This window comes from Insulibacter thermoxylanivorax (assembly GCF_015472005.1).
GTDB lineage: Bacteria > Bacillota > Bacilli > Paenibacillales > DA-C8 > Insulibacter > Insulibacter thermoxylanivorax.
Window position 1 is genome coordinate 57,672 of the sequence record NZ_BMAQ01000009.1, and the last position, 57,671, is coordinate 115,342.

The window sequence follows — 57,671 nt, forward strand, 5'->3', positions numbered from 1 at the left end:
AGATACATACCCCGCCAATCTAAGGTATAGCCGTAGATCGTCACTTTCATCAGTCCCGTGGCGATCAGCGGCGCGGCGATGGAACTGAGTCCGTAGAAGCCGTGGGCGATATTCATCATCATTCCGGTATTGCGCACGAAGATCCGCGCCCCCAGGATGGCGAGTGCAATCTCCAGCATGCCGTTGCCGATGTACATCAGAAAATAGGATGCTGTAAACCAGCCGAACTGCTGCGCGAGGAACATAAACACGCCGGCAATCGTCATGGACGCAAAGGCCATGACCGTCACGCGTTTAATTCCCCACAGTCTGGTTAAGTACGCTGTAAAGGAGCAAGCGATCAGATATCCGAGGGAATTTAAGGACAGCAGTGTCCCCACCTGCGCTTCACTCAGCATGAAATCGAATTGAATGCGGGGGATCGCAGGTCCTTTGATATTCTCTGAGATCCCGAAAATAACAAAACCGACGAAAATCGTCGCCACTTGCAGAACATAGACTTTGTTTAATCTCTGTTGTATCCTTGCTGGACGCTTCTCCACTCCGATTCTCTCCTTGCAGCTGTTAATCGTGATCGTCTCATGCATCTCAGGTGCGGATTCCGCTTACGCTGAGTCAACATTTTCTGGCGTCTCACGTAACCGATCTCAATTGATCATATTTCCGCCCTGCTCTAAGACGATACGATGACGATCAGATGCACAACACATCCATATTATCATCTATATCTCGTCTGTGCCATCGGTCGGCATGTTTTATCCAACTGCCTCCCTGCTCATCCATTACCAGCCCAAGCATGCTCTCCTTCCACAAGGAAAAGAAGAAGAGCACTGACCCCAGCATATGGCCAGTGCTAACTCCATACATCACGCAAATTTGCATCTATATCCCTAAACATCTATCACGTTAACTTATATCTCTTATATCTAACTTATATCTATCTTCATCATACATTCAACGTCCAGTTACCTGGTTCATCCTCAACCCTCCACTCAGATTCCGTACGCTTTCATCGCCTTCCAGAGTTCCTTCAGCGTAGGACGCTTGCCGTACATGAGCACGCCAGTGCGGTAGATCTTCGCCGACAGCCAGCTCAATCCCCAGATCGCGGCAAGCTGAATGGCGATCGACAGCCAGATCTCCCATAATGCCGGATCACTCATGCCGATGCGCACGAACATGATGAGCGGCGCGAGGAACGGCACATAAGACGTAATCGTGATCATCGGTGTATTCGGATTCTGCGTTCCGGAGAAGGCGATGAAGAAAGCGATAATGACGAGCACCATCACCGGCGTGATCGCCTGATTCAGCTCCTCCGTGCGGCTGACCAAAGAGCCGATCGCCGCCGACAGAGTACCGTAGGTGAAATAGCCGATCAAATAGAAGATCAAGAAGTAGTAGAATAAGCTCGAATCCAGCTTGCTCAGATCGAATCCGATCTCATGGATCACATCGGTATTGCCCGGTACCAAGAGAAAGTTTCCGACGATCACCGCGACGAAGAATAGCAGCTGCACAAGGCCTAGCAGACAGATGCCGATCAGCTTTCCGGCCATCTGCGTGATCGGGGACACCGAAGAGATTAGGATCTCCATCACCCGCGAGCTTTTCTCGGCGGTGATCTCCGTCGCGATCATCTGACCATACATGATAACCGCCATGTACAGGAAGAAGATCATGACATAGACGAGCAGATAAGCCATCATCACTTCATCGATCGACTTGCCGTCGCCGTCCGAAGTGAGAAGCACCTGTTCACTGGTCAACATCACCGGCGAAGTGATCCGTTCGAATTGCTCCCTTGGCAGATCGAGTTCCTCAATCAGGATCTGCTGCTTGACCCTGTTCAGAGCCGTGCTTAATTCTTCCAGCACATTGAACTCCATCGTTCCCCGTGATTTGTAGACCGCGCTTGGAAAATCTGCAGCCTGCTCATCGAATACCAGATAGCCGACGATCTCCTTCTCAGCGAGTTTCTCTCGCGCCGCTTGCTCCGACTGCCCGCTCATATCGATGATCCGGTAGGCGGGGTTCTCCTGCTGCGCGTAGTATGCGATGAGCCCCTGTACGACTTCTGACGGTCCGTTCAACACAGCGATCGCATCGGGCTCAGATTCCCCGCTGCCAAACAGACTGAACAGCCGCGGCAAATTGATAAGACCCGTGATGATCAAGAAGAAGACCAGACTCACCACGAGGAAGGTTTTCGACTTAAGACGCGTCATGAACGTGAAACGAATGATGGACATCAAACCCTGCACGATATTCACCTTCTTTGCTCAGTATTATCCCAGCATGATCTCAATATCAACGCCCTGTCGGCGCATCAATAATAACGCATCGCTTTCCAAACTTCCTTCAGTGCCGGCCGCTTGCCGTACATGAGGACTCCGGCGCGATAGATCTTCGCTGCCAGCCAGCCCGTCACGACGATAAAGCCGATATTGACAGCCACAGCCAGCACGATCTCCCAGATCGCCGGATCGCTGAGCCCGATCCTCAGGAACATCAACACCGGCGTAAACAAAGGCACGAAGGATAGGATCTCCACATACAGCGCACCGGCATTCGATACGGAGAAGATCGCCACGTAGAATGTAAGCAGGGAGAGAACCATAATCGGGCTGATCACCTGGTTCACATCCTCCGTACGGCTGACGATCGACCCCGCGGCAGCGAACAGGACGGCATAGGCGAAGTAACCGATCAGATAGAAGAGGATGAAGTAAAGCAGCATCGAGATCGACAAGGCGCTCAGATCCAGATTAAAATTGGCGAAAGCCTCGCGGTTATACGGCAGCATCAAGTTGATGATCGCCACCGCTGCATAGATGAGGATCTGCACGAATCCGATCAGGAACACACCGATGACTTTCCCGAACATCTGCACCATCGGTTTGACGCTGGTGATCAGGATCTCCATCACCCGCGAGCTTTTCTCCGAGCTGACCTCGGTTGCGACCATGGCCCCGCCGCCGAAGATCGAGCCGAAGAGCATCGACAGCATGACGAAGACGAAGACGATCGTCATCGCGATCTCCTGTTCCGATTTGCCGGCGTCATTCTCCATGATGTGGATGCTTTCGACGATGAAGGTTCTGTTCAGCTCCGCCAGCTCCTCACCGGATAACTGGAACTGGGCAGCCACCATGCTCGTTCTAAGGAACTGCAGGGCCGTCTGCAGCTTGTTCTGTACGCTGGAACCGGCGTCCTTCGATTTGAACTGAGCTTCTGCTGCGATGGTCTGCTCATCCCCGGGAATGATGAGATACCCGTCGATCTCACCGGAGAACAGCATCTCCTTCGCCAAGGCCTCGTTCGCTTCGAAGCTTCCCTGATCGTCAAGCAGGATGATCTCGATCTCCGCTTCCTCTTGTTCGGTGTAGAACGCATGCAGCGCAGCAGGCAATTGCGATGAAGATGGCAACACGGCGATCTTATCCGTACCGCCGAAGTTGAACGCCTGGATGATCAGCGGCAGATGAATCCCGATGGTGATCAAGAGGCAGAAGAATACCGTACCGATGATAAATCCCCTTGTCCGCGCTTGACTCCAGAAGGTAAATCGGATCACTGAGCCAAGCTTACTCATCAATCTCACCTACTGTTCTGATGAAGATATCGTTGAGCGTCGGCTCCATCACCTGGAAGCGGTAAACCGTGCTTTGGGCGGAGGCGGTGTTTAAGATCTCTTGCGCAGCTCTCATATGGTCGATCCGGATCTCATAGCCCGTTGCTGTCTCGCGTACTTCCCGTACGCCGGGTATGCGCTCCAGACCGCTCACCTTGCCTTCTGTCTCCAGCACGACCCGCTCCTTCGGGAACTGCCGTTTGATCTCCTTGAGATTGCCCTGCAGCTTCGTATTCGAACGATGCAGGATGATGATATTCTCACAGAGTTCTTCCACATGCTCCATGCGATGGCTGGAGAATAGAATCGATGTGCCCTGTTTGCGAAGTTCCTGCACCGTCGTTTTGAGGAGCTCTACGTTAACCGGGTCGAGCCCGCTGAAGGCCTCGTCGAGGATGAGAATCTCGGGCTGGTGGATGACTGCCGCGATGAATTGAATCTTCTGTTGGTTCCCCTTGGACAGCTCTTCCACCCGTTTGTTGTAATACTCCGATACATTGAACTTCTCGAGCCATTCCTTTAAGCGCTTGTCAGCTTCCTGCCGCTTCATCCCGCGCAGTTCCGCCAAGTATACGATCTGCTCGCTGACCTTCACCTTCGGATACAAGCCGCGTTCCTCGGGCAGATACCCCATGATGCGGCGGAGTTCTTCGCGGTAGCCTTTGCCCTTCCACAGGATGCGGCCCGAATCGGGATAGATCAGCCCGAGCACCATCCGCATCGTCGTCGTCTTCCCGGCGCCGTTGGCTCCCAGCAGGCCGAAGATCTCGCCTTCACCGACCTTGAAGTCGATGCTGTTCACGGCGACTTTATCGCCGTATTGCTTCGTTACTTTCTCCACTTGCAATGGCATCATCTCTTATACACTCCTTTATGAACTCATATGGACTCATTATTCTTTCCTCTATGAAGGAATGATCCTTCGGGCATGGTTGATGTCACCATATCCTTCACGATATCGATCCACGATGCAGCGCATAATCTCATCGAGATGGAGCGGCTGTGCTTGATAGATCCGCATCCCTAATCGCTCCAGCTCCGCCGCTGCCCGCGGATAGTCATCGGTGATCCAACGATTCGGGATATTCCGATCCACTCGGAAGATTCCCGGGATGTCTCGAATCTGGACGGAAGAGGTTTGGGTGTCAACCCCTTCTACCCAGATCTCCTTCCAATCCTCAAACAGCTGATCCTTCTCATACATCCCGAGCACTTGACCGTCATACATGAACACCACATAGTCGGCTAACCTGCGTACTTCCTCCGTAATATGCGTAGCAAGGACGACGGTATGCGCGCTGTCCTCATCCATGAAGCGGTGAATCTCCTCGATCATGTCACTCCATGCGATGGGATCGAGACCCGATGAAGGTTCATCGAGCAGCAGCAGCTCCGGTGAATGGGAGAGCGCTTGGACGAAAGCAAAGGCCTGCACCATCCCCTTGGACATCTTCTTGATCTTCTTGTATTCTTCCACCTTAAAGCGATCCATCAACCATTTGTATCTTCGTTGGTCCCAACCCGCATAGAAAGGGCTGAACAATTTCGTCCATTCCCTTGGGGTGATCGAATCATCGATCACATCGAGGGTTTCCGACATATAGCCGATCTTCTCTCTCAGCTTTATTTCGTCCATCGGATATCTCATCTGAAGCACTTCCACGAACCCGGCGTCGGCTTTCATCAGGTTCGTCAAGATCTTAAACAATGTGCTCTTCCCCGAACCATTCGGCCCGATGATCGCTGTGATGTACCCCGATGGAATCTGCAGATCGATGGGACCAAGGGTGAACTGATCCGCCTTCTTCATGACCCCATCCAGAACAACTGCCGGTTGCTCTTCAACCATGGTTAGTCCTCCCCCTTTCGTTGCTGCAGGCAATCCTCGAACATCTCACGAATCTCATCATCATCATACTGATGCCGGCGAGCGGTATCGACAGCCTCGCGAATCGCTGACAGGACAACCTCCCGCCGATGCTTCTCCATATGTCCTTCTCCTATGTTCGCCACGAAAGTTCCCGTGCCTTGACGCGTCCATAACAGGCCTTCCGCTTCCAAGTCTTGATAGACGCGACGTATCGTAATCACGCTGCATGACAGATCCTGTGCCAGTTCTCTGATCGAGGGAAGAAGCATGCCCGGCTCCAATTGACCGCCCATGATCAGATCGCGCAGCTGGGTCTTGATCTGATGGTACAAGGGTTCGGGATGCTCCAGCGATATCTGGATCGGGATCCGCATCGTGCATCACCGTCCTTCAGTTGTAGTAATCTCGTCGATCCAGACGCCGCACGACCATATGGAAGCATCCATAGATCATCAAACCCGCCAATACCAGAGGCCATACATACATCACCGGGTGTATGCCTTCTCGTGCTTGCTGGAGCAGCCAGTAGATGAGGAATGCATCATTAACCCAACATACGATTAATAGAAGACATAGCAAACCGATCGCCACAGTGCTCAAGAGAAAATATACTTTGCTCGTATATCCAATCTCCAAGTAAGCATATAAATAGCCCATGCTCACTCCGATCAGGATCACAAAATACAGCAGCGTCATGATCTCTGGAAAGCCGATCTCGACCTCTCTGTACCGCAAGACTCCGTAAGCAGGCAAGATTAATCCGGCCCCATTCACGATCGTGAGCACGATGACGGGAATCAATCGCGCTGCAGCAATGTCCCGGGAGCGAACGGGCAGCCGCTTCATCATCCTGACTTTCTGCGTATGGGGATCATGGCGGAAGGGATTCTTAAAATTGTTTCTAGTAAGCCCAAGCCCCAGAATCTGCGCGAACATCAAGATCACAAAATCGAGAAATCCCATCGCGAATTTGTCGCCTTCGTAGGCTTCCGTGATCATCAGCGCGATATACAAGCTGTACAAGATAAAAAACAACGCTGAGAACACATAATCCAACCAGAAGAATCGAAACTCAATCGCTGCCAATCTGCGAGCCTTCGACAACGGTGATGACCATCCTTTCCTGTGGATTCTTATGTTGTACCGACGCCCGGTAACGTTATGGTCTGTATACTGTGTATATCTATATACACAGTATACAGATTGTGATGAATTTGACAATACCTTTTTTGTAAAAAAATAAAAGTTGGACAGAAACCCTTCGAGAGTTTTCCGTCCAACTTTTATCTTCAGGGATTTTGCGTGATGATCGGAGCTGCAGCGGCGATCAGTCCATCAGGATCTCATCGATGCGCTTCAGCTCTTCTTCCGAGAACTCCAGGTTGTCGAGGGCTTTCACATTGTCCTCGATCTGGCTGACGCGGCTTACACCGACGAGAGCCGAAGTCACCCTGCCCCCGCGCAGCACCCAAGCAAGCGCCATCTGCGCCAGGCTCTGCCCCCTTTCCTTCGCGATCTCATTCAGGCGGCGAATCTTGCTGAGCTTCTCTTCCGTGATATCCGAAGGATGGAGGAACGGCGAGCTGTCCTTGCTTGCTCTCGAGTCCTCCGGAATGCCCTGCAGATATTTGTTCGTCAGCAGCCCTTGGGCCAGCGGACTGAAGGCGATGCTGCCCACGCCGTGCTCCTCCAGCACATCCTGCAATCCATCTTCGATCCAGCGATCGAACATGTTATAGCGCGGTTGATGGATGAGCAGCGGTGTGCCCAATTCCTTCAGGATCTTGATCGCTTCCGCTGTCTGCTCCGCATCGTAGCTCGAGATTCCAACATACAGCGCTTTGCCCTGCTTGACGATGCTGTCCAAGGCCCCCATCGTCTCTTCCAGCGGCGTGTTCGGGTCGAAGCGGTGTGAATAGAAGATATCGACATACTCCAGTCCCATGCGCTTCAGGCTCTGGTCGAGGCTGGCGATCAGATACTTCCGCGATCCCCATTCGCCGTAAGGACCCGGCCACATATAATAACCGGCCTTCGTCGAGATGATCATCTCATCGCGGTAAGCAGCGAAATCCTGCTTCAAGATCCGCCCGAAATTCTCCTCTGCCGATCCCGGCGGCGGACCGTAGTTGTTCGCCAAGTCGAAGTGCGTAATCCCCAGATCAAAGGAACGGCGCAGGATCGCCCGCATATTCTCCAGGCTGTCTACTCCGCCGAAGTTATGCCATAACCCCAAGGAAATCGCCGGCAGCTTCAAGCCGGAACGCCCGCAGCGATTATAGACCATACGATCATATCGCTTGCTGTCTGCTATGTAGGTCGCCATGTTGCATCCTCCTTATAGGATCATTTAGTCATCTCACCGTCAAGACGGGTGCCACGTTGTCTGACGGTATCTTTATCTTAGCAGGATCGTAAAGGGTTACACAACATGCGTCCCGATCGGATTAATGCAAGATCGCATCGAAGATCGTGCCGACATCGCCCGGGAAGAGCACATATAAGAGTATATAGACAGCCAATCCGGTGAACGCCGTAATCAACCACATCACCGATGTGATCCGGCCGATCTTGCGATGCCGCTCGAATCGCTCCCGAAAAGCAAGCACCAAGGTGACGATCCCGAAGACCGCCGACGTAGTCGATAGGATGATATGCGTCCATAAGAAGATCAGATAAGGCACCAGCAGATAATCAGGGCCGCCGAATTTGACATTGCCGATAACAACGGTTCTGAGCGAATAGAGGATGAAGAACGCCAGCGCCAGTCCTGCTGCTGTGAGCATCACGCGTTTATGCTGCTCACGCTTGTTCTTCAAGATCAAACGCCAGCCGATGGCGACCAAGATCGCACTGGAAGAAACCAAGGAAGTCGTGAATAAAGGCAGTAACGTTTGCATAGCATTCCCTCTTTGTCCTTGTAATAAATCAGATCTGATTCATGCGCTTGCGCCACTCCATGATCACTTCTTCATCGCTGAGGTTCTGATCCCGCTGTTTCTCTCTGCGGAACCAATGGAAGAAGATCCAACCCAGGATCGAGATATAAAGCGCCTCCTGGATCAGCTTCATGGTGATGCCGCCGATCTGTTGGTGATCCACCTGCGAGAGGCTGGTGAAATACCACGGTCCTTCGAACATCTCCAAGAACCTCGCCGGATCGCCGGGGACGCAGTAGGTGAGCGCCTGCGCCCAGACTTCAGGATTCGTATAGGTCTCATACAGCGGTTCCGGTGAGAAGATGATCAGCGCACAAGCCGGGGTTAACAGGAACCCCGCCAAGAAGATATAAGCCATCTTTCGCACTTCGCTCATGCGGTTATATTCCGGAACAGGACATACGATCGGCCACCACATGAGCAGCGAGGTGATGAATAGAACCGCATAGAGGAGCTTATGGATCGTAAAATTCAGCATGACATAATCCAGCACCGCTGGGAAATGGTAAAAGGAAAACAAACCGTTAAACAGTCCGATCGACAGGATCGGATGGGCGAAGAAGCGAAACGGCCGCAATATGCGCAGTTTCAGAAACCGCCGCCACATCCATGCCGGAATTCCCAAGATGATCAGCGGCGGAACGATGATATAAGAGATCGTCATCGCGATCATATGGGCGCTGAACATGATATGAGCCAATACTTCAAGCGGACCCGTCTGAGCCAGATAGAACAGGAATAAGCCGCTCAAGAACATCAGCTTGCGCCGCCAATCCAGCGGCTCGCTGTCTTGGAACAGGTCGCGGTATGGTCCTGTGAGCAGGATGTAGGCCGCTGCAACGATCACATAGACGAGAAGTTTAAGCGGGTCCCATAACTCTTCGAATGTAAAGCTGTCCAATCCCAACATATCCCTGAGCCTCCTCCTTCAAGAATAGTTAGCCCTTTCTGCGAAGTCAATCCACAGGCGGGGTTCGTAACAGAAAGATTAAACAAAATTGAATAATCTATGAACAAGAACAGCGATTTCTCCCCAAAAAATATAAGAAACGGGGACAATGATCATTGTCCCCGTCAAATCACGTATCATTGATACCAAGTCCAGAACAGAACGGATACGACCGCATATACGACAACCAATCCGCCAAAGATCATTGCCAAGATCGCCCAGAAGTGCCCCCGATCCTTCAAGTGCATCCAGATCCCCAGCTGCACCAACACCTGGAGGATCGCCATCAAGACCAGCAGGCTGTAGACGAATTCTCGGCTGAGGCCTGGAATCATCACCGCTGCGAAGGCAAGGATGGTCAGTACGATCGAGATGACAAAGGTGATGAGATGGTTGCGCGACCCTTCCGGGGTTCGGCTGCGTCTTACGTAATCCCCAGCAGGAGATTGGCTTGCTTGCTGCATCGATCAGCCCACCTTCCCCATCAGATATACAACCGTGAAGATAAACACCCATACCACGTCGATGAAGTGCCAGTACAAGCTTGCCAGGTAGATCTTGGGCGCTGTCACGACCGTCAGGCCTTTCTTAAAGAGCTGCCCGATCAACAAGCTGATCCAGAGGATTCCGATCGCCACGTGAACCCCGTGACAGCCGACCAAGACATAGAAGCTGGTACTGAATGGACTTGCTTTGATATTGAAGTTATAGGCATCAACGTAGTGGTAGAACTCGTAGATCTCCAACCCAAGGAAACCCAGTGCTAACAAAACCGTAATCGTCAACCACAGCGCCGTGCCTTTGACATCATGACGATGCATCGCTTGGATCGCCATCACGCTGGTCATGCTGCTCGTAAGCAGGATTGCCGTCATGATGGCAACGATCGGCAAGGCGAAGATCTCGGTGCCGGACACACCGTAGTTCACTTCACTGCGAAGTGCGATGTGTGCGGCGAACAGCGTACCGAAGATGACAACTTCCGCTCCGAGGAACACCCAGAAGCCAAGAATCTTATTCCTGCCTTCCAGTGTCGCCCTCTCCAAACTTTCGATCCTGTTGTCCTCTGTTTGTACGTGACTCATGATGCCTTAACCTCCTTGCCCTCAATCTCTGCCGGATCAATATAGTATCCCGGATCATCGATGAGCGAACGAATGATCATGCAGACTGCCAGGATTCCGAAACCGCCTATAGATGCCCAAGTCGCATGATGCATGATTCCCAATCCCGCGATAAACAATCCGATGGACATAATCACCGGCAGGATCGAACCGTTCGGCATATGAATCGGACCCAAAGGTTCTGCAGGCGTCATCGCATCATTGCCGGCTCGCTTCTCCACCCACCAAGCATCCAAACCGCGTACAAGCGGTGTCTGCTTGAAGTTGTATACCGGCGGCGGCGACGGCATCGCCCATTCCATCGTGCGGCCGTCTTCCCATGTGTCAGCCTCTGCATCCTTCGGCTTCATCGCCGTGATGATGATATTGATCAGCAGGATGATCGTGGCAACACCCATCAAGAATGCACCGATGGTGCTGACGAAGTTCATCTCATTCCATCCCGTCTGCCCGTCCAGGAAAGTGTACACGCGGCGCGGCATACCGATGAGACCGAGCCAGTGCTGGATGAAGAAGGTCAGGTGGAAACCGATTAGGAACAGCCAGAACGTAATCTTGCCGAGGGTTTCGTTCAACTTGCGGCCGAACATCTTCGGGAACCAATAGAAGAACGCCGCGAAGATGCCGTGTACCGTACCGCCTACGATGACGTAGTGGAAATGCGCGACGACGAAATACGTATCGTGGTACTGATAGTCAGCAGCTGCCATCGCGAGCATCACGCCCGTCACTCCGCCCATCGTAAAGGAAGGAATGAATCCTACGGCGAACAAGCTCGCAGTCGTTAATTTGAGCGATCCTTTCCAGATGGTGAAGATCCAGTTGAAGATCTTGATTCCTGTCGGAACAGCGATCAACATCGTTGCTACAGCGAACAGGATATTCGCTACCGACCCCATACCGACGGTGAACATATGGTGCGCCCACACCATAAACCCTAAGAAACCGATCAATGCCGTTGCGAATACCATCGATGTATATCCGAACAAGCGCTTGCGGGAGAAGGTCGGGATAACCTCCGATAAGATTCCGAATGCCGGCAGGATCAGGATATACACTTCAGGGTGTCCGAAGATCCAGAAGATATGCTGCCACAAGATGACGTTGCCTCCGACAGCGGCATTGAAGAAGTGCCCGTCGAAGACGCGGTCGAAGGTCAGCATCAGGATGCCGACACCGAACGCCGAGAATGCGAACACGATCAGGATCGAAGTGATGAATGCCGTCCACGCAAACAGCGGCATCCGCATCATCGTCATACCGGGAGCACGCATGTTCACGATCGTCACGATAAAGTTAATTGCACCGACCAAGGTCCCGATCCCGGCGATCTGTAAACCGATCGAATAATAGTCCATACCAAAACCAGGCGAATATTCGGTCGAGAGCGGCGGGTAAGCCGTCCACCCCGAATCCGGCAGACCGCCTGTGAAGAAACCAAGGTTCAGCAGAAGCCCGCCGAAGAGGAAGGTCCAATACCCTAGAGCATTCAGAAACGGGAAGGCCACGTCTCTGGCTCCGAGCTGCAATGGGAGAATATAGTTGAAAAATCCAAATAGAATCGGCAATGCTGCCAAGAACAGCATCGTCGTTCCGTGCATCGTGACCAGTTCATTAAAGGTCTGAGCATCCAAAAAGTCGTTCATCGGATACATCAGCTGGATGCGGAACAAGATCGCTTCCAGACCGGCGAGCAGAAAGAATACGCCCCCCGTGACTAAGTACAGGATACCGATCTTCTTATGATCGACGGTTGTGATCCAGTCCATGATTCCCGAATAGCGTTTCTTACGTCCAAGTGCTTGTGCATGAGCCACCGATACATACCTCCTTCGTCACTGGATTAATGCAAGCTCTGCAAGTATTTGACGATCTCATCGATCTCTTCCCTTGTCAGAACATCTTTGAATCCCGGCATCAAGACGCCTGGTTTCACATCTTCCGGAGTTTCGATCCATTTCACCAGGTTCTCCGCATCATTTTCCAACCAGCCCGCAATGAACATGCGATCGGCAAAACCATTCAGGTTAGGGCCCATGGAAGGCATGCCCGGATCGATTGCATGGCAGCTCAAGCACTTGGCTTCGAAGAGTTCTGCCCCAAGTTCCGTCTCTACCGTCACTTCAGCCGGAGTTAACATTTTCTGCACCCAGGCATCATATTCCGGTTGCTCCAAGGCGATGACCTTGAAGTCCATCAAAGCATGACCTTGCCCGCAAAGCTCTGCGCATTTTCCTTTATATGTACCCGGATAGCTCGCCTCTAAAGCAAGATAGTTCACGTTCCTTCCGCCGACGTTGGTATCTTTCTTCCCGCCAAGCTCCGGCACCCAGAAGGAGTGCTGCACATCCGTCGAGGACAATTCGAAGACAACCTTCTTGCCGACAGGGATATAGACTTCCTGAGCGGTTACGATCCCCTCTTCCGGATAGGTGAACTCCCACCAGAACTGCTTAGCGACGACTTGGATCACCATATCGCCTTCCGTCGCTTTCGCTTCTTGCTCCAGGTTGAATGTCAGTGCAACGGTTGGAACCGCCATGATAAAGAGCAGCACGATCGGGATGATCGTCCATGTCGCCTCAAGCTTGTGGCTTCCTTCGATCTGCTCAGGGATCTCATCTCCCGGCTTCCTGCGGTAACGGATGATCACCCAGAAGAACAAGACGAAGACCACGACCAATACCAAAGTCATAACACCCAAAGACAGCAGGATCAAATCCAGCTGCTTCTCAGCAACAGGTCCTTTAGGATCCAATGCTCCTTCTACGCTGCATCCCGTCAGCAGCAGCATCATCATGGCCGTCAACGGGATTAGACGTTTCATCCAACGCTTCACCATTCATCAACCTCTTTTCCGCATTAATGACATAATTGCTCAGGATGGACGACGAACGATGCAGTTCGTCAAAACAGACAAATAACTGCCTTTGAAGGCAGTTTTCCCCTAATGCGTTGCAACCCCTATCATCATTGAACATGGCTAACAAGCTTAATCACCGGGTATCAATATGTACTTCGTACAGCCTTGGATTCCCAATCGATGAGCTTGCTACGAAACCGCAGCCCGACGAAAGCGGAACGAAATCTCCCTTAATTCCTCTTTCTCTCTTGAAAGGGCTCACTCGCCCATAATCACTAATAATATAACTTTGCCCCTTCTAATTTGTCAATGTTCGTACACATCTTTCACAAAATGTTCGCAAAGATAGTGACTGCTATCATTTTAACATCATTAACAATTGACTTAGATTGTCTTTATTGTATATTTTCCACCCATTTAGCCATTTGCATGCGGATGTCATTGATTTTTGTTTCATTAATCTTGTATTGCAGAGCATAGCGGGCAGTATAGAAATATGTTGACAACTCGCTTGTAAATGTTAATATGAAAATGAAACACTGGGGGAGCTGAGAAGCTGAGATTGGACGGCGCCGTCCTAAACCCTTTGAACCTGAACTGGGTAATACCAGCGAAGGGAAGTGGACATATGAGAATGATCTAGGCTTTGCAGATCTGCTTACAGATCTGATCAACCGCACGGATGTCGAGCAGATCCTGCAGCGCCTGGCTTTTCTATGTATTCCGCTCCCTGCTTGGGCAGCGGTTTTTTTGTGCCGCATGCCTTGGTTCACCTGGAACCGGCTCAGTGATTTCCGGTGTTGATCACAATTTCAAAGGAGTGGAATCCATTGAGTCAAACAGTACAAATATCTAGAAAATTGCGTCTTGCTGACATTCTTGTGACAATTGTCATTGCAATTGTTTTTGGAGTTGTCTATAAGTTGTGGTCTCCTGTCTACTATGCCGTTAAACCGTTTGGCTTGCAATTGGATCAGCTGGTATACGGCATGTATTTCATCGCTTCCACGGTTGCCTATCTCATCGTGCGCAAACCGGGTGTTGCCTTGCTGGCAGAAGTGGGAGCGGCCTCCGCTGAGTTCGTAACAGGTTCCGAATGGGGACTCACTGTACTCATGTCCGGCGTCCTGCAAGGCCTGTTCGCTGAACTGGTATTCGCCGCCTTCCGCTACCGCAAGTTTACGCTGGGCGTGACCTGCCTTGCAGCGATCGCCGCATCGATCGCTTCCTTCATCATGGACCTCTACTTCAGCTACATCGATGATCTTGCGCTGTGGAACCTGACGGTGTTGATCACGGCTCGAACGGTCGGATCGATCATCATCGCCGGCGGATTCGCTTATTACTTGGTCAAGGCACTCGAGCTTACAGGGGTCACTAATCTCGTCCGTCCTGTGTCTCAGTCGGACTATGATGCACTGGAGCGATAACGATGATCGCTGCACAGGTAACCAATCTTCGGTTAAAGTTCCCGGGACGGGATGAACTCCAGTTCCGGGATCTGTCTCTGACCATTCACCAAGGCGAGAAAGTCCTGCTCCTGGGTCCGAGCGGATGCGGCAAGTCAACACTGCTGCAAGTGCTGACAGGTCTCATCCCGGGCTCGCTGGAAGTCCCGGTAAAGGCGGATGAGATCACGATTCCCGAGCGCTGGGGCTTTGTCTTCCAAGATCCGGATACACAGTTCTGTATGCCCTATGTCGATGAAGAGATCGCCTTTGTCCTGGAGAACTTGCAAGTGCCGCACGAACAGATGCCCGATATGATCGATGCCTATCTGCAGCTCGTCGGGCTTCATCTGACGGACCGGCACACGCCGATCCAGTCACTCTCGCAGGGCATGAAGCAGCGCCTGGCGATTGCCAGCGTACTTGCCCTGCAGCCGGATGTGCTGCTGCTCGATGAACCAACCGCCCTGCTCGATCCGGAAGGCACCGAGCAGGTGTGGCGGACGATCAAGAACATCAGCCGCGGCAAAACACTGATCATCGTTGAGCATAAGATCGATCAGATCCTCGATCTCATCGACCGCATCGTGCTCTTCAACGACCGGGGACAGATCATCGCCGACGGTCCGCGGGATGAGATCTTCGAACAATATCGATCAGCCTTCCTCGAATACGGCATCTGGTATCCCGGCGTCTGGGAAGATTATATGGCCCAAGCGGACAGGGTCCATACCGCAGCAAGGCAGGCACAGACGACGAAGGATGGCCGGGAAGATGCCGAGCCGAAGATCGAGCTCCAAAGATTCCAAGCCTATCGCGGCAGAAGGTGTGTAACGGAAGTGAATGCGGCACAGCTCCATGCCGGCGAGTGGGTGACGATCGTCGGGCATAACGGAGCAGGCAAGAGCACGCTGCTCCTTGCGCTCATGCAGTTAGTTAAGACGAAGGGCTGTTACAAGCTCATGGGCCGCCCTGCCGATGAGATCCGCAATCTGGCCGATCATCTCGCCTTCGTGTTCCAGAATCCGGAATTCCAATTCGTCACCAACCGAACTTGGGATGAGATCGCTTATACTCTTCGGCAGAGCGGGGAAAGTGAAGAAGCAATCGCTCCCAAGGTGGAACAGCTGCTGGAACAGTTCGATCTCACCGCTCATCAGGAGCAGCATCCTTATCAGTTGTCCATGGGACAGAAGCGCAGGCTGAGTGTGGCCTCAGCGGTGGTGAAGGAGCAGCCGATCCTCTTGCTCGATGAACCAACCTTCGGCCAGGATGCCCGCAACACCTTCGCCATCCTGGACATATTGGAATCCTGGCGCCTTGCCGGCAGTACGATCCTCATGGTCACCCATGATCTTCAGATCGTCCGCCATTACGCCACTCAGGTATGGCATGTGCAGGACGGCCGGGCGGAGATCTACAGAGATCCAGCAGAATATCTACAACAGATCGCTGATGAAGGGGCGGATGATCCATCACAACATAGCAGTTCCCAAGGGGCGGTGACGAACGGATGAATTTTCCGCATCGCAAGACATGGCTGCATCGGATCAATCCGAGTCTGAAGTTGATCGTCTTCGTGCTCCTCTTCATCATCATCGTGATGATTCACAACATTAATATCATGATCAATCTGACGATCGCCAATCTTTTGATCCTATTCTTGTTCTCCGGCCATCCCCTGCGCCGGTTGCTGCTCTACTCCTCCCCCTTCCTGTTCATCTTCGTCTCTTCCGCAGCGGCGATGATGTTCTTCGGACAAGGGGAGACGACTTGGGTGAAGTGGGGATTGCTGCATATCACAGAGGAAAGTTTCTATCGCGGCCTGCATATCGGCTTTCGTGCACTGAACTTCGCAGCAGTTGGGCTCCTCTTCGCATTGACCACAAGTCCGGTGAAATTATTCTATTCCCTGATGCAGCAGCTCAAACTCCCGCCCAAGTTCTCATACAGCTTCATGGCCGGCATCCGTCTGATCCCGATCATGTTCGAGGAGTTCCAGACGCTGCGCCACGCAGCGAAGGTGCGGGGCGGTCTGGAAGGACGCGGCTTAAGGAGTCTCTATAAGAAGATTCGCTTCTACACGGTTCCCCTGCTCGCCCAGAGCATCCGCAGGGCCCAGCGAATCGCGGTAGCGATGGAAGCGAAGCGTTTTGGAATGGAATCCAAGAGAACCTACTATTATATAATCAGTTATTCATGGTACGATCTGTTGTATCTCATCCTGCTGGCTGCAGCCGTATCCTTCGCTTATTCCGCAGGACTCGGCATGCCCTACTTCGACATCACCGATGTACGGGCATAGATATAGAAGGTCTTATTCTCGATCCGCACAGGCCCTGAGCCCGCCGGATCAGAATAAGACCTTCTAAAGTATTCCAGAACTTTATTCCGAAGATGACTGCTGGCTGCTATTCAAGAAGCGGATAGACCCCGTGTTCATCATGAACTTCATTGCCAACCAGCGGGGGATTGAATACACACACCATTCTCATCTCCTTCGCAGCACGCAGCAGGTGTTTCTCATGACCATTCAGCGCATAGAGCGTGCCCGGTCGGATCGGGTAGACTTGCTGATGGTCCAGATCTTCGATCTCGCCTTCCCCCGATATGCAATACACTGCCTCCAGATGATGGGCATACCAGATATAGGTTTCCGTCCCTTCTTTAATGATCGTATCGTGCAAGGAGAATCCCATGCCATCCCGGCGAAGCAGCAATCTCCTGGCATTCCAAGTCTCAGTATCGATGTCATCCTGCGTGCCGATTACCTCATCTAGATGTTTCACGATCACATTAGTCCCCTCCTTACCTCAGCAACGGATTGCATGAGAATCTTAAGGCCTGCACGAAGTCCTGATTCATCGATGATGAGCGGCGGCATCACCTTCACAACCTCATCCTTAGGTCCGGAAGTTTCCATAATCAATCCTCTGCGGAAGGCCGCTGCACTTACTTCACCAGCTGCTCCCTCTCTATGGAAAGCGATGCCTTGCAGCATCCCTCTGCCGCGAACTTCCGGTTTCAATTCGGGACAAGCCTCGGCCAATTCGTTCAAGGATGCACGGATCAGTTCCGCCTTGCGCTCCAATTCCCGGCTGAACGCTTCGTCTTTCCAATAGTTCAGCGCCTCCGTGGCAGCCAGGAAACTGATGTTATTGCCGCGAAAGGTGCCGTTGTGTTCACCGGGCTGCCAAGTATCCAGTTCCGGCTTGAGCAGGGTCATCGCCATGGGCAATCCGAAGCCTCCCAGGGATTTGGACAAGCAGATGATATCCGGCTCCAACCCGGCATGCTCAAAGCTGAAGAAAGTTCCCGTACGTCCGCAGCCCGCTTGGATATCATCGACGATGAGCAAGATGTCCCGCTCACGGCAGATCTTCTCAATCTTCTGCAGCCACTCCGTGCTCGCAGCATGCAGTCCTCCCTCTCCCTGGACGGTTTCCAGGATCACCGCAGCAGGCAGATCTACCCCGCTGCCTTGATCATCCAAATAACGTTCCAACACCTCTGCTGTATCGATCCCCTCGCCCAAGAAATGTTCATAGGGCATAAATAAGGCGTCGGATAACGGCACCGCTGCCCCCTTTCGTTTAAACTTATTTCCAGTCAAGGCCAATGAACCTAAAGTCATGCCGTGGAAGGCGTTGGTAAAGCAGATGATCGTGCTGCGTCCCGTGGCTTTGCGCGCCGTCTTCAAAGCACTTTCTACTGCATTGGTGCCGGTGGGACCGGGAAACAGCAGTTTATAGTCATACCCGCGCGGTCTCAATATGATCTGATCAAATGCTTTCAGGAACGATTCTTTGGCCGCAGTCATCATATCCAAACTATGGGTGATTCCGTCATTTTGGATATATTGAATGATCTTGTTCTTCATTTCAGGGTTGTTATGTCCATAATTCAGCGCACCAGCACCGGCGAAGAAATCGATATATTCCTTGCCTTGGTGATCGTATAATTTATATCCATTAGCACGGGTAAATACCGCAGTAAAATGGCGGCAATAACTGCGCACTTCAGACTCTAACTCATCGAAGATTGCGGTGTTCGGCTGGTCCAACACCTTGGTATGTGTCATGGGAATTTGTCCTCCTCATTTAGTTTGACCTTGTATAGATCTGATTGGCACTTCCTATCCTTAACGGTCCTATCCGATATAATCTCTCATCCTCATGTTCCTCTGGGAAATCCTCCCGCTCATAACCCTTCAACTCTTGAACGCAAGCCCCCAGACGTTCGGCCAAGCGTCCAAACAGCCGCCTGGATGCCTGATTAGAAGGGGCAATCGTGGCCTCGATATAGCGCACTTCCCGGCATGCGCTGCGGGCTAACAGGGCGTCCAGCATCGCTGTCCCCACACCCAGGCCGCGGCAGTCTTCTCTAACTGCGATCTGCCATACGAACAGCGTGTCCCGTCTGTTCAGCAAGACCAAACCGGAGACGAAGCCGACTACCTCTCCCTTCTCGTCACGGGCTATTACACAGGTGTCCGAGTTGAAGTCACACAGCATGATATAACAGTAAGCAGAATTCAAGTCTAAACTGCCGGCCTGGCGAACGAAACGCCAGACCTCTGCACCGTCTTCTAACGACGGTTGATGGTAAGTAATCCGCATCGAACTTGCGTCTGCACGAACAGCCGTCCCCATCACATCCTCTCTTCATTCCCAGGGAGACCGGTCAATCCCACTTCCTTCCTTATGGTATCATTCCTCCCAGCTCAGCTCATCCTTTATATCCTTCGATATTTCATGCCCTGACTGCCGCTGCAAGGGTGAAGGAGGATTAACCCGGTCATCCATATTTATCCTGAAAGATCCTCGCTGCTCCTCCAAGATGCTCCGGAATCGATGTTTAAATGATCAAAACCATAGCTTAATCCAGCATCTGCTTGAGTAAAACCCTTTCAATTTTGACATTTTGATGACGGTTGTGATTTTTTTCACATATAATGTGACATATATCACACTTGCGCCAAAGGTCGTATGCTATACTTTGCTTAAATCAAGCTCCTAGCAAGGAGGAATACACGATGAGCTTACTAATAGATAACCAAGAGACTCGTGCCAACTTCTGCATTTCGCCTGAAAATATGAAGCGTCTTCAGGAGATCATGATTGATCAGAAAGTGACGAAGGATTCTCCATTGTTCTGGGAACACGATGCTGCAGACAAAGTGTATTATATAAAGAAGGGCAAGATCAAAGTTACGAAAAACTCCAACGACGGCAAAGTCTTCATCTTATACGTCTTTCGCGAAGGGGATTTCGTTGGACAGCTGGACCCCTATAGCGATTCGACCCAGCAGTTTAACGGGATCGCCATCGAAGACAGCGTCGTCGGCGTGATTCATAAGCAGGATCTAGAGACGCTGCTCTGGCAATACAGCGATCTCGCCATCGATTTTATGAAGTGGATGGGACTCGTATCGCGCATCACCCAGACGAAGTTCCGCGACTTGATCATGTACGGCAAGCAGGGTGCATTGTGCTCAACCCTCATCCGTCTCGCTAACTCCTACGGTGTAGAGACACCTGAAGGGATTCTGATCAAACAGAAGCTGACCAATACCGATCTGGCTGATTATATCGGCGCTGCTCGTGAAAGTGTCAGCAGAATGCTGAGCGCCCTGAAGAAGGAGAACGCCGTAGATATGAAAGACGGCTATCTGCTCCTGAAGGATATCGATTACCTGAAGGACATCTGCCATTGCGAAACCTGCCCGAAGGAAATCTGTCGGATCTAACGCTGCCCGAGACGACAAAGATCAATCAGGAAATACTGGTTGACCTGATAATACGAATGATTGTTGATTCAAGGTGCGACGAAGCAGGACTGGCGTGTGAGACGATAGATTTTGTTGATTCAGCTGTGTTGAGGCAGTAACGGCGCGTGAGACGATAGTTATTGTCGACTCAGCCGCGATGAGACCTGGAACTGTGCGCGAACCGACAGATTCTGTCGGCTCAGCTGCCTCCAAACAGCACGACATACTTGAGACGACAGTTCCTGTTGACTCCGCCGCGTCGATACCAGAACTGCTCGCGAATCGACAGTTCCTGTCGGCTCAGCGATTGGCTGATGCCATCCACTCCGCGAGACGACATATATTATCGTCTCAGCACTATCCAAAAATAAGTAAGGGCCCTTGACGGGCCCTTTTTTATGTGCTTGCAGCAGATTATGAACGCGAGCGGATCTCCTGCCTCATGAAGATATAATACGACACGCCGAAGCAGATCAAGGTTGCGGCGATCATCGCGGTGAGCTGCGGCCAGCACACGAGCAAGCTCTGTACGAAGCTGAGCGGAGTATCCGGGATCATGAAGAATTGCTGTTCGCTGGCCAGGATCGACGAACCCAAGGTGTTCACTGTCGGATAAAGCAGCGTCTTCGTCACCTCGCTGAACAGATACGCCGGTGACAGACGGAGCAGGAACATCATCGTGCTCTCATAACTCAAGATCGACTCCACGGTGAGCTCACCCGGGGCCAAAGCATTGCCCAAAAGCTCGATGATCATGTTATAGAAGACGCTGAAGAACAGCCATACAGCGATGCCGGACAAGGCCGCTGTCGCAGGCTGCTTGAACAGCACCGAGAACAGGATCGACAGATTGAGCCAGAACGCAACATACACCAGGCTCATCAGCAGATAGGAGATGATCCTGAGGAATTCCTCGAAGGTCAGCTCGATGCCTGTGACGAGAATGCCGATCCCCATGACCAAGAGGCCAAGGGCGAAGAAGGCTGCGCCGATCACCAGAAGTGCCGCTGCGAACTTCGCATTGATCACGTAGTCGCGCGGCACGGGCTGGGCCAGGATGCGGCTTAGCGTTCCTTTGTTGCGCTCGGAGTTAATCGCATCGAAGCCAAGCCCGATCCCGAGCAGCGGCCCCAGGAAGGTGATGAAGGACATAAACGAAGGCACGGTGCCGTTCGAGATCGTGAACAGCCGCAGGAAGAGAAACTCGACTCGCGTGTCCGTCGCTGCCGCTGCCTTGGTGATACCGCTCAAAGCCGTATACAGCGAGCCGAGGCAGGTCAGCATGATGATCCCGATCAGGATGAAGAACCGCCAGCTGTGCAGGTAATCGGCGATTTCCTTGCGCACGATCACCCAGAACGGACGAGTGTTCATGACGCTTCACTCCCTTCGAAGTAACGCAAGTAGATCTCGTCCAGACCGAAGGTTTTCTGCTTCAAGGACAGCAGCTGTACCTTGTGATTGACTACCAATTCTGCGATCTGCGGCGAGATATCCGCATGCGCGCGCATGATCCACTCATCGCTCCCAGCGTCGTGCTGCAGCGAGATCGCATGCTCCAGCCCGCGGATCTCTTCGATCAGCGTATCCGGAGACTGCGACAGACGGAAGCGAATCTCGACCTTCTCGTCGGGGAACAGCTGGTTCGCCAGAGATTCCACATCGCCTTGAGCGAGCAGCTTGCCGCGGACGAACAGTCCTACCCTGTCGCAAACCTCCTGCACCTGGTGCAGCTGGTGAGAAGACAAGAGCACGGTGATCTTCTCCTGTCTGCTCAAACGGCGGATGAGCTGCATCAATTCCTTGATCCCTTCCGGGTCAAGCCCCAGGGTCGGCTCATCGAGGATGATCACTTCAGGCCGTTTGATCAACACATCGGCAAGACCCAAGCGCTGCCTCATCCCGCGCGAGTAGGTGCCGACTTTTTTGAATTTGGCCTCCGTCAATCCCACTTGCTCCAGCAAGCGGTCGGCTTCCTTCCGTCCTTCCTCATCGGGTATGCCGTTGAGCCGCGCTGTGAACATCAGGTTCTCCACGGCATTCATATCATCATAGAAGCCGACATCGTCGGCCAGATAGCCAACCTTCTTCTTCACAAGGATCGGCTGCCGCGTCGGATCCACGCCGCATACGACCGCCGATCCTTCACTCGGCTCCGTCATCCCGAGCATCATGAGGATCGTCGTGGACTTCCCCGCACCGTTGGGTCCCAGCAGCCCGAATATCTCACCGCGCCGAATCGTCAAGCTGAGGCGGTCGACGGCCACCAGATCGCCGTAGCGTTTCGTTAGACCGTTCAGCGTGATGACGGGATCTTCCATCGTGCTGCCCATCGTTTATCTCCTCCCGTATTTGCGGATTAAGTAATAGATACCTCCGATAACAACGGCGATGATCAATACTCCGATCCAACCCCACAACATCGACGTCTCTACGGTGATGCGGAAAGTCGCGCTGTCCGAGACCTCCGATGTACGAGCGGTGATGCTGGCAACATAATCCCCGGCGATCGACGCTTTGTCCGCCTTGATCACGGCTTGCACGTTGACAGATTCACCCGCCGGCAGATGGTCGATCACAGCCGGTTCGAAGGTTACTTCCCAGTTCGTCGGACTAACGGAGCTCAGATTGATATCCGATAGGTCAGCTGTGCCCGTATTCTTGATCACCAGATCGATAGTCTTCTGTCCGCCCGCAGTAATATTCGTGCTGAGCACCCCGTTTGCTGTGGTGACCTGGAGATCATAAGTACCCGTAATCACAACTTCCAGCTCTTGCTCCACACTTGTCTCATTGTTCACGGCACGAATCGGAATCTTGTACGTACCCGCTTCGACCTCAGTCGGCGGCGTGACCTTCACAGCGATCGTCTCTGTATCGAACGGATCCACCTGGACAGAGGTGACGCTGTTGCCGCTTACCCGGAACTCCACTCTCCAGCCCGGATCCGTCGCTGCTTGCAGCGCATAGGTCTGCTCATCCGCCGATTGGTTCTCGAGCTTCGCCGTGAAGGTGAAGTCCGAATCCGAATGACCTTGTAAATTCGGCTGGTCCACGGTCAGATCCGTACTGTAGATCCCTTGCTCCGTCACGGTAACCGTCAGCGGAAGCTTGTTCACCCCGTCGACTTGCACATTGAAGTTATAGGTGCCCCGATCGACGAGATATGGAACTTCCACGCGCAGATTAAGCGTTTCCGAACTGTTCGGTTTAACGGAGATGCGATCGATGCTGTAAGAACCCGATTGCAAAGTATAAGTCCAATCCTGCGGCAGACCTGCTACGCTGATCGTATTGGTTTGCACGGATGAAGTATTGTTGATGACCTCTATGGAATAGGAGATTTTCTCCCCGGGCGTAACCGCTATACTGGCGAACTTCGTGTACAGATCTAATTCAGCCGCCGCGTATACCGGTGTTACCCCCAGAGTCAGCATGAACAGCAGCGTCGACAGCAATACTAAACTGCCTCTTTTTATCTTGTCTTTCATCTGTTCAACCCCTCCAGATTCATTTAGTAATTATTTCATCTAAGAGTATAAGGCGTGAAAATTAAACATAGTTAAATGCAACCTTAAAGGAACATTAAATTTGCTCTGCATACAGGATTCCGCGCAACTTCTGCCGAAGGAGTTGCGTTAGAGACTAATGGGGAAATTTACGAGGAAACTCGCGGCAACGATCAAAACACCCTGCCCTTGATCGGCCCATTCAACACTACAGCGAAGACATGAAGGAGATGAAACTTCCGATATGCGTAGGTGGATAACAACATGCTGTGCTGCCCTGCTGCTGCTAAGCGGATGCAGCGATGCCAATCAGGATCAATCGTCGGCGAATTCCGAACGGTCCCAAGGACAGCATAGGAATCAGGAGAATGCACAGGAAGCATGGACGATGCAGGTAAACAATCCGAATGCCGACAATGATTCGGGAGAAGGAGTAATCGAGGCAAGCGAACCGCGCGGACCTGAACTGGCCGCACATGTTCCGCTGCAACGGCTGGACGGCACCACGGCCGAAGCTCCAGCGCAGGTCATCGTCAATGAAGCGATCGGATATTATATATATATCTTGCCGGGTTATCGCAGCGAAGTGAACCCGGATACCGGCACCCTGACCCTCCAGACCGCCGACGGCAGCGGACAAGCGGTGATCGAAGCCTTGCCTGTGCAGGCTGATCTCCAGCAAGCAGCCGATGAACTGCAGAGCTTGTTGCAGCGAATCGACGAGAATATGCTGCAGATCACCGAATATAAGAAGTTCTCGTTCTGGGAGGATGCATACATATACAGAGCTTATCGAGCGGGCGAGCGGTTGACGGCGATCCTCAAGGAGATCCATGGGATTCCGCTGCGCATCTCGGTCAGCGAGCCGCCGGAAGTTTCGGCCTTGAACACCATCATGGCGATGATCAGCACGATCCATACCGAAGATTACGACAAACTGCTTGCGATCGACGAGCGTGCCGCTCAAGAGCGCATCCTGCAGGCCGTGCAGCTGCAGAAGACGATCATCGAACAGTTCAGCGATGATGAGAGCGAGGCCGAAGAGCGTAATGCCGGCAATACCGAATCCCTGCCGCCGGCAGACAGCGGGCCGGCCATCCTCACACTTTCTGAACTCATCACGCGGGACGATGAATTGACCGCTTATATGGAGACGGTCTATACCCCCGATGCTGCCCGCACAGCCGTGCAGCTCTTGGGGATCAGGAATACCGCTGAAGGTATCCAAGCAGCCGCACCGGCTCAGGAAGCCGTTTCCCTCATCTGGGAAGAAGCGGAGATCAACTTGATCAGCGGGTCCGATACGGACAAGCGCTACTTGGTCCGGGTACCCGTTGATGCGGAGGGGACTTCGCTGCTGCGGGAGATCGAATTCAGGAAACTGAACGCCGGCTGGCGCATCCATACGCCATTGGATCTGCATACCGTCCTGCCGCCAGCGGAGAGCACCGCAGCAGCACGCTGAGACCGGTCCATAATAAATATCAGAAGCATAATCAGAAGCACCAGAGGCACACTGGAGCCGGCGATCCTGACGATCGCCCGGTCCGTGTGCCCCTGATCATGTTTGGTCGTTTATGCCGGCGAAGTAGCGATTCAACTCAACGATCATCCCGCCCATCCGCTGGTTGCTCGGCTGTACGATGCGCGTGATCCCCCACTCCTCCATGGCTTCGGCGGTCACCCTGCCTACAGCCGCAGCGAGCGTTGGACCATTCAGCCGGGCACGCAGCTCTTCCAGCCGTCCGAACCGCTCAGCAGCCTGGAACAGGTGATGCACTTGCAGCGCACTCGTGCAAGCTACAGCGTCGTATCGGCCCGCCAAGATCTCCGCGATAAACGTCCGCAGCTCTTCCTCAGGCGGAGGCGTATTGATATAAGGCATAATCTCATCATATACCGCCCCCTCCTCCGTCAGCCAGCGCTGCAGCGCGGGGGACGGCTCCCCGTACAGCTGTACCGCAAACCGCTGCCCGCGGATCGGGATGCCGGCAAACTGACGGATCAAACCGCGGACACTGCCGTCATCATCGGTGACATCCGGCTCTATGCCAAGACCCTTCAAGAAATTCCTCGTCTTGTATCCCCTGGCCGCAATCTTCACCTGCCGCATAAACTCGATCAGCTGTTCTCCCAACCCAAGGCCTTCCGCCCGCTCGAGCAGGGTCTGTGAACCGATGCCCGTCGTTAGGACCAACCAATCCGCTCCTTCCGTAAGCAGCCGCTTAAGATCCGGCGCCACCTGCTGTTCATCCAGAAGCACCGTCCCTTGGGTTGGCCGTATATGGGCGATTCCACCCATATTGGCGATCAGCTGACTGATCTCCTCTCCTTTGCGCCCTCCGGTGACGGCGATATGCTTGTCCTGCAGCCCTTTCATACATTCAGCCCTCCTGCAACTGGATGAGAGCGGCACTCCTCGGTGCTCTTGTCGGGCCCATCAGATGTCCTTTGGCATCTGCCGCTCATCCGAGTCTTATATTATCTTCCAATATACCATCTCTAAGAGTATTTGGAACACAAGTTCATAACAATATGATGACAAAAGAAGAAACCGCCGGCGAAACCGGCGGTTTCTCTTTAGGCTGCAATGTCAACGTGCATTCGGGAAGATCCGGTCGATGATCTCGACGATTTCCTCAACGAATCCTTCCACAGGGCGGCCTTGACGAAGATCATCGATATACGAATCAACCCGCTCGATAAAATCGGGGTTCGTCGATACATAAACATGATCCACGGTATCATCCACCCTGCGCACCGCTTGTGCGATCTGGTGTTCCATCGTCCTTGTTAACTCGGCGCCATTCTCGAGAACGGCGGCAACATAAGCATTGTGTTCTGTTTTGAGCACATATGCACTTTGTACGAAAGCCAGCTGAACGATCTCATCCGCTGCTCTCTCTGCAACCTGATACTCGACATCCTGGTCTCCGGCATTCATCTGATTCCTTTGATTCATCGGGTTCATCGGATCGCCGCCGCGAGCGCCGCGGTTCCATGCATCCCCGCGGTTTTGCTGTTGCATCTCATACTGATTCTGCTGCTGTCCATTCCGATCCATTCCTTGATCATCGGCTCGGTTGTCGCCGCAGCCAGCAGCGAGCAGCCCCGCTATAAGACATGCGGTGATCGTGATGCTGATCTTCTTATACATCTCATCTTCACCCCGTCTGTGATGGAATTCATGCTTTATCTTTCCACAGATCCTCACAGATCATGCAGGGCGTTCAGCATCCTCCCCATGCTTTCACGCTAGGAACTCGATTTCTGAATCCCTTACTCCGTAATCAATACTCGATCGTAATCAGAGGCGTTCCTAAGGTGAGGCGATACCCATCTCCTGTAGTCAAATGATGAACAGCTGCCTGCAGATGAATCTCTTGACCCGCTGCCGTTATCCAGCGGTGCAAGCGGGGCACGGTATACGTCATGCTTGCGGAGCGCAGATCCTGATAGGCATGGATCGACTCGGTGCGGTGCGCACCTGCTCCCTCCAGACGATCCCAGAACTCATCGGCATGCAGGACCTCCTTCATATCAGCTTGTAAGTTCAGCCGCCAATCACTCTGTATCCCCAACGCCAGCAGTCTGGCATCGAGGTGCTGGAACCACTCGCTGTACCGCTCCATCTCTTCCAAAGACTCAGATTCCAATCTGACGACGACAAGCGCCTCGCCGCCGGACTGCTGCTGAACACTCACCGCCAGCCGCGTAAGGCTGCTAAGCGCAGCCATGCCCGTGTCCGACCGGCTTGAACCGCTGTTTAGGATCATCTGTACAACATCGGACGCTTCCTCTCCCTCAGTCAGTTTGATCATACCGATCTTCATCGCCGTCAGCGCCATATCTGAACCGCTCACTTCCTCCAGCAGATTCGCCATCCAAGTTAGATCCTGGATCACCCCTTCCGCTCCATGCCCGTCCTGCTCCTCCGCATTCGACGCATAGGCCGTTACAGAAACCGCTGCTGCGATGACCACGATGAAACCCAAGCATAGGATATTCATCATAGATAACCCCTGAACGATTCGCGTTTTGCGCATCCGCACCATGTCCAGACACCCCGCTCATAACTTACAGATTCTATGAATCTCGTAATCTTTCTTTATTTCCAGCATCCCCATTTTGAAGTTTTCTATACATGGAGATTTTCATAGATTGGCAGATGGATTTAATATACCAAGGTTAGAAAAAGAAAAGAGACAGATAGAAAAGACTCTCATATGAACAGTCCAGCTCAGCAGAACAGCAAAAAAGCTGCCCGCCGAATGACGAGCAGCTGATGAGCGAGAAGTACGACTTGGATATTCAATTTAGATCATCGATCTAAATCGCCAGGATCTCTTTATGCTTCGATCGAAGCGAGATACTCCCTTACCTCTTCCGGTGTCTTGGCGAATTTGCTGTGCAGATGGGCGATCTTCTCGCCGCTGCGATACACGAGCAGGCTTGGAATGCCGCGCACATCGTTCTCCTCTGCGATCGGCTGCAGCTCTTCCGCATTCAGCTCATACCAGCGCTTGTCCTGATGCTCCTCGATGATCTCGCCGATGAACCGGTCCAGGTTCTTGCAATCGGGGCACCACGTTGTATAGTATTTGATCACGGTCAGCTGATCCGATGCGATCACTTGTCTATATTGTTCTTCAGAAGTAATCTTCTCCATCATCTGTTCTTCATCTCCTATCTTCTGTATATACTTACGAATCTATAGTATCACACTGCCGCCATTTCTCATAGCCCGAACGGCCCGAACCGGATCACCGTCAGCACGATGAACAGAGCGATGCCGACGCTGAGGACCAGCCGGTCAACGCGATTCATCCGCAAGCGAAGGCTGCTCGTGCGGCGTCCGTTGAAGCTCGACAATCCGCGAACATGCATCGCTGTCGTCAGCTCAGAGGCTAATTGGAAAAGCGAGATGATCAGCGGGATGAAAACCGGCGGGAGCTGACTGATGCGGAGCCCCTCCTTGCGCCTGCTGATCTTGCCCCGTGCCCGCACGATCTTGCTGAAGCGCTGATACTCCTCATACAGCACCGGGATGAAGCGCAGCATCAGCGATCCCCCGAGGGACAGCGCCTCCACCGGCAGCTTCAGATGACGAAGGAAACCAAGGCTTTGATCGATCGCCCGCTTCATCATCAATTGGCTCGTCGTAACGGCCAGCACCACACCGAGCAGCGAGATGAACACGAGCTTCGACAGTTCGAAGATGGTGCGCAGCGACGCGGTTAGATCCAGCCGTATACCGTGTATGCTTCCCTCAAAGGACAGTCCCGTGATCAGGACAGAGAGCAGGATGAAGATGAGCAATGGCAACACCGCCTTCAGCAGCAGTCTCCATGGTGCGCGGCTGTAGAGCATCATCGCCGCCGCGATCATCCCTCCTGCGTACAGGCCAAGCCAGCTGTTCTGGATGATGATCCCGAGGGATAAGAGCAGGAAGGAGAGCCATTTTACGCGGGGATCAAGCCGCCGCAGCAATTCCGGGGCAGCAGAAGAACTGAAAGAATCAACGGCTCCTGAACGCCCTGCTCCCAGCCGGGGTGCCCGTTCTTCCAAGTTCCCATCGTTCGTATGCCCCCGGAGCCGGAGCCCTTGTCCTTCCGCCGCCCGATCTCCAGGAGCTTGCAGCAGCGCCTGTGCCATCTCTTCCGGTGACGGCAGCTCGCCGCTTCGCGGCATCTCCCCGCCCGCTTGCCGCAGCAGCTCGACGAAGCGCAGGACTGCCGGCGCCTTAAGGCCGGCCGCTTCCAGATCTGCAGCAGATATCCAGTTCTCGCCGCGACTCGCCTGCAGGACCGCCCGGCCTTCTTGCAGCACGATCAGGTGATCGGCATAGGGAAGCAGCGTGTCCAGATCATGCGTAGCGATGACGAGGGTGTATCCTTGCTTCCGCCGCTCCGTGATAAACTTCAGCAGCGCTCCTACCCCTTGCGCATCCAGCCCCGCCGTCGGTTCATCCAGCAGCAGCCACCGCGGCTCGGGAGCCATAGTGGAGGCCAAGGCCGTCCTTCTCCTCTGCCCGCCGCTCAGCGTCTGAGGAATCGCATGACGGAGGGACGGTGCGAGTCCCATCAGTTCCATCGCTGCGGTTACCCGCCCGGCCGCTTCCTCCTTCGGAAGCCTCAGGTACTTCAGGGAATACAGAATCTCCCGTTCCACGGTCTGCGCGAATAGCTGCTGCTCGGGATATTGGAAGACACAGCCGATGTTCTTCAGCACCTCGAGATTCGGTTTGCCCTTCTCCCAGAGCGAGTGCGCATCATAATGGATGCTGCCCGCGCGAAGGGGGATCAGACCGGAGAGGGCATCGAGCAGCGTGGACTTGCCCGCCCCGTTATGACCCGCGATCAGTGTAATACTCGCATCGGGGATGATGAGATCAAGTTCATGCAGGATGCCGCGGCCGCGAAGATCGGCGACGGATACGCCGGCTACTTGGATCGCCATAACCCGCTCACCGCTTCCATGCATTGCTCCGCCGTCACCGGTCTTAGTTCTTGCAAACGCCCGCTTCGCTTGAGCTCATGGATGACTTCAATGCTGTAGGGCAGGCGGAAACCCAAAGTACAGCAGGGGATCCCCTCTCTGCTCCCATCTGCTGTCCCATAGAAAAAATCCTCCGGCGTGCCCATGAAGACGATCTCTCCGTCATCCAAAACGACAACCTGATCGGCCAAGCCGATCTCATCGATGCCTTGCGTCGCCCAGAGGATCGTCCGGCCCTCTTGCCGCAGACGGTTCATCACCTGCAGCACCTGCTCCTTCGCCGCGGGATCGAGCATCGCCGTCGGTTCATCGAAGATGAGCAGCGATGGCTGCATTGCGATGACCGAAGCGATGCACAGCAGTTGCTTCTGACCGCCGGATAAGCGGCTCACCGGAACATCGGCAAAACCCGTCATGCCGACAGCAGTAAGCGCGCGATCCGCCCGCTCCTTGATCTCCTCCGGCGGAACGGCCGTATTCTCTAATCCGAAACAGACATCCTCCCATACGGTCTGTCCCACGATCTGGGCATCGGGATTCTGGAACACGACGGGCACGAGACCCTGCGGCTGCGACAGCCGCTGCACTTTGCCGCGGGACGGCGGCAGGATCCCCGCGATCACCTTCAGCAGCGTGCTCTTGCCGCTGCCATTGCCGCCGATGAGCGCGGTCATCTGCCCCTCCGGTAGGGAGAGATTGATATCCCGCAGGACGATGCGGATGCCTTCCTCCTGTCTATAGGCTACGGTTACATCTTGTAAGACCACCGACTGCAGCCTCTCCACTGCCCTACCTCCATAAAAACTATTAATGTCATTATTTGTATTGACATCAATCACGAAGATCAAGTATGGTAACCATGATATCTATATTACTCTATCAATTGCAAGACTGGAAGAGGAGGAAGGACATTGCAAAGCAAACGCTCGCTCATCACAGTACGCGGTATTGTGTTCAGTGCACTATTCGCGGCATTAATGATCGTGTCCAGCTTCGCCAACATTCATCTGGGCTTTACTCCTATACCGATCACACTGGAGAATATGGCGGCGATGTTAGCTGGTGCATTTCTAGGACCGTTATACGGTTTCCTTAGCATATTCCTTGTTATATTCTTATTAGCCTTAGGTGTGCCGATCATGCCCGGCGCCGTTGGATTAGCCCGTATCCTGGGACCGACGGGCGGATTTCTCTGGATGTTTCCGATCAGCGCACTCTTGATCGGTCTGTTCATCCGCCGTATCCAAGGTTCAGGCTGGATCGCATATGTGAAGGTCTTCCTGGTGATCTGGCTCTGTTCCTTGACGGTGTATCTGGCAGGGGTGCCGTGGCTGATGTACAAAGCAAACATAACCCTGTCCGAAGGCATCGCCATGGGCTTCACCCCCTTCATCCTCGGCGATACGCTGAAGGCGGTAGTTGCGACACTGATCGTCGTCCCGGTTCGCCGCATCTTCCCGATGTCGAAGTTGATCGGCGGCGAGGATGCGGAGGTCGTGAAGCTGCCCGATGACCAGGGATAACTCACGGTTACGACACAGGATTATTGCATACAACCTTGCTTACAGCGCACGATTTATGGTTATATCGCATGTTTAACAACACTGGACATGTTCGCATGACCGCACAAGGGGCTGTCCCCGCGTCATAATGCAGACGGGGGCAGCCCCTTGTTCCCTGTTTCCGAATCGATTCAGCCTCATGCTTCCCGCAAGGAGTAGAGATGCGCATCACCCTCCGGCTCCGTCATCGCTTCTTTGTAGAAGATCAGCCGGAAGGTCGTCTCCTCAGGATTGGACTCGAAGGTGATATCGCCGTTGTTCTTGATCATGATCTGCTTGCAGATCGCAAGTCCCAGTCCCGTCCCATCCTCTTTCGTTGTGGTGAAGGGCCGGAACAGCACTTCACGCACTTCCTCAGAGATCTCTGGACCATTGTTGCTGATGGCGATATAGGACGCCTCATCATCACTGTAGATATCGATGCGCATGATCTTCTCCTGATCCTGGTTCATCGACAAGGCATCGATGCCATTGTTCAGAATATTAGAAATCACTTGCTGCAGAGCAACCTTCTGACCGTAGATATAGAAAACTTCCCGTTCATTGATCTTCAGTTCGACATTTTCATTAATCAACCGGGGACTCAACAAGGAGATCATCGAGTGGAGCAGCTGGTTAGCCGATAGATAGCTGAAGGGCTCCTCGATGATCTGTTTCTTGGAGAAGCTTAACAAACCTGTAATCTGCATATGGATGTTTTCGAATTCACTCTCGATGATGTTGATATATTTTTCGATATTGGGGTTGGAATCCGAGGGGATATTCGCACGGATTAACTTGAGAAAACCTTTAATCGATGTCAAGGGGTTGCGAATCTCATGGGCCATGCTGGCAGCCATCTTGCCGATCAGAGAAAGCCTGTCCTCATGGAGCTCAGTGATATCATTTTCCTTCTTGATCAGTTCCATCTTCGCATATTCGTTATTAATCGCTGTTTCCAATTCATCCAGCCTCCCGATTACTTCCTTCACTACATGGATTGGAAAAGGAGTCAACGTCCGCTCATGATGATCTATCAATAAATTGCGCATCACAGAGGTGGAGATTCGTACTTCTTCGCTGGGGATCCCCTGTTCGATGATGATTCTGCAGAAGTCCGCAAGGCCCTCCATGATCGGGTGTTCCTGCGGGGGGGTATGCAGTGCCAGCAGATAATCAAACAGCGTATGAAAATAAAACCCTTCCATCAACTTCGTAATGGAAAGATCATGCCCCGTCATCTCTTCATACCACTGGTCGATTAAATTCTGCTGATTTGTAAGCAGGTAATTCACGTATTTCTCATTGTTCTCCTCCTGGGCATTGCTCCACTTCATGCCGTACATCTGCCGCTCAGCATGATTGATGAGTTCATCGTATGAATGCCCATTCACCGGATACTCTGCGATCCCTACCGAATATTTGACATCGGTCAGCCGTTTCTTCAGCTTCTCGTGCAGTTCTTGGATCAAACCCTTCATGCCTTCCGAATCGATATTCGGCACGGCCAGGATGAATTCATCATCTCCCAAACGGGCCACATAGGCACCGTTCGGGCAGATCGACATGAGGGCACTGGAGAACACGCGCAGCAGATGATCGCCGTGGCGGTGGCCGAAGTGATCATTGATTCTCTTAAAATCATCCAGATCGATCAGCGCGATGCACAGCAGTTTCTTATAAATCTGGGCATGTTTCATCAGCTTGCTCATCCGATCTCTGATGAATCTGCGGTTATAACAGTCCGTCAGATCGTCCCGGATCGCAAGATAAGCATAATGATCGTATCGGCGGCCGATCATGAGTCCCGCCAGCAGGACTATTACACCGACTAGTACCGACAGCGAGGATACACCATGATGATGGACAAAAAAAACCGCTACAGTTATACTAGCAGCAAGCGATGTCATCGTACCCAGTCTTCTCATCAAATTCCCCCCTTTCATTCAGAGAGATTCATGAACTAGAAAGCAGTATTCGTTTTCTTCCAAAAGATATATTCTCTGTAAACTTTTCTTTCCCTCTTGCCGAACACAAAATTTGTGAACAAACTATCGTGTGCTGCTTAACGGCAACAATGCCTGAATACAAAGAAACAGCGGCTGTGAACAGGGACATTCACCGCCGCTGCTTGCAAATTAACCCATCATACTTCAGTTCTTTAACTTTGCAGAATATACTGATTCCACTTGCGCTGCCATTCCACATCCGCCCAGAACGGATGATGCGGGGCGGCATTCGCTGAACGGCTTCAGCGAATGCCGCCCCCAGATCATGGTACGGCTCGCCCGGCATCGTCATCGTATACCAAGAGATGTCCCACATCGTAATCGTCAGCTTGCGCGGCAGATGTGACGGAATCTGCATCGGCTTCTACCTCCTCTGATTCCATTATATACAATTTCCCGTTAATATAAGGACGCCCCTTCCGTGTAAGGAAGCCGCCATCCTTGTCCATCCGCCATCATGCATGCTTGTGCTTCATCCCCACGTAATACCATCCCACTCGCAGCCGTTTCATCCGATCGCTGACGATCATTCCTTCACTGAACCGAGCACCAGCCCTTTGACAAAATACTTCTGCAAGAACGGATAGACGAGCAGTACGGGCAAGGCGCCGATGAAGATCTGCGCGGAAGTCACTGTCTTCTGCGACAGGAGTCGGAGCTCTTCGGGACTGATGCTCATCGAGGACAGGTCCCGCTGCACGATAACCGTCTGCAGATACGTAGCAAGCGGATACTTCTTCGGCGAATGGATGTACAACAGCCCGTCGAACCAGGAGTTCCAATGGAACACCATGCTGAACACCGCAAGTGTCGCGATCGCCGGCAGGGAGATCGGCAAGTAGATGACGAAGAGGGTACGCAGATGCCCCGCCCCGTCGATCAGCGCTGCTTCCTCCAGCTCTTTGGGCACACCGCGGAAGAAATTGAGCAGCAGGATCGTCAGCCATACGTTCACCGCCCCAGGCAGGATGAGTACCCAGAAGGAATCGATCAGCCCGAGGGTTTGGACGACCATATAGAACGGGACGAGACCGCCGTTGAAGATCATTGTGAACACGAAGATCCAGGCATAGATCGTCCGTCCGCGGAACACGTAGTTTTCTTTAGAAAGCGGATAGGCTGCCAGGAAGGCCAGCAGCAGCGTCAGCGCCGTGCCGGCAACCGTGCGCAGCACCGAGACGCCCAGCGAGTTCAAGAAGAGCGGATTATTGATCGTCTTCTTGTAGGACTCCAAGGTGAACTCGATCGGCCAGAAGGTGACCAGGTTGGCATCGGCGGCGGATTTGGCGCTGAGGGAGACCGCAAGCACATGCACCAGCGGCAGGACGCAGGTGACCGCGATGATGAACATGGCGATGTTATTGAAAACGGAGAATACGCGGTAAGACCATGTTTTGTGATACATCGTTCATCCTCCCTCTAGAAGATTCGATAGTTGGCCCAGCGATAAGCGATATAGTACGAGAGGCAGATCAGGATCATGCTGATCACGGATTTGAACAGCCCGATCGCCGTGCCAAAGCCAAATTCCCCATTGATAATGCCCACCCGGTAGACGAAGGTATCGATGATATCCCCTTTCTCGTAGACAAGCGGGTTGTACAGGTTGAAGATCTGGTCGAAGCCGGCGTTCAGGATATTGCCCAGCGCCAGGGTGCCTACAACGATCGCGATCGGCATCATCGCCGGGATCGTAATATAGATCGTCTGCTTGAACCTGCTTGCCCCATCGACTTCAGCCGCCTCATAGAGCGTCGGGTTGATATTGGCCAGTGCAGCCAAGAAGACGATCGTGCTGAAGCCGAATTCCTTCCATACGTCAGTGACTACCACCGTCACCCGGAACCAGTCCCCGTTGCCGAGGAAGAAGATCGGTCCGATGCCGAACAGTCCGAGGAAGCGGTTGACGATGCCGCCGTCCGTCGACAGGATATCGATCAGGATCCCGCCGAGGATGACCCAGGACAGGAAGTGCGGCAGGTAGACCATCGTCTGGATGAACCGTTTATAGAGCTGGTTGCGAATCTCATTCAAGAAGATCGCAAAGGTAAAGGGCACGAGCAGATTGAAGATGATCTTCAGTCCAGCGATCAGCAGCGTGTTCCAGATCACCTGCATACTGTCCCTGCGATCAAACAGATAGCGGTAGTTCTCCAGGCCGATCCATTCCGAACCGCGGATGCCGAGCCAAGGTTTGAAGTCTTGGAAAGACATAACGATACCGCCCATCGGGATGTAGTTGAAGATGATCAGGAAGATCAGCGACGGCAAGATCATCAGATGGAACACCCAGGTTTTCCGCAGATAATAGCGAAATCCCCTATTCCCCGGACGGACAGTCTCAGCCGGATCAGCGGCAGCCAGTGCATTGGCTTCCATCTTATTTTCCCCCTCTCTAAATCATGTTGGATAGATTCATGTTGAATTCTTCCCATGTTCTGTTTGCGTTCATTGATGCGCATTAGCTGCGACTGAGACGATAGAAAGTATCGGCTCAGCAGGGCATGCGCGCGTTACGGCGGCCGAGACGACAGAAACTGTCGACTCAGCGTAGCAAGCGCACAGACCGCACCTGAGACGACAGATACTGTCGACTCTGCGTAGCAAGCGCACAGACCGCACCTGAGACGACAAAAACTGTCGACTCAAGCGTGACATGTGCGCAACCGGCGCCTGAGACGACAGAAACTATCGACTCAAGCGTGACATGTGCGCAACCGGCGACTGAGACGACAAAAACTGTCGACTCAGCGTGACATGCGCACACCCAGCATCTGAGACGACAGATACTGTCGACTCTGCAGGGCATGCGCGCGTTACGGCGGCCGAGACGACAGAAACTGTCGACTCAGCGTGGTAAGTCGCGCGCGCAGCTTCGCAGCGGCTCACACCGCAGCAGTTGCTGCACCCTCCAGCCGCTCTCGCCTTCTGATCACGTACATCGAGCGGAGAAGCTGGAATGAAGAAGCGGCCGAAGAGGCCGCCTCTGCTTATGACCCTGTATATGAGCGAGTTATTTGCCCAATGTGTTTCTATACCACTCATTAACTTCCTTCGTGATCTGTTCGCCCCCGCCGGCAAGCCAATCCTGTACGAATTGATCGAAGGCATCCAGCGGTTTGTCGCCGTAGATGATCGCGTTGAAGGTTTCGCGCTCGATCTTCTGCAGATAATCCCATTTCGTCTTCATCGTCTCGGTCGGCGCTCCGATGAACATATCCTTCTTCGAGATCTCCTCTTGCTCCAGCAGCACCACTGCGGCGTTAGGTGTTTCCGGTCCATAGTGCATGGCCACTTCCTTCTCGCGGAAGGTCGTCGGCTCCTTGCCGGAGGCCAGTTTCAACAGAGCTTTCATCTGCGCATCTGGAACCCGCGCTCCATCGCGCACGAGGAAGTATCTCAGAGGCGCAGTCACCGCACCGCCCGGGATGTCGTCTCCGGTCAGGAGGTTACCCTCCTCGTCGAAGGCATAGTCATAACCTTCGAAGATTCCGTATTGGTAGATGCCGCCTTCCGGCGGATCTGCCAGATGCTCGAAGAGATAGTTCTGATAGGTGAAGAAGGCCTCAGGATGTTCGAAATCCTTGTGCAGCAATGTAACGCCGTTAATGTAATGCGTACCGTGCCGCATCGCTGTTCCATCCGGACCCATCGGGATCTTATGCGGTTTCCAGACAGCTCCTTCGACGTTCTTCTCCGTATCGAGCAGCGGCCATCCGCTCATCCAGTACGGTCCCGGGATGATTCCTGCTGTACCGGCTACCGCTGGCTCAGCCGTCTTGTTCTCGTCCCACAGCGCTGCTTCAAACGGGATATATCCCTTGTCCAGCCATTCCTTAAGCTTCGCCAACCCCTGTTTCATGCCGGGGTGGATCGAACCGTACGCCAAGCTTCCGTCTTCCGCTTCATTCCACTGTTCAGGCAATGAACCGAACATTCCAAATACCCAGGACGGATCGCCCATCCACGTGTTCATCGTGTTCTTGAAGCCGATGCTGAGCGGAATTACCTCGTCAGGCGACAGGCCCTGCGGGTTGTTGTACTTGAAGGCCTCCATGACGGCTTCGAGCTCCTCCAGGGTCTCGGGAGCCTCCATGCCCAGCGCATCAAGCCAGTCCTGACGAATCCAGAGCAGGTAGTCGTGGTTGTACGCATAGTCCAGAACCGGAATCCCCATGCGCTGACCGTCCTTCATATAAGGAAGCCAGACGTTCGGGTCGAGTTCCATCGCTCTCTTCCAGGTATCGTTCGCATACTTATCGAAGAGCGAACCCACTTCCCGGTACAATCCGGATTCGATCAGATCGTGGACCAGCTGCGTTTCTCCTGCCCCCAGGGTAACAACATCCGGCATCTCCTGTCTGTTCGTCAGCGCCAGACGCAGCTTCGTCGCGAAGGCACCGTTCGTGTCGGTGACGGACCACAGCGTCTTGATCTCGATGCCCAGCGTCTCAAGCGCCCAACGGGTCGCCACGTTATTCTCAATCGTCTCGCCGTACTTGAAAGTCAGTGCCGGATCAACGCCCCAGACAGTGGTGATCGTCACCGGCGGGTCGTATTTATCCCGGTATGGGTTCTCATCTGTACTGCTTGTCTGTTCACTCTGCGGAGGTGTCCGGCTGTTCGATGAATCGGCCGATTGGTTCGAATTGCCCGAGCAGGCTGCCAATAAGCTGACGATCATCATGACCGCCAACAACATGAGCCATGCTCTTCTCAAACTCGCTTTCATCGCGCTCCCCCTTATCGTATAGTGCTTACATTTCCATTATAGGGGAGGCCTATGTGCTCATCCTATGTCATAATTCGAAGATTTCTGCACCTTTCCCAACTATCTTTATAAAGAATCTTCACATGATCATCCTTCATTCCGGTATCATCCTTCATTCCGCTGACTTCCATCATCTTGCGGCTCACGCTTCCTCCGCCCTGCCGTTCTGAGCTCGTTCCGGGAAACGCCCATCGCGGTACTCATTCGGCGTCATGCCGTAATACTTCTTAAACATCTTGCTAAAATACTGTGGATTCTGATACCCCAGCTCCATCGTGATCTCATAGATCCGCTTGTTCGTATGCTTCAGCATATAGAGCGCCTTCTCCATCCGCATGCGGATGATATAATCGCCGAGGCTCTCTCCCGTCACCGATTTGAACACCTTGGACAAATAGACGGGATGCAGATAGACACGGTCGGCAATCGTCTTGACGGAGATATCGCTGCCAAGATCCCGGCTGACGATCTGCTTCACTTGGTTCACGATGTGGTTCTTCGCATGAACCTCCTGGGTGGACAGCTTGTCCTCCAACTGCTGGACCATCATGGTCGTCCAATGCCTTAACCGTTCCAAGGAATGCACCATGCCTTGGTCGATCTCCCAGTCAAAGCCGATTTGGCTGAACGACAAACCGTACTTATGCGCAGCATAGATGATCGCATTCGTAATCGATAGATAGATCTCGTATAAGTTCTCTCTAGAATAACCGCTTGCCGCTACGTAATCGAAGACCTCATCCAGCTTGCCGCGAACAGCATCCCATTGCTGAGCTTCCAGCAGATGCAGCAGGGTTGGCGGGCGGTAAAGCACATCCAAGGATTCGACCGAACTTGCGGGAGGACTCTGATCCTGCAGGAAGAACACATCCCGCTCCTTCATCTCCAACATGTAAACATATCGCATCGCCGCTCGATACGTGCTTGCGATCGCTTCAGGGAAGTTAAAGGCATTCGTCACGGCAACGGCAACATCTACCTTCAGAAACCCTCGAACATACTGACGAAAGATCGGCAGCAGTCTCTCGAGCTCCTCTCTCAGAACCCGGCGGTCATCCTGTCCTGCTTGGGACAGCCATTCCGGCTTCAGGCTCGCGATGATCGTCATATAGCTGTGAGGGGACTGAGCATGCCAGAGGCGGAACCGCTCCGACAAGACCTCTTCAGCGATGTTACCTGCGGCATATTCCAGCAGCGCATGTGACGCTTCGTCGTATTCCCGAGCATCGAGCCCCATCTTAACCAGCATCATCACCGCAGGTGTATCGACGGTCAGCGGGATCTCATACTTCACCAATCGCTCGCTGATGGTCTGCTTGGAAAGCGGGCGCCCCAGCAGCAATTCATGAAGGAAATTCCGCCGCAGAATCGACAGGTCCGTCTTCCGATCATACATGAGTTGATAATACTGCTCCGCCTGCGCCCATTCATCCTGCAGAGAGGTGATTACCTGCGACAGAGAAGCGATAAGTTCCTCGTCATCCACGGGTTTCAATACATAATCCAGCACATGCAGTTCGATCGCCTTCTTGGCATAGTGGAATTCAGAATGCCCCGTAAGCAGGATGCAGCGCACATTGGGCCAGCGTTCCTGCACAAGCTCGATCAATTGCAGACCGTTGACTTCCGGCATCTGGATATCCGTAACGAGGATATCGATCGAGTGCCGTTCCATCAATTCCAGCGCCTCAGCTGCGGATTCCGCCTGATGGACCTTATTCACCCCAAGTTCGCCCCAGGGGATCGTAACCTTCAAGCTCTCCGTAACATAGGATTCGTCATCAACCAGTAAGACTTCGATCATCGGAAGCCCTCCTTAACACATTCGCCTCAGACCAGATCAAGTCCACCCGCAAGCCGCCCAGCTCAGAACGGGACAGACGGACACCGGCTCCGTTCCCGTAGCGCAGCACCATTCTCTGATGCACATTCCAGAGTCCGCAGCCCATCTCCTCATCCATCGGTTGAGCCATTTGTCGTCCCAATGCTTCCATCTCGGATTCGCTCATGCCCCTGCCATTGTCCTCAACGGTCATCGTCGCCTGCCCTTGCTCGACTTTGCCGGTGATGCGGATGAGTCCCGCTCCCGCCTTCTGTTCCACACCGTGAATGATGGCATTCTCCACGATGGGCTGGATCAAGATGCGAGGGATGAGCCAGCTGTACAACTCCTCCGGCAGCTCAATCGTATAATCGAGCCGTTTCTTCCGCAGTTTCTGAATCTCTAGATAATTTCGAACAAACTCCATCTCCTCCCACACGGTGACCCATTCCTTCTCCTGTCTGGTCGTATAGCGGAAGTAGCTGGCCAAGTTCTGGGACATCGCGATGACTGCCCGCGTATCCTGCAGTTTCGCCATACTGGAGATAAATGAGAAGCAATTATAGAAAAAATGCGGATTAATCTGCGACTGCAGCTGTTTCAGCCGAGCTTCACGCACGTGGATCTTCTCCAGGTAGACGTGCTCAAACAGCTCCTGGATCTGCTCCACCATGGAGTTGAACCGTCGAAATACGAAGCTGAACTCACTGTGTCCCTTCGGCTCCAGCCGAACGGTGTAGTCTTCATTTTTCAAGCGATTGAAGCCGCGGATCAACTGTTTCAAGGGCACCTGTACTTGTGCATACAGCATATATGCCGTAACCAGGCTCATTAGCAGCAGGGCGATCACAGAGGAATAGAACAAACGGTTCGAACGCTGGATCGGCGACATTACCTCTGACAGCGGCAAGTAGTCGACCAGATACCACCCCAGGGTATCGGAAAGGGCGACATGTACCATATATTTGTTGTTTTCGATGTTAACGATTTCATTCTTAATCGGAAGTCCATCACTCATATCCAGATGTTCAACGAGCTGCCGGGCAAGTTCGCGGTCTGCCGTGCGGTTATAGATGAGGTAGCCGGTATCTGCATGATAATAGAAAGGATCCCGTCTGCCGTCGCGCTTGAACTCATCGAGCATCTTCTCGATGTTCTGACTCGAAAACTGCACCTCGATGACCAGATTATGATCGAAAGGATCCGCCAGATACGGTGAAGGTGTGGACATGATCTTGAAGAGATAGCTGCCGTCATCCTGTGCGGTTACCTGCCAGCCTTTCGTTCTCAGACTGGACAGAAGTTCTTGTTCATCGTATTCCTTAACATCGTTAACAGATACCACCCGCCGCAGGGAAGGAGAGTAGATGAGGATCTGGCTGACAAAATCCGCAGAACTCTGCTGGATGTTGAGCTTGCTCTGAATGCGTCTCATCAACTTGATCTGCTCGAAATTCAGGTGCTTATTATACGTCCAGATATGCTTCAGATTCGAAATATCCGGATCCTGCAGCAACAGATTAGGCCAAAGCGCAAGCAGCCCCACATTCGTATTGATCTGATCCTGGAAGAAGATCAATTGGTTGGTATGCGAACGAGTCAGCTCCGTGGCCAGCACATTCGTGCTCGTCTTGTTGGAGTAGAAATACAACACCACGATCGGAATCAACAGGATCAGATTGAAAACCACGAGCTTTCTGAACAGATTGAATCTGGGCATCCGGACACCCCTTGTTCATTCACATTTTGCTTATGTATGCACTCCTGCCTGCACTGTAAATCTATATGATTCAGCATGGTTCATCGTCGATGCGTTTGAATTCAATGCCTGTTCTGTGATGCTGATTGATTTGTTGTCAGTCCTATGCTGATGCTGTTTCTATTCTGAGTCATTATTGCAGAATCGTTAGGAGCAAGCGCAATTCTTATATCGTGCAGAATGTTTAATGTTACCTCTATTATAAATCAAACGACCTGTACCAAATGAAACATTTCAGCAGTTTTTCCAACTATTTGGCCGATTCTTGGTCGATTCATGCTGCTCTGCATTTTAGGACAAAACCAACACATGAACGCTCCCTTTTCTCACTTATTATCCTATTTATAGAACAAAATCTCCTGACGGGCCCGACGACCCTCACATGCCTTGCGCCCCCAGCCATCCATCACAACAGCGAAAAACCGGCCTGGATCATCCCAAGCCGGTCTTCCTTCCATCTATGCTCGATGCCTTTCGCCTATCTTCGAATCCTTACATCTATAATCGCAACACATATCACTCGTACAACCTCTCGATCAGTCTGGCTGTGACAACCGCAGTTTCCGCTCTGGTCACAGGACGCAGCGGCGAGAACTGCCCTTGGCCCGTACCGCGCAACAGGCCCGCACGGTGCAGGACATCAACCGCCTCAAGCGCATAATCAGCGATCTGATGCTGATCTTGGAATCCCCATCCTTCATTGACCCTCGGCAGCTGGATGCCCAGCGTCTGCAGCGCGCGGTCGATGAGCACCGCCAGATCTTGCCGGCTGATCGCATCGGCAGCGACGAAGCGGCCGTTGCCGATGCCCCGGGCGATTCCTAATTGTTCCGCCGCGGCAATCGCATCATGCCACGGGGAGTTGGCCTCGACATCGGAGAAAGACGCAGGTTGATCGGCAGCTGCCAATGCAAGGCCGTTCACCAGCATATGCGTGAATGCGCCGCGAGTGATAGGCACTGCCGGCTCGAAACGATGGTCATCTCCGATCATGACGATGCCTCTAGCAGCTAGAAGCTCGATGCTCTGCTTAGCCCACTCCACATCGGAGATATCTGTCAGATGTACGTTCTCATGCCATACCGCAAACTTGCCCAGATGCTTCGGCCGGAAGAGCACAGCTTCCGCCCCAAGATCGAACAATCCGTTGGACACCGGCAGGATCTCGCCGTCTTCGCTGATGAAGTGTACGACCACTTGATGCGGCATTTCCTCTTCTCCCAGCGCATAAGGGATCTCAACGATCAGCTCGCTGCCTTTAAGCTCCTCGATCCGCGTGCCGTTCACCTTAATCGCAATATCATACAGCGTACGGCCGACTAACTTGCGCCGGATGTCAGCCGGCAGTTCTGCCGGATCCAACTTAGCAACGGACACCTCAACTTGTCCCTTTCCTGCTGCACTGCCTGCAGCTTCCGCCAGCCACACCGCGGACAATTGAATAATCGCCAAGTCAGTCCTTAGCACGAGCGACTCTACGCCTTCATCACGGGCTTGCACGAGCTGCTCCGACGACAGGACCGCAGCAGCTCTATCCCCTTTAACGGGAACCTCGAGATCAAGCGTGCTGTCCATGCCGTCGGCCAGCCAAGCGGCCAGATCGATCTTGGTAACCGATTGATCGACGGGAGTGATCATCCAAACGCCGCCTGCAGATCCGCCTCCTTTCCCGCTGCCATTGCCGATGTCATTACCGCTGCCGGCAGAGCCGTCCCCATCGTCATCGTCACCATCACTGTCTTCATCGTCGCCGCCATCCTCGCTGCCGCGGTCATCTCCGCCGCCGCCATCGATGCCAGGCAACTCAGTGCCCAGATATCCGACCTGTACATTATCGATCAGCATCCAGTTGCCGCTGTTGCCGTCGGTATAGAAGCCGATTGTCAGCTGGCCGCTCTCAACTTCAACAACCCGTTCATTGGCCCTCATGCCGCTCGATGCGGGAATATCCACACGCACCTCATCCCCGCCGCGGCTGCGGACATACATGTAATGAGCATTCATGTCCCCGCCGTTGTATGACCAGAAGGTGATCCGGTAGAACCCGTCCGCCAATCCCGCGATCGTCTGCCATACATCGGATTGGAAGGGCTGCTCCAGCCAAGCGGAGAGCACGTAGTTGCCATCCACGGCTTGCTCATGGTATTGGATGTAGGTTGCCTGTTTGGTTGTGCTGACATGCCATTCCGGGATGATCGTGCGGTCATGCTCGACCCGCAGCTCGAAGCTGGGGTTATTAAGCAGAATCGGAGTCAGCAGGCGAACCTCCACATCCTTCGTCGTCTGCCGTGCTTTCACCGTGACCCTAGGCGAGTATCCGTCGAGATAGCCTTCCGCCGCCACCCGCACCACATATCCGGAGCCCGCCGGAACGCCGTCCACAACATAGCGCCCCGCTTCATCCGTCAGCGTTCGGTACTCTTCATCTCCGCGTTCAACGATTACCGCCGCACCTGCCACCGGTTCTTTGGCGGGATTTGTAACCACACCGGAGATCGCTCCCAAGCTGGACAACAGGACAAAATCTACGCCATCCGTCACCTGACCGATCTCCACCGAGACGCCTTCCACAAGCGCCGCATCATACTTCTCCTTCACAGCCTGCACAGTATACCCCTCGCCGGCTGGCACATGCAGGATCTCATACCGTCCGGCGGCATCGGTTACGGCGGCATAGCGCTGCTCCTTAGTGTCGACGCTGACGACCGCTCCTTCGACGGGAAGCCCCGCCGCGTCCACGACTTTGCCGCTGATCGATCCGGAAATCAGCACGATCCTAATCGCATCAGCCTCTGTTGTTTCGCCTGCGCGGACCGATACCTCCGACAGGAAGCCGGGAACGTAACCCGCTTTAGCCGCCATGACGATATAGCCCGTGCTTTCAGGTACATCTTGCAGCACATAGCGCCCGTGCTGATCCGTCTCGGCTGTGAAGACATCCTCACCGGCGCTGACCGTCACCTTCGCACGAGGCGCAGGGTCGCCGGCATCATCCAGCACCGTGCCGCTGATCCGCCCTCCGGTCAACATCACGATGACACCCACGGTGTTCTGTCCGGCCAGAACCCGATCGACATACGCGGTCCCGGACTCATACCCCGGCTTGCTCGCCTCGATGCGGTAATCGGTGCCCGGCGGAACATCAGGGAACAAGTAATTCCCCCACGGATCCGCTTTCGCATACCGCATCTCGCCGCTTGCAAGCGTTAGACGAAGCTCCGCCCGCGCGATTCCGGTACCGCCTGTACCCAGCACCCGTCCTATGATGTTGCCTGTCTCAGAACCTTCCGTATTGTACAGATAAGCATCATGTACCGGCAGCGCTTTGCCGTCAAAATCAAACAACGTCGTATTGGAGACCACATTCACATCCGGTTGATCATCCGCTTCCCGGATGGCCCAGCCTACGCCCGGCACCTCGATCATGATCGGATCCCAGTACAGATCCCCGATGATGCGGCCGTTGCCCGCACTCTTCAATCCATTGAACAGCGCGATCATGAAGTTCTTCTGCCCTTCCGGCGAGCTCGTCTCCTCCGGATACGGCCCGTTGTTGGTCAACTGTCCAGGCGTGCCGTTCGGCAAGGTCGGATTCCACTTATACCCCGTTTCCATGACGAGGATATCCTTGTCATATTTTTCACTGATGTATACGAAGAAGTCCACCGCTTCTTCGATCGTCTTCTTCGTCCAGAACGGATAATAGGACGGACCGATCACATCGTACTCAACGCCGTATTCCGCCATCTTATCGAAGAAGGTTATATACTTCCCGTAGTTGCCGGCGTCATCCAGATGCAGCACAACGCGCGATTCCGGCGAAACCTCCTTAACAGCCTTATAACCTGCCTTCAAGAAATTCGCTAGATACCTCCAGTTGTCCCCGGCTGCCCGTCCGTATGGATACAAGAGACCGCCCTGCATCTCATTGCCTAAGGATACATACTCGGGAAGCGTCCCCTGCTCCTTCAAAGCCGTCATGATGTCCTTCGTATATTCATACAGCAGTTCTTCTAACTTCTTGGCAATCTGCTCCTCATCCGTCATGCCCTCAATCTCTTCTTGCCAATCATATGGGATGATCTGCGTCTCGCCGTTCGTCCAATAGTCGCTGTAATGGAAGGTGAATTGGATCTGCAGCCCGGCATCCTTCGCCCGTCTCGCCAGCTTCAGGACATCCTCCTTGTCCATGATACCTTCCTGGCGGTAGTACTCGCCGTTGCCGCGCCCTTTGCCCGGATTGTTGTAAAGTCTAATGCGGACGATGTCATGACCGTTCTCCTTCAAGATCTGGAACAGATCCTTCGGATTGCCCTCGCGGTCGTAGAAGATGCCGCCCCGCGATTCGATGTGGGTTAGCTCCGAGATATCCCCGCCCTTGAGCAGCCGATACGGCTGATCGTCCTTGACCAGTTCCACCCGGTCGATCATCGCCCAGGTGCCCGCTTCCCCCTTCGTATGCAGACCGATCGTCAAGGTACCGTCCGCTGCCTCGATCCCTCGGACATAGACCTTCGTCCACCCCTCCGTTTCCGGCAATGCCGTACGCGCTTCTGAACGGCTGGAGCCAGCTGCGAACAGATAAGCGATGCCGTCTCCCCGTCCCCCATGCCAGGCCCAGGCGGACAAGGTGTAGGGTCCGTTCTCCAGATTCTCCAGTCGCTGATAAGTGCGCACTTCATAGCCCTGATCAGCTAGGTGCATCAGGGCATGCCCGCTCTTGTATCCCACGCTGCCTGCATCAGAAGCATCCTTATCCCCCTGTACTTCCCAGCCGACAAGGGTCCCATCATCCGCAAGCTCCTCGAAGTCATAGTTTACAATCGGTACACCCTTCGGCTCCCCGTCATCCTCTGTCACTTTTGAGATTTCCACTAAGTCGATGTTGGCCCATGCTCCGCCTTCCGCATCAGCATAGAAGCCAATCGTCAGTTCGCCATGGCTCACCGTGAAGGGCAGGGTGACCTTCGTCCACGTATTCACGCGAGGAAGATCCACTCTCGCCTCGGTACCGTCCCCTCCTCGCACATACATATACAGTTCATGGAACGTGCCGTCACTTGCTGTCCAGACGGAGATTTCATAATCCCCGTAGACGATTCCCGTCACCGTCTGCCAAGTATCGGCGATATACGGGGAGCTGCTCCAATAATTCAGGTTATGCGAACCGCCGCCGGCCGGCGCCCATCCGCTCCCTTGTTTAATCGCATCGCTGCCGTTGGTCTGCCACATGGACAGGCCGTCCTCGAAGCTGTTATTCGGAATGATCACCATGTCTTTGCCTCCATCTCCTAAGTAAGTCAGTGTGACCAGATCCACACCCAGCCAAGCTCCCGCATGCGCATCCGCATAGAAACCGATCGTCATCCCGCCGTCCTGAATCTCCACCTGCAGATGGACCTGCGTCCATTGACTGGAACTGGGGATCGCTGCCTTATGGGTTTGCTCTCCCGCGGTTTTCACGTACATATATTTCTCATCAAACTCACCGTTCACTGCCGTCCAAGCGGACAGCATGTATTTGCCGTTCTTAAGGTCTGTAATCGTCTGATAAGTATCGGCAACATAAGCGGTATCGCTGTAATAACTCAGCTTCTTATGACCGCCGCCGTCGGGGACCCATCCATCATCGCTAATCGAGATCGCTTCGCTGCCATTCGTCTCCCAGTCATCGAGATCTTCCTCGAAGCTGGGATTGAGGATCAGCACATTCTCCGCAGCTATGGCCCGGCTTGCTTCATATGGAGCCAGTACAGCCGACTGCGCAACAACCAAAGCCAGCATCAACAGCACATTGCCGATTCGCTTGAACATGGTACCTTCCCCCTTACCATCAGTCATTCTCATCCCCTCCTGTTGAACTGCCAGCATCCAACCACACAGGAACAGACCCCATGCAAGCGGATACAAAAAAGACCGACATCATCCCTTGCATGCGTCAGTCTCTTAGGATCTCTCAATTATAGATGGTAAAGCGTTGCGGATAAGAAATGTACGGCACAATCCCAAGATTTACAGTTAATAATGCAATCATTTAAAAAAAAAAGAAGTGCCGCATGCATACCTGACCGGGTACACATCAGCACTTCACGCGGATCTTACAGAATCGGTGATAACAAACGAGCAACCGATTCCCTTAAACGCAGCGAAAGCGGCCGCTGCTTATAAGCTTCAAGCGTCAACGGATCGCAATACTGCAAATCATCCAAGAAGATCTGCTCTAACTTCGAAGCGGTCTGGCTGTCGTAGATGATCGCATTGCTCTCGAAGTTCAAGCGGAAGCTGCGGATATCCATGTTCGCTGTGCCGACGGTTGCGATCTTCCCGTCAACGACGATCGTCTTCGCATGGAGGAACCCCTTGCGGTAGACGTACAGAGATACGCCGACCTCCAGCATATGTTCAAAATAAGAGATCGACGCCCAATACACGAAGCGGTGATCCGGTTTGCCCGGCACCATCAAACGCACATCCACACCCGACAAGGCTGCGATCTTAAGGGCCGCATACATGCTCTCATCGGGGATAAAATAAGGGGTCTGAATATATACGCTCTTCTTCGCCGATGCGATCATCTTGATAAAGGCATTCTTGATCAGCTCTTCCGATTCATTAGGGCCGCTTGACAGAATCTGGATACCCGCCTGCCCCTTGGCCGGAACTATGGGGAAATATGCCCGTTCCAGCCCGATGTTCGCCTTCTTCGATACATTCCAATCCAACAGAAACTGAACCTGCATCTGGCGAACGGCGCTGCCCTCAATTCTCAGATGCGTATCCCGCCAGTATCCGAACCGCGAATCCAAGCCGAGATATTCATCCCCCACGTTAAAGCCGCCGATATACCCCGTCATTCCGTCGATGATCACCAATTTGCGATGATTGCGATAATTCAGACGATGGCTCAGGGTCGGCAGTTTCAAAGGGAAGAAGTACGCTACTTCGCCGCCCGCTTCTCTTAGCCGATCAAAAAAAGAACGCGGCGTATGGATACAGCCAAGATGGTCGATCAGGAGCCTGACTTCCACGCCTTCGGCCGCTTTCCTCGCAAGTGCTTCGACCAGATTCTTGCCCAGATGATCGCCGCGGAAAATATAATACTGAACATGGATATGGTGCTTCGCCTGTTCGATCTTCTGGAACAGATCCGCAAATTTGTCGGTGCCGTCGGTGAAGATCTTCACGGAGTTATCTTGTGAGTACAGGGAATGCCCTGTGCGCAGATTCATCTGAATGAGGTCCTTGTACGCCTCCGTATGCGGATCGTTGAACGCCAGATTGACCAGTTCTTCTTGCTGTCTGGTCACCAGCTGATTCGCCAAAGCAAGATGTTCTTCGGTTAAGCGATACACTTTGCGCCGGTTTAGATTCTGTCCGAAGAAGATATAGACGATGAAACCTATGCCGGGCAGAAACAACAACACCAACAGCCATGCCCAAGTCACGGCGACGTTGCGCCGCTCCAAGAAGATGACCGTAACGGCAAACACGATGTTGATCACTAGGATCACAAGGGAAATCACAGCCCCGGAATTCATCTCAGATGACTGCATCCTTTCTCAAAGCTATACTGCTATCGTCTTCTACTAGTCCGCATTGTCATATATTCCCAGTCCATCATACGACTTCATGCTGTTATTCCTCTTAGTCATCTATCTCACTCGTCTTCCGACTTCCGTTCAATCCTCCGCCAATCCATGCTTAAAGGCATAGATTGCTGCCTGTGTGCGGTCTTCCACGCCGAGCTTCGCGAGGATATTCGTGACATGGAACTTCACCGTCTTCACGCCGATCACCAGCTCATCCGCGACCTCTTGGTTGGACTTGCCCTTGGCGATCAAACGAAGCACTTCCATCTCCCGCTCCGTCAGGTCCTCATGCGGCAGATGTTCAGCGGGCTTGCGGAAGCGGTTCATGATCTTCGATGCCACTTGCGCTTCCAAGACCGGCTGACCCTTCACCGCTTGCCGGATCGCCTGCGCGATCTCATGCGCCCGGGAGGTCTTCAGCAGATAGCTGAAAGCCCCCGCTTCGATCACTGGATAGATCTTCTCATCGTCGATGTAGCTCGTCAGCACGATGACTTTGCAATCGGGCAGCTCTTTCAACAAACAGCGAGTCGTCTCGATCCCATCCATGCCGTCCATGACGAGGTCCATAAGCACCACATCGGGTTTGTATTGCACAGCTAAGCGGATGCCCTCTTCACCGTTTGACGCCTCGCCGACGAGGTCGATGTCCTCTTCCGTTCCCAGCACGGCTGACAAGCCGATGCGAACCATCTCGTGGTCATCCACCAGCAGCACTTTAATCTTGTCCTTGCTCATCCGAACCACTTACTCCTTCTATTAGGATCGGTACGCGGATATCGATCCGCGTTCCCCTGCCAGGTGCTGACAGGATCTGAATCGATCCGCCGATTTCGTTCACTCTCTCCTGCATCGAGATGATACCGTAGGAGGCGGATTTCTTCACTTCCATATCAAATCCAACGCCGTTATCCCGTATGAACAGACGAACATAGTCTTGCCTGCGCTGCAGGCGCAGCTCAATCTTATCGGCGCGTGAATGTCGCAGGGAATTGGACAAGGCCTCCTGCGCGATGCGGAACAGATGATCCTCGATACCCCGCGGCAGCTGCACCTCATCGTCCATCTCAAACTGAATTCCGATCGGTACTTTGGCTCTCAGTTCCTGAATCAGCTCATACAAGCCCTGCGCAAGCCCCTTGCCCTCCAGATGGACCGGCCGCAAGTGAAGCAGCAAAGCGCGCATCTCCGATTGGGCCACGGAAGCCATCTCCTCGATGAGCGCCACTTGCCGCTGCGCTTTTGCGAAGTCCTTGTCCATCGTGCGGCCGAGCGCCGTCGCCGTCATGGAGATCGCGAACAACTGCTGGCTGACCGCATCGTGCAGTTCCCGCGCCAGTCGCTGCCGCTCTTCCGTAACCGCGGAGTAGCGCACCCGCTCCGCCAGCTCAGCGTTATTCGCCGATAACCGCTGCAAGGAAGTTACCTGTTCTTCCCATTTCTTGCTGATCCGCCCGAGCTGTTCGCCGAGTCGCCCGATCTCGTCTTCGCCGAGATCAGGTACCGCTCTAGTCAGATTCCCCTTCTCCAACATCAGCATCGACTCGGACAACACCTCGAGCCGTCGTTTGATCTTGCTGCTCTGCCAATAGCCGTAGAACGCTCCCAGTCCGAATACGATCAGGGCGATCGTCAGCCCGTTCCTCAGGACATCGAGCCAGTGCCCATCCAGTTCGAAATAATCATAGATGTAGAGAAGATACAGAATCACCGCCGTCAACAGCAGGCTGAACAGGATCGCGCTGCCCATGCTGCGCCATATCATATTCGTCAATCTGCGTCCGCGGTTCATCCCTGTACCCTCCTTCATGCCTGTCATTACAGCACGGTCACATTCACATCACCGACTACATAGGACAATGTAATGTTCACTTTGTGCTCTGCCGTATCATAATTCAGCGACTGCCAGGTCATCTTCGTGACCAGGCCGTCCTGCTGTTCCAGTCCGATCTTCGTCTGACCGATGAGGATGATGGACTGGATATGCACCCCGATATCATCGGGCACGATGATATCGATGTCACCTACGACACCTTGCAGAAGGAGCGTCGTCTCCGGCTCCTCGATGATCGCCAGCGACAAGTCCAGATTCATCTCGCCGACGATCGACCATACGGCCATGTTCTGAAGCACCCAAGGTTCTTTATTCCAACGGATGCTTTCCAATATATTATGTCTTTGCGTATAAGATGGATTGCCTTGCAGCTGATTCGATCGCACCAGATAGTAGCCGAAGGAGATGAGAATCACGGCAAAGACAATGGACAGATGACTCAGCGCCAAGAACATCAGCCCGATCCCAATCAGCACATAGCCAGTGCGATTCTCGCCGCTCTTCAGCTTATAGATGCCGAGACCGACGACCAGGATCGCCGTAACCGTAAAATACCCGATGAGATTCCCCAGAAGTATATATAGGCCTGCACCGATTAAGACCAGGGCGGTATTGCGGTTGCGCAGATTGTCCATGCCGTTCACCTCCTCGCTGGAAAGGTCAAGCCATAGGCTTGACACGCGCTATGGCTCGACTAACTTTTAGCATATCATATCTTCTTAGGACTTAAAATCCATCACTTCTTAGAGATCCTGCAGCAAGCTTCTCGCGAAGTGCGTTCATCTCAGCTTCTACTTTCTCTTGACGGACCAGATCAGCTTGCGGGTTAACGGTACTTCCCCCTGTGTAAGGGAGCTTGCTGATCTCCGCCTCCACTTCCATCTGGATGATCTTCTCCTCCATCCGTTGGAAGCCGATCGCTGCGGTGCCTGCACCGATTTGGTTCGATGCTGTCACCTGCGCCATCTGCTTCTTGGCTTTTGCGAGTTGTGCGCGGCTGACCAGTTCATTGCGCTTATTGCGCATCTGATAGAATTGGTTCTTCATATCATGCAGCTGCTGCATGAGTTCATCCGCTTGTGCCTTGGATGCCGCATGCATCTCCTCCAGCTCCGCTGCCTTCTCCGCATAGTGCAGCTTCTCTTCCAGCGCTTGCTTCGCCGTCGCCTCCTGGCCTTGTATCAGCGCGTCGATTGCTTGTTGTTCGCGCTCCTGCACCAGGCGGTTCAACTCATCAAGGCGCTGCTTCAGCCGGCGTTCATTCGCCATCTGCTTGGCAACGGTCACTTCCGCCTTCGCGATTTCCTCCTCCATATCGCGGATGTAATGATTTAACATCTTGATCGGATCTTCCACCTTATCCAGCAGATCATTGATCGACGCCTTCGTCATGTCCTTAATCCGTTGAAATACTCCCATCGTTAAATATCTCCTTTCTCCTGATTGTTTTTGTTATTCATCTGTCGTCCAGCTTGACTTTCATATTGGGCCAAGCGCTTCTTGAGTTCCTCAATCTCCTTGCGCAGCGCTTTGGTCTCCACCTCGCGCATCATCTTGTCCAGCTCATCCTCGGCTTGTGCGGAGGAAGCTGCCTGGTCGTCGCTTGCGGGACCGCTTTGCGGACCGCCGTTCCAGACGCCCTTATAAGCATGTTTGTGCTTCGCAGAGCCGTCTCCCCAGAACGAGAACCAAGACTGGCCGCCGTGCGGTCCATTGGAAGCAGGACCGAAGTTGAAGGTTGTCTTCGCATCATAGCCGCCTGGCTCCTCCGGGATGACCAGCCCGGCGATGACATACAGCAGGATCACCGTACCGCCGGAGAAGACCGCTCCAACGACTGCGACGATGCGAAGCAGCGTGGAATCGACTTGCAAGAGCTCGCCCAGGCCGCCGCAGACTCCGAATATTTTGCGATCCGTTGCGGATCTGTACAGTTTGGCCGTCATTTGCCTGCTCCCTCCTTCTCCAATCGTTCTTTCAGCTTCTGCAGTTCTTGCTCCAGCGTGCTCTTCAGTACGGAACCCGCTTGATAGATCGTCTCTTCCGTCATGCGGCGCAGTTCGCGCAGGGTCATCGTCTCCATCTCCAGATCCGATACGCGGTCTTCCAACCGGCGGAACGCGCTTTCCGTGCTTCTCCAGCCGGCTTGGTGCATCCTCTCATTCATGCGCTGCCTTAGGCGAATCGATTCCATGCGAGCCGCATAATACTGCCGTTTGGACAACACTTCCTCGTATTCGGTTCGTAAGGTAGCCAGCTCTTGCGTGAGTTCAGCGACATTCGACTTCGCTTGCTCGTACAATCCCTTATACTGCTGGGCCTTCTCCTCGTTAAGCAATTTGTCTTGCAGCGCCAGCCTTGCGATCTCCTCCTCGCCCGCCTTCAGCGCCACGCTCGCCTGCTGTTCCCGCTTCTCGGCCAGCAGGCCGGCCTGCAAGTACTGCTCACGCATCGCTTCCATATGACGAGCGCACTGATTGTACAGCTGTTCCGTCTGCATGATCTGTTCTCTTCGCGCTGTCAGGAACTCATCGATCAACTTCACCGGGTCTTCAGCGCGCTCCAGTCGATCATTCAGGTTAGCGACGGTGATATCCCGGATCCTCTTCATCACGCTCATCGATCACACTCCTCCTTCTAATAGTCATGGATTGGTTTGCAGCTATATCTTGATATCCTCTAGATGGTCCTGTTCTGTTGCTTCAACATATGCACCCCGTACAGGATCAACGCGGCAGCGATCAGCCAGCCGATCAGCCCCGCTAATTTGCCGAAGAGGATGAGTCCGCCCAGAATGGCCAGCGGCCAACCGATGAAACCGCTGCGGTGTTTGATCAGGGTATAGCCAAGCACGAGCAAGATGATCGAGAAGATCCAACTCGTGAGACCTCCGAACCCGAAGCCGATCTTATGGAGTAAGATCAGTGCTCCGACGGCGATCAGGATGACTGCAATACCCGTTTTGCGATTCGTGCTCAATGTCGTTCACCGCCTTTCCGACTGTCGTCGATCTTTCTGTCTTTATTCTAGGGGAAGCAAGCTCTCGCCAAAACGGACCGGGGATGGTTTTTGACCTCGACTTTGGTCGGGGTTGTCCTCCGGTCTGCAGTTCAGTAACGCCGATCAGACACCAAAAAAGCAGGCCCCCTCTCGGGTTCCTGCTTGCCTTGAACACTCCATATTCAACGTATAATACCCTGCCGTGCTTAATCAGCCTTCTCCTTCCTCTCAAGCACCTCGACGATGGATGCCAAGAAGGCCAGCGCCAATCCCTGCCCCCAACCCTGCGCCCACTTGCGGTCGATGTTGAGATAACCTTGGATATCCTTCATCACCGCGGTACCGCCGGATACGTTCAGCACCCGTCCGTTGTCCGCGATGTTATCCAGGATCCCTTGGAGCGCCTTCTGCACATACTTCGAATGCATCGGGTTGCCGTTCTCGACCATCGCTGCCGCAATGCCGGCCGAAGCGGAGACCTCGCTGTAGGATTCCGGATAGTCCAGCACCGTTCCCCACAGACCATCCTCCCTCTGCAGATTCTTCAGAGCGGCGAGCTGATCGCGCAGCGAACTCCAGATATGCATCATCGGCGGATACAGGTATGCCTCGGGCAGGATCTTCGCCGCACGAGCCATCGTATAAGCCGCCCAAGCATTGGCGCGGCCCCAATAGATGCCGGACATATGGTCCTTGGTGATATGGTTATAGCCGTGATACCAGATACCGGTGTTCTCATCCTGCAGGTAATTGATATGCCAATAGAATTGATGCAGCGCATCGTTGATCAGACGTTTCTCATCCAATAGAATACCTACCCGCAGCATAAAGTATGCCGCCATGAATAAGGTGTCCGCCCAAGCCTGTTCAGGGAAATCGTTTTTGGACGAAACCGTATGCTGCAGCACGCGGTCCCCGAACCGCAGGGCATGGTTCTCCAGATAATCGATCTTGCTCATGATCAGGTCCAGGTACTTCTGGTCCTTCGTGTGCGCATACAGCGTGAGCAGCATGTGACCCATCGCGCATGTATTCACGGTCCATACCGGCAGTCCGACCTCGATATACTCATCACAGAAGGCCTTCATCCGCTCGATGTATGATTCTTCACCCGTTGCTTCATAAGCGCGGCTAATCCCATAATAGGCAACCCCGCACGGCCAATCCCAGGTCAGATCCATATTCAGTGTATAATCGACTACCCGCCCGATCGTCTGCTTCAGTTCCTTCGTATCCGCTTGCAGTTTCAACCTCGTTCCCTCCTGCACGTTGTCTTGATTCTCGTCGTCGCTCCATGTGATCTCCAAGTGCCCGTCTCCCCAATCTGCTTCTCACCAATCTGCCTATAGAGCTGATAGAGCGTCTAAAGCCCCCGCTGCAGCAGGGGCTCCGGACGAATGACGATTATTGAATGATATGTCCTGCGTCATAAGCCGCCTTCTTCTCATCCAGGATCTCTTGGTATCCTGCATCGAGGAAGGTTTGCTTCGCTTGCTCATACTTCTGATCGAATTGCTCCGGCGAAGACATGACGATATCCAGATACAACTCTTGGAAGAGGTTGTTCAGATCCGCTTTGTACTTCGCCACGGATTCGATCGGAACGGTGAACAGCGGGTCCGGGTAGTAGTATTCGATAACCTCGTCTCTGTACCTCATCATATCTTCGACGATGTACTCATATCCCGGCGGCGACCAGAAGCTCTTGAGCACCTTCTTCGTCTCCTCTTCCGAACCATAGGTCGGAGCTTCGATGACCAGGCACCAGTAGTCCTTGTTGTTGTTCGGCGACAACTTCGCTTCGCCGTCGTAGCTGTCATTCTTCACAGGAATGCCTTCTTCATTAAGCGTATAGGTTTCGCCTTCCGGGCCGTTCTGCAAGTAGAACAGGTTATCCGGCTGAATCATCCACTCTAGATACAGCCATACGGCGATGCGCTCGAGATCGGAGGATTCATGGTTGATTCCCATGATCATACCGAACGGCCAGTCGAGACGTCCTTGCGGTACGCCGCCCTCAGGCACTCCGGAGTAAGGAGGCAGCACTGCAAACTCTGCTTCCGGATTGTTCTTCAGCGTAGCTTCGAAGATATCCGTGTTGCTTGTGATGTACTCCCCATACGTACCCGTTCTTCCTGCGACGAACTCTGCCTTCACCTTGTTGTGGTCATCGCGCAGATAGAACTCTTGGTCGATGAGGCCGTTGTTATACTGATAGTTCAAGTTGCGCAGCCATTTCTCCGTTGCTTCCGTTGTGAAGTCTGCTACGGACAGGTCCGTATACAGGGCATGCTTCTCCGGATCTACCGGCCACTCGCGGAATGCGTAGCTGTAGTTGAACACGTCTTTCTGCAGCGAACCGCCCGCAACACCCAAACCTGCTTCCTTCCACTTCTCCAACATCTCATTGAACTTCTCCAGAGATGTCAGATCTTCAACCTTCATACCGACGGCTTCCACCCAATCTTTGCGGATGATGCCGACCCAGTTGCTGACGTTCGGACGCTCCGCAAAGAAGAAGACATGTTGTCCTTCAACTTCACCGTATTTGAGGATCGTATCCTTCATCTTCTCCCAGTATGTCGGAGCATAATGCGCGATCTCATCGAGATCCAGCGGCTGCATGACTTCCTCGCTGTAGTACGCCAGTGCTTGCGGCATATCATAGTGGAAGATGATATCCGGCGCCTTGCGCGCAGCAAGCAGCTGTTGGAAGTCCTGTACTTCTGTGGAGCGGCCGAT

The 57,671-nt window shown here is 53.3% G+C and carries 50 protein-coding genes, 1 pseudogene and 1 riboswitch (2 of these 52 cut by a window edge); of the genes and pseudogenes, 6 read left to right on the top strand and 45 right to left on the bottom strand.

Annotation, left to right across the window (positions count from 1 at the left end; genetic code table 11):
* From PRECH8_RS06310 to coxB, 14 genes are all read right to left on the bottom strand, one after another.
* On the bottom strand, window positions 1-587 hold the 5' portion of the coding sequence (locus tag PRECH8_RS06310; protein ID WP_200966247.1) for an MFS transporter. It extends 709 nt beyond the left edge of the window; only the first 587 of its 1,296 coding nucleotides appear in the window; it begins with the start codon at window positions 585-587; its stop codon lies beyond the left edge, outside the window.
* 405 nt (window positions 588-992) lie between these two features.
* Window positions 993-2,273, bottom strand: a complete 1,281-nt coding sequence (locus PRECH8_RS06315) for an ABC transporter permease (RefSeq protein ID WP_200966248.1) — start codon at window positions 2,271-2,273, stop codon at window positions 993-995.
* A gap of 56 nt (window positions 2,274-2,329) precedes the next feature.
* Complete coding sequence (locus PRECH8_RS06320; RefSeq protein ID WP_207161777.1) at window positions 2,330-3,595, bottom strand: ABC transporter permease; 1,266 nt, start codon at window positions 3,593-3,595, stop codon at window positions 2,330-2,332.
* Window positions 3,588-4,490, bottom strand: coding sequence for an ABC transporter ATP-binding protein (locus tag PRECH8_RS06325; RefSeq protein WP_200966250.1), 903 nt, complete (start codon window positions 4,488-4,490; stop codon window positions 3,588-3,590). The genes PRECH8_RS06320 and PRECH8_RS06325 overlap by 8 nt, the downstream gene beginning before the upstream one ends.
* Window positions 4,491-4,538: 48 nt before the next feature.
* Window positions 4,539-5,483 (bottom strand): ABC transporter ATP-binding protein, encoded by a 945-nt coding sequence (locus PRECH8_RS06330; protein ID WP_200966251.1) that lies wholly within the window; start codon window positions 5,481-5,483, stop codon window positions 4,539-4,541.
* Between the two features lie 2 nt (window positions 5,484-5,485).
* On the bottom strand, window positions 5,486-5,878 hold the full coding sequence (locus PRECH8_RS06335; protein ID WP_200966252.1) for a GntR family transcriptional regulator: 393 nt from the start codon (window positions 5,876-5,878) through the stop codon (window positions 5,486-5,488).
* Between the two features lie 16 nt (window positions 5,879-5,894).
* Window positions 5,895-6,608, bottom strand: a complete 714-nt coding sequence (locus PRECH8_RS06340; protein ID WP_200966253.1) for a hypothetical protein — start codon at window positions 6,606-6,608, stop codon at window positions 5,895-5,897.
* A 223-nt stretch (window positions 6,609-6,831) separates the two neighbouring features.
* Complete coding sequence (gene mgrA / locus PRECH8_RS06345) at window positions 6,832-7,830, bottom strand: L-glyceraldehyde 3-phosphate reductase (RefSeq protein WP_200966254.1); 999 nt, start codon at window positions 7,828-7,830, stop codon at window positions 6,832-6,834.
* A gap of 121 nt (window positions 7,831-7,951) precedes the next feature.
* On the bottom strand, window positions 7,952-8,404 hold the full coding sequence (locus PRECH8_RS06350; RefSeq protein ID WP_200966255.1) for a DUF420 domain-containing protein: 453 nt from the start codon (window positions 8,402-8,404) through the stop codon (window positions 7,952-7,954).
* A gap of 28 nt (window positions 8,405-8,432) precedes the next feature.
* A complete protein-coding gene (gene ctaG, locus PRECH8_RS06355; RefSeq protein ID WP_200966256.1) occupies window positions 8,433-9,353 on the bottom strand; it encodes a cytochrome c oxidase assembly factor CtaG in 921 nt (306 codons plus the stop codon).
* Window positions 9,354-9,529: 176 nt separating this feature from the next.
* Complete coding sequence (locus PRECH8_RS06360; RefSeq protein ID WP_200966257.1) at window positions 9,530-9,856, bottom strand: cytochrome C oxidase subunit IV family protein; 327 nt, start codon at window positions 9,854-9,856, stop codon at window positions 9,530-9,532.
* Window positions 9,857-9,859: 3 nt separating this feature from the next.
* Window positions 9,860-10,477: a cytochrome (ubi)quinol oxidase subunit III gene (locus PRECH8_RS06365; protein ID WP_200966258.1), complete on the bottom strand. Its 618-nt coding sequence runs from the start codon at window positions 10,475-10,477 to the stop codon at window positions 9,860-9,862.
* A complete protein-coding gene (gene ctaD, locus PRECH8_RS06370) occupies window positions 10,474-12,285 on the bottom strand; it encodes a cytochrome c oxidase subunit I (RefSeq protein WP_200966315.1) in 1,812 nt (603 codons plus the stop codon). Before ctaD ends, PRECH8_RS06365 begins: the two co-directional genes overlap by 4 nt.
* 74 nt (window positions 12,286-12,359) lie before the next feature.
* Window positions 12,360-13,343, bottom strand: a complete 984-nt coding sequence (gene coxB, locus PRECH8_RS06375; RefSeq protein WP_242457462.1) for a cytochrome c oxidase subunit II — start codon at window positions 13,341-13,343, stop codon at window positions 12,360-12,362.
* A gap of 567 nt (window positions 13,344-13,910) precedes the next feature.
* A riboswitch (TPP riboswitch) is annotated at window positions 13,911-14,015 on the top strand.
* 212 nt (window positions 14,016-14,227) lie between these two features.
* Here coxB and PRECH8_RS06380 point away from each other — a divergent pair.
* From PRECH8_RS06380 to PRECH8_RS06390, 3 genes are read left to right on the top strand one after another with little or no spacing between them, the layout of a single operon-like run.
* The gene (locus PRECH8_RS06380) at window positions 14,228-14,809 is read left to right on the top strand and encodes an ECF transporter S component (RefSeq protein ID WP_200966316.1); all 582 of its coding nucleotides are present in this window, start codon (window positions 14,228-14,230) and stop codon (window positions 14,807-14,809) included.
* A gap of 2 nt (window positions 14,810-14,811) precedes the next feature.
* Window positions 14,812-16,344 carry an ABC transporter ATP-binding protein gene (locus tag PRECH8_RS06385; protein ID WP_200966260.1) on the top strand — a complete coding sequence of 511 codons (1,533 nt, stop codon included), beginning with the start codon at window positions 14,812-14,814 and terminating at the stop codon, window positions 16,342-16,344.
* A complete protein-coding gene (locus PRECH8_RS06390) occupies window positions 16,341-17,132 on the top strand; it encodes an energy-coupling factor transporter transmembrane component T family protein (protein WP_200966261.1) in 792 nt (263 codons plus the stop codon). Before PRECH8_RS06385 ends, PRECH8_RS06390 begins: the two co-directional genes overlap by 4 nt.
* 106 nt (window positions 17,133-17,238) lie before the next feature.
* Here the strand turns inward: PRECH8_RS06390 and PRECH8_RS06395 are convergent, their stop codons facing one another.
* The 3 genes from PRECH8_RS06395 to ectA are packed head-to-tail and all read right to left on the bottom strand — an operon-like array spanning window position 17,239 to window position 19,479.
* On the bottom strand, window positions 17,239-17,622 hold the full coding sequence (locus PRECH8_RS06395) for an ectoine synthase (RefSeq protein ID WP_200966262.1): 384 nt from the start codon (window positions 17,620-17,622) through the stop codon (window positions 17,239-17,241).
* Complete coding sequence (gene ectB / locus PRECH8_RS06400) at window positions 17,619-18,908, bottom strand: diaminobutyrate--2-oxoglutarate transaminase (protein WP_200966263.1); 1,290 nt, start codon at window positions 18,906-18,908, stop codon at window positions 17,619-17,621. The genes PRECH8_RS06395 and ectB overlap by 4 nt, the downstream gene beginning before the upstream one ends.
* 19 nt (window positions 18,909-18,927) lie before the next feature.
* On the bottom strand, window positions 18,928-19,479 hold the full coding sequence (gene ectA / locus PRECH8_RS06405) for a diaminobutyrate acetyltransferase (RefSeq protein WP_200966264.1): 552 nt from the start codon (window positions 19,477-19,479) through the stop codon (window positions 18,928-18,930).
* Window positions 19,480-19,862: 383 nt separating this feature from the next.
* Between ectA and PRECH8_RS06410 the strand changes: the two genes are divergently transcribed.
* On the top strand, window positions 19,863-20,576 hold the full coding sequence (locus PRECH8_RS06410; protein ID WP_200966265.1) for a Crp/Fnr family transcriptional regulator: 714 nt from the start codon (window positions 19,863-19,865) through the stop codon (window positions 20,574-20,576).
* 220 nt (window positions 20,577-20,796) lie between these two features.
* Here the strand turns inward: PRECH8_RS06410 and PRECH8_RS06415 are convergent, their stop codons facing one another.
* The 4 genes from PRECH8_RS06415 to PRECH8_RS06430 all read right to left on the bottom strand — a co-directional run bounded on the left by PRECH8_RS06415 (window position 20,797) and on the right by PRECH8_RS06430 (window position 24,088).
* Complete coding sequence (locus tag PRECH8_RS06415; RefSeq protein ID WP_200966266.1) at window positions 20,797-20,937, bottom strand: hypothetical protein; 141 nt, start codon at window positions 20,935-20,937, stop codon at window positions 20,797-20,799.
* Between the two features lie 74 nt (window positions 20,938-21,011).
* The gene (locus PRECH8_RS06420; protein WP_200966267.1) at window positions 21,012-21,971 is read right to left on the bottom strand and encodes an ABC transporter permease; all 960 of its coding nucleotides are present in this window, start codon (window positions 21,969-21,971) and stop codon (window positions 21,012-21,014) included.
* On the bottom strand, window positions 21,968-22,930 hold the full coding sequence (locus tag PRECH8_RS06425; protein WP_371871183.1) for an ABC transporter ATP-binding protein: 963 nt from the start codon (window positions 22,928-22,930) through the stop codon (window positions 21,968-21,970). The genes PRECH8_RS06420 and PRECH8_RS06425 overlap by 4 nt, the downstream gene beginning before the upstream one ends.
* A 3-nt stretch (window positions 22,931-22,933) precedes the next feature.
* Window positions 22,934-24,088, bottom strand: a complete 1,155-nt coding sequence (locus PRECH8_RS06430) for a COG1470 family protein (protein ID WP_200966268.1) — start codon at window positions 24,086-24,088, stop codon at window positions 22,934-22,936.
* A gap of 262 nt (window positions 24,089-24,350) precedes the next feature.
* On the opposite strand from PRECH8_RS06430, the gene PRECH8_RS06435 reads away from it, so the two are divergent.
* Window positions 24,351-25,571 (top strand): DL-endopeptidase inhibitor IseA family protein, encoded by a 1,221-nt coding sequence (locus PRECH8_RS06435; protein WP_200966269.1) that lies wholly within the window; start codon window positions 24,351-24,353, stop codon window positions 25,569-25,571.
* Between the two features lie 96 nt (window positions 25,572-25,667).
* Here the strand turns inward: PRECH8_RS06435 and PRECH8_RS06440 are convergent, their stop codons facing one another.
* From PRECH8_RS06440 to PRECH8_RS06465, 6 genes are all read right to left on the bottom strand, one after another.
* The gene (locus PRECH8_RS06440; RefSeq protein ID WP_200966270.1) at window positions 25,668-26,486 is read right to left on the bottom strand and encodes a uroporphyrinogen-III synthase; all 819 of its coding nucleotides are present in this window, start codon (window positions 26,484-26,486) and stop codon (window positions 25,668-25,670) included.
* A 213-nt stretch (window positions 26,487-26,699) separates the two neighbouring features.
* Window positions 26,700-27,263 (bottom strand): YhcN/YlaJ family sporulation lipoprotein, encoded by a 564-nt coding sequence (locus PRECH8_RS06445; RefSeq protein WP_200966271.1) that lies wholly within the window; start codon window positions 27,261-27,263, stop codon window positions 26,700-26,702.
* 133 nt (window positions 27,264-27,396) lie between these two features.
* Window positions 27,397-28,116: a YwmB family TATA-box binding protein gene (locus tag PRECH8_RS06450; protein WP_200966272.1), complete on the bottom strand. Its 720-nt coding sequence runs from the start codon at window positions 28,114-28,116 to the stop codon at window positions 27,397-27,399.
* 338 nt (window positions 28,117-28,454) lie between these two features.
* On the bottom strand, window positions 28,455-28,775 hold the full coding sequence (locus PRECH8_RS06455; protein ID WP_200966318.1) for a thioredoxin family protein: 321 nt from the start codon (window positions 28,773-28,775) through the stop codon (window positions 28,455-28,457).
* A gap of 68 nt (window positions 28,776-28,843) precedes the next feature.
* The gene (locus PRECH8_RS06460) at window positions 28,844-30,565 is read right to left on the bottom strand and encodes an ATP-binding cassette domain-containing protein (protein ID WP_200966273.1); all 1,722 of its coding nucleotides are present in this window, start codon (window positions 30,563-30,565) and stop codon (window positions 28,844-28,846) included.
* Window positions 30,550-31,389 (bottom strand): energy-coupling factor ABC transporter ATP-binding protein, encoded by an 840-nt coding sequence (locus PRECH8_RS06465; RefSeq protein ID WP_200966274.1) that lies wholly within the window; start codon window positions 31,387-31,389, stop codon window positions 30,550-30,552. The genes PRECH8_RS06460 and PRECH8_RS06465 overlap by 16 nt, the downstream gene beginning before the upstream one ends.
* Window positions 31,390-31,515: 126 nt before the next feature.
* Between PRECH8_RS06465 and PRECH8_RS06470 the strand changes: the two genes are divergently transcribed.
* A complete protein-coding gene (locus tag PRECH8_RS06470) occupies window positions 31,516-32,127 on the top strand; it encodes a biotin transporter BioY (RefSeq protein WP_242457463.1) in 612 nt (203 codons plus the stop codon).
* A gap of 176 nt (window positions 32,128-32,303) precedes the next feature.
* Here the strand turns inward: PRECH8_RS06470 and PRECH8_RS06475 are convergent, their stop codons facing one another.
* The 18 genes and pseudogenes from PRECH8_RS06475 to PRECH8_RS06560 all read right to left on the bottom strand — a co-directional run.
* The gene (locus tag PRECH8_RS06475; protein ID WP_200966275.1) at window positions 32,304-34,073 is read right to left on the bottom strand and encodes a diguanylate cyclase domain-containing protein; all 1,770 of its coding nucleotides are present in this window, start codon (window positions 34,071-34,073) and stop codon (window positions 32,304-32,306) included.
* A 310-nt stretch (window positions 34,074-34,383) separates the two neighbouring features.
* A pseudogene (locus tag PRECH8_RS14810) lies at window positions 34,384-34,512 on the bottom strand (cellulase-like family protein); the annotation flags it as partial.
* A gap of 168 nt (window positions 34,513-34,680) precedes the next feature.
* A complete protein-coding gene (locus PRECH8_RS06485) occupies window positions 34,681-35,559 on the bottom strand; it encodes a carbohydrate ABC transporter permease (RefSeq protein WP_200966276.1) in 879 nt (292 codons plus the stop codon).
* A 14-nt stretch (window positions 35,560-35,573) separates the two neighbouring features.
* A complete protein-coding gene (locus tag PRECH8_RS06490) occupies window positions 35,574-36,431 on the bottom strand; it encodes an ABC transporter permease (RefSeq protein WP_242457466.1) in 858 nt (285 codons plus the stop codon).
* A gap of 736 nt (window positions 36,432-37,167) precedes the next feature.
* Complete coding sequence (locus PRECH8_RS06495) at window positions 37,168-38,886, bottom strand: type 2 periplasmic-binding domain-containing protein (protein ID WP_200966278.1); 1,719 nt, start codon at window positions 38,884-38,886, stop codon at window positions 37,168-37,170.
* 181 nt (window positions 38,887-39,067) lie between these two features.
* Window positions 39,068-40,729, bottom strand: a complete 1,662-nt coding sequence (locus PRECH8_RS06500; RefSeq protein ID WP_200966279.1) for a response regulator — start codon at window positions 40,727-40,729, stop codon at window positions 39,068-39,070.
* Entirely contained in the window at window positions 40,707-42,467 is a 1,761-nt protein-coding gene (locus tag PRECH8_RS06505; protein WP_200966280.1) for a sensor histidine kinase, read from the bottom strand. The genes PRECH8_RS06500 and PRECH8_RS06505 overlap by 23 nt, the downstream gene beginning before the upstream one ends.
* Before the next feature lie 555 nt (window positions 42,468-43,022).
* Window positions 43,023-48,347 (bottom strand): glycosyl hydrolase 53 family protein, encoded by a 5,325-nt coding sequence (locus PRECH8_RS06510; RefSeq protein ID WP_200966281.1) that lies wholly within the window; start codon window positions 48,345-48,347, stop codon window positions 43,023-43,025.
* 257 nt (window positions 48,348-48,604) lie between these two features.
* Complete coding sequence (cls, locus tag PRECH8_RS06515; RefSeq protein ID WP_200966282.1) at window positions 48,605-50,044, bottom strand: cardiolipin synthase; 1,440 nt, start codon at window positions 50,042-50,044, stop codon at window positions 48,605-48,607.
* A gap of 141 nt (window positions 50,045-50,185) precedes the next feature.
* On the bottom strand, window positions 50,186-50,833 hold the full coding sequence (locus tag PRECH8_RS06520) for a response regulator (protein ID WP_200966283.1): 648 nt from the start codon (window positions 50,831-50,833) through the stop codon (window positions 50,186-50,188).
* Window positions 50,814-51,887, bottom strand: coding sequence for a sensor histidine kinase (locus tag PRECH8_RS06525; RefSeq protein ID WP_200966284.1), 1,074 nt, complete (start codon window positions 51,885-51,887; stop codon window positions 50,814-50,816). The genes PRECH8_RS06520 and PRECH8_RS06525 overlap by 20 nt, the downstream gene beginning before the upstream one ends.
* Before the next feature lie 26 nt (window positions 51,888-51,913).
* Complete coding sequence (liaF, locus tag PRECH8_RS06530; RefSeq protein WP_200966285.1) at window positions 51,914-52,564, bottom strand: cell wall-active antibiotics response protein LiaF; 651 nt, start codon at window positions 52,562-52,564, stop codon at window positions 51,914-51,916.
* 91 nt (window positions 52,565-52,655) lie between these two features.
* Complete coding sequence (locus PRECH8_RS06535; RefSeq protein WP_200966286.1) at window positions 52,656-53,348, bottom strand: PspA/IM30 family protein; 693 nt, start codon at window positions 53,346-53,348, stop codon at window positions 52,656-52,658.
* Window positions 53,349-53,350: 2 nt separating this feature from the next.
* On the bottom strand, window positions 53,351-53,875 hold the full coding sequence (locus tag PRECH8_RS06540) for a PspC domain-containing protein (RefSeq protein ID WP_200966287.1): 525 nt from the start codon (window positions 53,873-53,875) through the stop codon (window positions 53,351-53,353).
* Window positions 53,872-54,549 carry a PspA/IM30 family protein gene (locus tag PRECH8_RS06545; protein WP_200966288.1) on the bottom strand — a complete coding sequence of 226 codons (678 nt, stop codon included), beginning with the start codon at window positions 54,547-54,549 and terminating at the stop codon, window positions 53,872-53,874. The genes PRECH8_RS06540 and PRECH8_RS06545 overlap by 4 nt, the downstream gene beginning before the upstream one ends.
* A 59-nt stretch (window positions 54,550-54,608) precedes the next feature.
* A complete protein-coding gene (locus PRECH8_RS06550) occupies window positions 54,609-54,908 on the bottom strand; it encodes a LiaF transmembrane domain-containing protein (RefSeq protein WP_200966289.1) in 300 nt (99 codons plus the stop codon).
* Between the two features lie 227 nt (window positions 54,909-55,135).
* Window positions 55,136-56,179: a glycoside hydrolase family 88/105 protein gene (locus PRECH8_RS06555; RefSeq protein ID WP_242457467.1), complete on the bottom strand. Its 1,044-nt coding sequence runs from the start codon at window positions 56,177-56,179 to the stop codon at window positions 55,136-55,138.
* A 154-nt stretch (window positions 56,180-56,333) separates the two neighbouring features.
* A protein-coding gene (locus PRECH8_RS06560; RefSeq protein ID WP_200966290.1) for an extracellular solute-binding protein crosses the window boundary here: on the bottom strand, window positions 56,334-57,671 show its 3' portion. Its footprint extends 318 nt past the window's final position; the window shows 1,338 of its 1,656 coding nt (coding positions 319-1,656); the start codon falls outside the window, past its right edge; it ends in the stop codon at window positions 56,334-56,336.

Excerpts from the sequence above, each read along its gene's own strand:
- PRECH8_RS06330 (WP_200966251.1), bottom strand. The coding sequence starts at position 5,483 with ATGGTTGAAGAGCAACCGGCAGTTGTTCTGGATGGGGTCATGAAGAAG.
- PRECH8_RS06500 (WP_200966279.1), bottom strand. The coding sequence starts at position 40,729 with ATGATCGAAGTCTTACTGGTTGATGACGAATCCTATGTTACGGAGAGC.
- PRECH8_RS06490 (WP_242457466.1), bottom strand. The coding sequence starts at position 36,431 with ATGATCTTGCCGTCGCTGATCTTCCTGATCATCTTCAACTACATCCCG.
- PRECH8_RS06320 (WP_207161777.1), bottom strand. The coding sequence starts at position 3,595 with ATGAGTAAGCTTGGCTCAGTGATCCGATTTACCTTCTGGAGTCAAGCG.
- coxB (WP_242457462.1), bottom strand. The coding sequence starts at position 13,343 with ATGAAACGTCTAATCCCGTTGACGGCCATGATGATGCTGCTGCTGACG.
- cls (WP_200966282.1), bottom strand. The coding sequence starts at position 50,044 with ATGAATTCCGGGGCTGTGATTTCCCTTGTGATCCTAGTGATCAACATC.
- ctaD (WP_200966315.1), bottom strand. The coding sequence starts at position 12,285 with ATGGACTGGATCACAACCGTCGATCATAAGAAGATCGGTATCCTGTAC.
- PRECH8_RS06505 (WP_200966280.1), bottom strand. The coding sequence starts at position 42,467 with ATGCCCAGATTCAATCTGTTCAGAAAGCTCGTGGTTTTCAATCTGATC.
- PRECH8_RS06325 (WP_200966250.1), bottom strand. The coding sequence starts at position 4,490 with ATGATGCCATTGCAAGTGGAGAAAGTAACGAAGCAATACGGCGATAAA.
- PRECH8_RS06350 (WP_200966255.1), bottom strand. The coding sequence starts at position 8,404 with ATGCAAACGTTACTGCCTTTATTCACGACTTCCTTGGTTTCTTCCAGT.
- PRECH8_RS06545 (WP_200966288.1), bottom strand. The coding sequence starts at position 54,549 with ATGAGCGTGATGAAGAGGATCCGGGATATCACCGTCGCTAACCTGAAT.
- mgrA (WP_200966254.1), bottom strand. The coding sequence starts at position 7,830 with ATGGCGACCTACATAGCAGACAGCAAGCGATATGATCGTATGGTCTAT.
- PRECH8_RS06365 (WP_200966258.1), bottom strand. The coding sequence starts at position 10,477 with ATGAGTCACGTACAAACAGAGGACAACAGGATCGAAAGTTTGGAGAGG.
- PRECH8_RS06540 (WP_200966287.1), bottom strand. The coding sequence starts at position 53,875 with ATGACGGCCAAACTGTACAGATCCGCAACGGATCGCAAAATATTCGGA.
- PRECH8_RS06455 (WP_200966318.1), bottom strand. The coding sequence starts at position 28,775 with ATGGAGAAGATTACTTCTGAAGAACAATATAGACAAGTGATCGCATCG.
- PRECH8_RS06420 (WP_200966267.1), bottom strand. The coding sequence starts at position 21,971 with ATGAACACTCGTCCGTTCTGGGTGATCGTGCGCAAGGAAATCGCCGAT.
- ectA (WP_200966264.1), bottom strand. The coding sequence starts at position 19,479 with ATGGGGACGGCTGTTCGTGCAGACGCAAGTTCGATGCGGATTACTTAC.
- PRECH8_RS06535 (WP_200966286.1), bottom strand. The coding sequence starts at position 53,348 with ATGGGAGTATTTCAACGGATTAAGGACATGACGAAGGCGTCGATCAAT.
- PRECH8_RS06460 (WP_200966273.1), bottom strand. The coding sequence starts at position 30,565 with ATGGCGATCCAAGTAGCCGGCGTATCCGTCGCCGATCTTCGCGGCCGC.
- PRECH8_RS06335 (WP_200966252.1), bottom strand. The coding sequence starts at position 5,878 with ATGCGGATCCCGATCCAGATATCGCTGGAGCATCCCGAACCCTTGTAC.
- PRECH8_RS06410 (WP_200966265.1), top strand. The coding sequence starts at position 19,863 with ATGAGCTTACTAATAGATAACCAAGAGACTCGTGCCAACTTCTGCATT.
- PRECH8_RS06385 (WP_200966260.1), top strand. The coding sequence starts at position 14,812 with ATGATCGCTGCACAGGTAACCAATCTTCGGTTAAAGTTCCCGGGACGG.
- PRECH8_RS06440 (WP_200966270.1), bottom strand. The coding sequence starts at position 26,486 with ATGAAAGGGCTGCAGGACAAGCATATCGCCGTCACCGGAGGGCGCAAA.
- PRECH8_RS06435 (WP_200966269.1), top strand. The coding sequence starts at position 24,351 with ATGCGTAGGTGGATAACAACATGCTGTGCTGCCCTGCTGCTGCTAAGC.
- PRECH8_RS06525 (WP_200966284.1), bottom strand. The coding sequence starts at position 51,887 with ATGAACCGCGGACGCAGATTGACGAATATGATATGGCGCAGCATGGGC.
- PRECH8_RS06485 (WP_200966276.1), bottom strand. The coding sequence starts at position 35,559 with ATGTATCACAAAACATGGTCTTACCGCGTATTCTCCGTTTTCAATAAC.
- PRECH8_RS06495 (WP_200966278.1), bottom strand. The coding sequence starts at position 38,886 with ATGAAAGCGAGTTTGAGAAGAGCATGGCTCATGTTGTTGGCGGTCATG.
- PRECH8_RS06415 (WP_200966266.1), bottom strand. The coding sequence starts at position 20,937 with ATGTCGTCTCGCGGAGTGGATGGCATCAGCCAATCGCTGAGCCGACAG.
- PRECH8_RS06520 (WP_200966283.1), bottom strand. The coding sequence starts at position 50,833 with ATGAGCAAGGACAAGATTAAAGTGCTGCTGGTGGATGACCACGAGATG.
- PRECH8_RS06360 (WP_200966257.1), bottom strand. The coding sequence starts at position 9,856 with ATGCAGCAAGCAAGCCAATCTCCTGCTGGGGATTACGTAAGACGCAGC.
- PRECH8_RS06450 (WP_200966272.1), bottom strand. The coding sequence starts at position 28,116 with ATGAATATCCTATGCTTGGGTTTCATCGTGGTCATCGCAGCAGCGGTT.
- PRECH8_RS06510 (WP_200966281.1), bottom strand. The coding sequence starts at position 48,347 with ATGACTGATGGTAAGGGGGAAGGTACCATGTTCAAGCGAATCGGCAAT.
- liaF (WP_200966285.1), bottom strand. The coding sequence starts at position 52,564 with ATGGACAATCTGCGCAACCGCAATACCGCCCTGGTCTTAATCGGTGCA.
- PRECH8_RS06390 (WP_200966261.1), top strand. The coding sequence starts at position 16,341 with ATGAATTTTCCGCATCGCAAGACATGGCTGCATCGGATCAATCCGAGT.
- ctaG (WP_200966256.1), bottom strand. The coding sequence starts at position 9,353 with ATGTTGGGATTGGACAGCTTTACATTCGAAGAGTTATGGGACCCGCTT.
- PRECH8_RS06430 (WP_200966268.1), bottom strand. The coding sequence starts at position 24,088 with ATGAAAGACAAGATAAAAAGAGGCAGTTTAGTATTGCTGTCGACGCTG.
- PRECH8_RS06475 (WP_200966275.1), bottom strand. The coding sequence starts at position 34,073 with ATGAGAAGACTGGGTACGATGACATCGCTTGCTGCTAGTATAACTGTA.
- ectB (WP_200966263.1), bottom strand. The coding sequence starts at position 18,908 with ATGACACATACCAAGGTGTTGGACCAGCCGAACACCGCAATCTTCGAT.
- PRECH8_RS06445 (WP_200966271.1), bottom strand. The coding sequence starts at position 27,263 with ATGTATAAGAAGATCAGCATCACGATCACCGCATGTCTTATAGCGGGG.
- PRECH8_RS06425 (WP_371871183.1), bottom strand. The coding sequence starts at position 22,930 with ATGGGCAGCACGATGGAAGATCCCGTCATCACGCTGAACGGTCTAACG.